General features: G+C 73.2%; 54 protein-coding genes and 2 pseudogenes (2 of these 56 running past the window's edge). 17 read left to right on the forward strand and 39 right to left on the reverse strand.

What is annotated here, in order from left to right; genetic code table 11:
- The 3 genes from ACH4XV_RS33260 to ACH4XV_RS33270 form a co-directional block, all read right to left on the reverse strand.
- Positions 1–1,280, reverse strand: partial view of an NtaA/DmoA family FMN-dependent monooxygenase gene (locus ACH4XV_RS33260; protein WP_395796039.1) — the 5' portion only. 112 nt of this gene lie to the left of the window's left edge; 1,280 of the gene's 1,392 nt are visible here — the first part of the coding sequence; it begins with the start codon at positions 1,278–1,280; its stop codon lies beyond the left edge, outside the window.
- Between the two features lie 61 nt (positions 1,281–1,341).
- Positions 1,342–2,574, reverse strand: a complete 1,233-nt coding sequence (locus ACH4XV_RS33265) for an LLM class flavin-dependent oxidoreductase (RefSeq protein WP_395796040.1) — start codon at positions 2,572–2,574, stop codon at positions 1,342–1,344.
- Between the two features lie 264 nt (positions 2,575–2,838).
- A complete protein-coding gene (locus ACH4XV_RS33270) occupies positions 2,839–2,973 on the reverse strand; it encodes a hypothetical protein (RefSeq protein WP_268812566.1) in 135 nt (44 codons plus the stop codon).
- 194 nt (positions 2,974–3,167) lie between these two features.
- On the opposite strand from ACH4XV_RS33270, the gene ACH4XV_RS33275 reads away from it, so the two are divergent.
- Positions 3,168–3,884 carry a GNAT family N-acetyltransferase gene (locus ACH4XV_RS33275; RefSeq protein ID WP_395796041.1) on the forward strand — a complete coding sequence of 239 codons (717 nt, stop codon included), beginning with the start codon at positions 3,168–3,170 and terminating at the stop codon, positions 3,882–3,884.
- 176 nt (positions 3,885–4,060) lie between these two features.
- On the opposite strand, the gene ACH4XV_RS33280 is transcribed toward ACH4XV_RS33275, so the two are convergent.
- The 5 genes from ACH4XV_RS33280 to ACH4XV_RS33300 all read right to left on the reverse strand — a co-directional run bounded on the left by ACH4XV_RS33280 (position 4,061) and on the right by ACH4XV_RS33300 (position 7,976).
- Positions 4,061–4,285 carry a hypothetical protein gene (locus ACH4XV_RS33280; protein ID WP_395796042.1) on the reverse strand — a complete coding sequence of 75 codons (225 nt, stop codon included), beginning with the start codon at positions 4,283–4,285 and terminating at the stop codon, positions 4,061–4,063.
- A gap of 5 nt (positions 4,286–4,290) precedes the next feature.
- Positions 4,291–4,710 (reverse strand): hypothetical protein, encoded by a 420-nt coding sequence (locus ACH4XV_RS33285; RefSeq protein WP_395796043.1) that lies wholly within the window; start codon positions 4,708–4,710, stop codon positions 4,291–4,293.
- Between the two features lie 190 nt (positions 4,711–4,900).
- Complete coding sequence (locus ACH4XV_RS33290; protein ID WP_395796044.1) at positions 4,901–6,460, reverse strand: sensor histidine kinase; 1,560 nt, start codon at positions 6,458–6,460, stop codon at positions 4,901–4,903.
- A gap of 20 nt (positions 6,461–6,480) precedes the next feature.
- On the reverse strand, positions 6,481–7,176 hold the full coding sequence (locus ACH4XV_RS33295) for a response regulator transcription factor (RefSeq protein ID WP_395796045.1): 696 nt from the start codon (positions 7,174–7,176) through the stop codon (positions 6,481–6,483).
- Positions 7,177–7,514: 338 nt separating this feature from the next.
- Complete coding sequence (locus tag ACH4XV_RS33300; protein WP_395796046.1) at positions 7,515–7,976, reverse strand: hypothetical protein; 462 nt, start codon at positions 7,974–7,976, stop codon at positions 7,515–7,517.
- Between the two features lie 288 nt (positions 7,977–8,264).
- On the opposite strand from ACH4XV_RS33300, the gene ACH4XV_RS33305 reads away from it, so the two are divergent.
- The 3 genes from ACH4XV_RS33305 to ACH4XV_RS33315 all read left to right on the forward strand — a co-directional run bounded on the left by ACH4XV_RS33305 (position 8,265) and on the right by ACH4XV_RS33315 (position 10,694).
- Complete coding sequence (locus tag ACH4XV_RS33305) at positions 8,265–9,110, forward strand: SAM-dependent methyltransferase (RefSeq protein ID WP_395796047.1); 846 nt, start codon at positions 8,265–8,267, stop codon at positions 9,108–9,110.
- A gap of 106 nt (positions 9,111–9,216) precedes the next feature.
- Positions 9,217–9,720, forward strand: coding sequence for a PH domain-containing protein (locus ACH4XV_RS33310; protein ID WP_395796048.1), 504 nt, complete (start codon positions 9,217–9,219; stop codon positions 9,718–9,720).
- Between the two features lie 191 nt (positions 9,721–9,911).
- The gene (locus ACH4XV_RS33315; RefSeq protein WP_395796049.1) at positions 9,912–10,694 is read left to right on the forward strand and encodes an SAM-dependent methyltransferase; all 783 of its coding nucleotides are present in this window, start codon (positions 9,912–9,914) and stop codon (positions 10,692–10,694) included.
- A gap of 23 nt (positions 10,695–10,717) precedes the next feature.
- On the opposite strand, the gene ACH4XV_RS33320 is transcribed toward ACH4XV_RS33315, so the two are convergent.
- The 3 genes from ACH4XV_RS33320 to ACH4XV_RS33330 form a co-directional block, all read right to left on the reverse strand.
- The gene (locus ACH4XV_RS33320; protein WP_395796050.1) at positions 10,718–11,125 is read right to left on the reverse strand and encodes a VOC family protein; all 408 of its coding nucleotides are present in this window, start codon (positions 11,123–11,125) and stop codon (positions 10,718–10,720) included.
- A 10-nt stretch (positions 11,126–11,135) separates the two neighbouring features.
- On the reverse strand, positions 11,136–11,576 hold the full coding sequence (locus ACH4XV_RS33325; RefSeq protein ID WP_395796051.1) for a helix-turn-helix transcriptional regulator: 441 nt from the start codon (positions 11,574–11,576) through the stop codon (positions 11,136–11,138).
- Between the two features lie 282 nt (positions 11,577–11,858).
- A complete protein-coding gene (locus ACH4XV_RS33330; protein WP_395796052.1) occupies positions 11,859–13,034 on the reverse strand; it encodes an isochorismate synthase MenF in 1,176 nt (391 codons plus the stop codon).
- 505 nt (positions 13,035–13,539) lie between these two features.
- Between ACH4XV_RS33330 and ACH4XV_RS33335 the strand changes: the two genes are divergently transcribed.
- Positions 13,540–14,802: a hypothetical protein gene (locus ACH4XV_RS33335; RefSeq protein ID WP_395796053.1), complete on the forward strand. Its 1,263-nt coding sequence runs from the start codon at positions 13,540–13,542 to the stop codon at positions 14,800–14,802.
- Between the two features lie 63 nt (positions 14,803–14,865).
- On the opposite strand, the gene ACH4XV_RS33340 is transcribed toward ACH4XV_RS33335, so the two are convergent.
- Together ACH4XV_RS33340 and ACH4XV_RS33345 are read right to left on the reverse strand one after the other, a co-directional pair.
- On the reverse strand, positions 14,866–15,687 hold the full coding sequence (locus tag ACH4XV_RS33340; protein WP_395796054.1) for an SAM-dependent methyltransferase: 822 nt from the start codon (positions 15,685–15,687) through the stop codon (positions 14,866–14,868).
- Between the two features lie 132 nt (positions 15,688–15,819).
- Positions 15,820–16,623: an RNA polymerase sigma factor gene (locus ACH4XV_RS33345; RefSeq protein ID WP_395796055.1), complete on the reverse strand. Its 804-nt coding sequence runs from the start codon at positions 16,621–16,623 to the stop codon at positions 15,820–15,822.
- A gap of 692 nt (positions 16,624–17,315) precedes the next feature.
- Between ACH4XV_RS33345 and ACH4XV_RS33350 the strand changes: the two genes are divergently transcribed.
- Positions 17,316–17,792 carry a hypothetical protein gene (locus ACH4XV_RS33350; protein ID WP_395796056.1) on the forward strand — a complete coding sequence of 159 codons (477 nt, stop codon included), beginning with the start codon at positions 17,316–17,318 and terminating at the stop codon, positions 17,790–17,792.
- Positions 17,789–18,526 (forward strand): hypothetical protein, encoded by a 738-nt coding sequence (locus ACH4XV_RS33355; RefSeq protein ID WP_395796057.1) that lies wholly within the window; start codon positions 17,789–17,791, stop codon positions 18,524–18,526. The genes ACH4XV_RS33350 and ACH4XV_RS33355 overlap by 4 nt, the downstream gene beginning before the upstream one ends.
- 57 nt (positions 18,527–18,583) lie before the next feature.
- Here the strand turns inward: ACH4XV_RS33355 and ACH4XV_RS33360 are convergent, their stop codons facing one another.
- A complete protein-coding gene (locus ACH4XV_RS33360; RefSeq protein WP_380009354.1) occupies positions 18,584–19,237 on the reverse strand; it encodes a GNAT family N-acetyltransferase in 654 nt (217 codons plus the stop codon).
- A 171-nt stretch (positions 19,238–19,408) separates the two neighbouring features.
- Positions 19,409–20,797 carry a salicylate synthase gene (locus ACH4XV_RS33365; protein ID WP_395796058.1) on the reverse strand — a complete coding sequence of 463 codons (1,389 nt, stop codon included), beginning with the start codon at positions 20,795–20,797 and terminating at the stop codon, positions 19,409–19,411.
- Positions 20,798–21,114: 317 nt separating this feature from the next.
- Here ACH4XV_RS33365 and ACH4XV_RS33370 point away from each other — a divergent pair.
- Positions 21,115–22,344, forward strand: a pseudogene (locus tag ACH4XV_RS33370) (amidohydrolase family protein); the annotation flags it as partial.
- Between the two features lie 37 nt (positions 22,345–22,381).
- On the opposite strand, the gene ACH4XV_RS33375 reads toward ACH4XV_RS33370, so the two are convergent.
- The gene (locus tag ACH4XV_RS33375; RefSeq protein ID WP_395796059.1) at positions 22,382–22,732 is read right to left on the reverse strand and encodes an STAS domain-containing protein; all 351 of its coding nucleotides are present in this window, start codon (positions 22,730–22,732) and stop codon (positions 22,382–22,384) included.
- Positions 22,733–22,958: 226 nt separating this feature from the next.
- Positions 22,959–23,558, reverse strand: a complete 600-nt coding sequence (locus tag ACH4XV_RS33380) for a TetR/AcrR family transcriptional regulator (protein WP_395796060.1) — start codon at positions 23,556–23,558, stop codon at positions 22,959–22,961.
- A gap of 99 nt (positions 23,559–23,657) precedes the next feature.
- Between ACH4XV_RS33380 and ACH4XV_RS33385 the strand changes: the two genes are divergently transcribed.
- Positions 23,658–24,494 (forward strand): class I SAM-dependent methyltransferase, encoded by an 837-nt coding sequence (locus ACH4XV_RS33385; protein ID WP_395796061.1) that lies wholly within the window; start codon positions 23,658–23,660, stop codon positions 24,492–24,494.
- 193 nt (positions 24,495–24,687) lie between these two features.
- Positions 24,688–25,497 (forward strand): hypothetical protein, encoded by an 810-nt coding sequence (locus ACH4XV_RS33390; protein WP_395796062.1) that lies wholly within the window; start codon positions 24,688–24,690, stop codon positions 25,495–25,497.
- A 51-nt stretch (positions 25,498–25,548) separates the two neighbouring features.
- Here the strand turns inward: ACH4XV_RS33390 and ACH4XV_RS33395 are convergent, their stop codons facing one another.
- The 3 genes from ACH4XV_RS33395 to ACH4XV_RS33405 form a co-directional block, all read right to left on the reverse strand.
- Complete coding sequence (locus ACH4XV_RS33395; protein ID WP_395796063.1) at positions 25,549–26,508, reverse strand: GlxA family transcriptional regulator; 960 nt, start codon at positions 26,506–26,508, stop codon at positions 25,549–25,551.
- 98 nt (positions 26,509–26,606) lie between these two features.
- The gene (locus ACH4XV_RS33400) at positions 26,607–27,470 is read right to left on the reverse strand and encodes an oxidoreductase (protein ID WP_395796064.1); all 864 of its coding nucleotides are present in this window, start codon (positions 27,468–27,470) and stop codon (positions 26,607–26,609) included.
- A 41-nt stretch (positions 27,471–27,511) separates the two neighbouring features.
- A complete protein-coding gene (locus tag ACH4XV_RS33405) occupies positions 27,512–28,321 on the reverse strand; it encodes an SDR family oxidoreductase (protein ID WP_395796065.1) in 810 nt (269 codons plus the stop codon).
- 101 nt (positions 28,322–28,422) lie between these two features.
- Here ACH4XV_RS33405 and ACH4XV_RS33410 point away from each other — a divergent pair, with 101 nt between their 5' ends.
- Positions 28,423–29,265 (forward strand): helix-turn-helix transcriptional regulator, encoded by an 843-nt coding sequence (locus ACH4XV_RS33410; RefSeq protein ID WP_395796066.1) that lies wholly within the window; start codon positions 28,423–28,425, stop codon positions 29,263–29,265.
- A 60-nt stretch (positions 29,266–29,325) separates the two neighbouring features.
- Here the strand turns inward: ACH4XV_RS33410 and ACH4XV_RS33415 are convergent, their stop codons facing one another.
- Positions 29,326–29,526 (reverse strand): hypothetical protein, encoded by a 201-nt coding sequence (locus ACH4XV_RS33415; RefSeq protein WP_395796067.1) that lies wholly within the window; start codon positions 29,524–29,526, stop codon positions 29,326–29,328.
- Positions 29,527–29,554: 28 nt separating this feature from the next.
- Positions 29,555–31,618 carry an ATP-binding cassette domain-containing protein gene (locus tag ACH4XV_RS33420; protein WP_395796068.1) on the reverse strand — a complete coding sequence of 688 codons (2,064 nt, stop codon included), beginning with the start codon at positions 31,616–31,618 and terminating at the stop codon, positions 29,555–29,557.
- Positions 31,619–32,031: 413 nt separating this feature from the next.
- On the opposite strand from ACH4XV_RS33420, the gene ACH4XV_RS33425 reads away from it, so the two are divergent.
- Positions 32,032–33,042, forward strand: coding sequence for a Gfo/Idh/MocA family protein (locus tag ACH4XV_RS33425; protein WP_395796069.1), 1,011 nt, complete (start codon positions 32,032–32,034; stop codon positions 33,040–33,042).
- Positions 33,043–33,162: 120 nt separating this feature from the next.
- On the opposite strand, the gene ACH4XV_RS33430 is transcribed toward ACH4XV_RS33425, so the two are convergent.
- From ACH4XV_RS33430 to ACH4XV_RS33440, 3 genes are all read right to left on the reverse strand, one after another.
- Positions 33,163–33,831 carry a DUF4232 domain-containing protein gene (locus tag ACH4XV_RS33430; RefSeq protein WP_395796070.1) on the reverse strand — a complete coding sequence of 223 codons (669 nt, stop codon included), beginning with the start codon at positions 33,829–33,831 and terminating at the stop codon, positions 33,163–33,165.
- 197 nt (positions 33,832–34,028) lie between these two features.
- Positions 34,029–34,460, reverse strand: a complete 432-nt coding sequence (locus ACH4XV_RS33435) for a PPOX class F420-dependent oxidoreductase (protein ID WP_395796071.1) — start codon at positions 34,458–34,460, stop codon at positions 34,029–34,031.
- A gap of 1 nt (position 34,461) precedes the next feature.
- The gene (locus ACH4XV_RS33440; RefSeq protein WP_395796072.1) at positions 34,462–35,421 is read right to left on the reverse strand and encodes an NAD(P)-dependent oxidoreductase; all 960 of its coding nucleotides are present in this window, start codon (positions 35,419–35,421) and stop codon (positions 34,462–34,464) included.
- 121 nt (positions 35,422–35,542) lie between these two features.
- Between ACH4XV_RS33440 and ACH4XV_RS33445 the strand changes: the two genes are divergently transcribed.
- Positions 35,543–35,908, forward strand: a complete 366-nt coding sequence (locus tag ACH4XV_RS33445) for a MerR family transcriptional regulator (RefSeq protein WP_395796073.1) — start codon at positions 35,543–35,545, stop codon at positions 35,906–35,908.
- On the opposite strand, the gene ACH4XV_RS33450 is transcribed toward ACH4XV_RS33445, so the two are convergent.
- From ACH4XV_RS33450 to ACH4XV_RS33460, 3 genes are all read right to left on the reverse strand, one after another.
- Positions 35,869–36,285, reverse strand: a complete 417-nt coding sequence (locus tag ACH4XV_RS33450; RefSeq protein WP_395796074.1) for a hypothetical protein — start codon at positions 36,283–36,285, stop codon at positions 35,869–35,871. The two genes, ACH4XV_RS33445 and ACH4XV_RS33450, sit on opposite strands and share 40 nt — an antisense overlap.
- Positions 36,286–36,523: 238 nt before the next feature.
- Entirely contained in the window at positions 36,524–37,690 is a 1,167-nt protein-coding gene (locus ACH4XV_RS33455; protein WP_395796075.1) for a M20 family metallopeptidase, read from the reverse strand.
- Positions 37,691–37,756: 66 nt separating this feature from the next.
- Entirely contained in the window at positions 37,757–38,818 is a 1,062-nt protein-coding gene (locus tag ACH4XV_RS33460) for an alkene reductase (protein WP_395796076.1), read from the reverse strand.
- Positions 38,819–39,010: 192 nt separating this feature from the next.
- Here ACH4XV_RS33460 and ACH4XV_RS33465 point away from each other — a divergent pair, with 192 nt between their 5' ends.
- On the forward strand, positions 39,011–39,958 hold the full coding sequence (locus ACH4XV_RS33465) for a helix-turn-helix transcriptional regulator (RefSeq protein ID WP_395796077.1): 948 nt from the start codon (positions 39,011–39,013) through the stop codon (positions 39,956–39,958).
- 244 nt (positions 39,959–40,202) lie between these two features.
- Here ACH4XV_RS33465 and ACH4XV_RS33470 read toward each other — a convergent pair whose 3' ends face one another.
- Positions 40,203–41,222 (reverse strand): NAD(P)/FAD-dependent oxidoreductase, encoded by a 1,020-nt coding sequence (locus ACH4XV_RS33470; protein WP_395796078.1) that lies wholly within the window; start codon positions 41,220–41,222, stop codon positions 40,203–40,205.
- Positions 41,223–41,302: 80 nt separating this feature from the next.
- Between ACH4XV_RS33470 and ACH4XV_RS33475 the strand changes: the two genes are divergently transcribed.
- Positions 41,303–41,902, forward strand: coding sequence for a helix-turn-helix domain-containing protein (locus ACH4XV_RS33475; RefSeq protein WP_395796079.1), 600 nt, complete (start codon positions 41,303–41,305; stop codon positions 41,900–41,902).
- A 22-nt stretch (positions 41,903–41,924) separates the two neighbouring features.
- Here ACH4XV_RS33475 and ACH4XV_RS33480 read toward each other — a convergent pair whose 3' ends face one another.
- Complete coding sequence (locus ACH4XV_RS33480) at positions 41,925–42,140, reverse strand: DUF4287 domain-containing protein (RefSeq protein WP_395796080.1); 216 nt, start codon at positions 42,138–42,140, stop codon at positions 41,925–41,927.
- 342 nt (positions 42,141–42,482) lie between these two features.
- On the opposite strand from ACH4XV_RS33480, the gene ACH4XV_RS33485 reads away from it, so the two are divergent.
- Complete coding sequence (locus ACH4XV_RS33485; RefSeq protein WP_395796081.1) at positions 42,483–44,972, forward strand: hypothetical protein; 2,490 nt, start codon at positions 42,483–42,485, stop codon at positions 44,970–44,972.
- A 32-nt stretch (positions 44,973–45,004) separates the two neighbouring features.
- Here ACH4XV_RS33485 and ACH4XV_RS33490 read toward each other — a convergent pair whose 3' ends face one another.
- Entirely contained in the window at positions 45,005–46,210 is a 1,206-nt protein-coding gene (locus tag ACH4XV_RS33490; RefSeq protein ID WP_395796082.1) for an alpha/beta fold hydrolase, read from the reverse strand.
- A 329-nt stretch (positions 46,211–46,539) separates the two neighbouring features.
- Here ACH4XV_RS33490 and ACH4XV_RS33495 point away from each other — a divergent pair.
- A pseudogene (locus tag ACH4XV_RS33495) lies at positions 46,540–47,055 on the forward strand (hypothetical protein); the annotation flags it as partial.
- A gap of 513 nt (positions 47,056–47,568) precedes the next feature.
- On the opposite strand, the gene ACH4XV_RS33500 reads toward ACH4XV_RS33495, so the two are convergent.
- The 8 genes from ACH4XV_RS33500 to ACH4XV_RS33535 all read right to left on the reverse strand — a co-directional run.
- Positions 47,569–48,825 carry a malic enzyme-like protein gene (locus ACH4XV_RS33500; protein ID WP_395796083.1) on the reverse strand — a complete coding sequence of 419 codons (1,257 nt, stop codon included), beginning with the start codon at positions 48,823–48,825 and terminating at the stop codon, positions 47,569–47,571.
- The gene (locus ACH4XV_RS33505) at positions 48,819–49,205 is read right to left on the reverse strand and encodes an ArsR/SmtB family transcription factor (protein ID WP_395796084.1); all 387 of its coding nucleotides are present in this window, start codon (positions 49,203–49,205) and stop codon (positions 48,819–48,821) included. Before ACH4XV_RS33505 ends, ACH4XV_RS33500 begins: the two co-directional genes overlap by 7 nt.
- A gap of 188 nt (positions 49,206–49,393) precedes the next feature.
- Positions 49,394–49,840 carry a DUF4440 domain-containing protein gene (locus tag ACH4XV_RS33510; protein ID WP_395796085.1) on the reverse strand — a complete coding sequence of 149 codons (447 nt, stop codon included), beginning with the start codon at positions 49,838–49,840 and terminating at the stop codon, positions 49,394–49,396.
- A 46-nt stretch (positions 49,841–49,886) separates the two neighbouring features.
- Positions 49,887–51,080 (reverse strand): amidohydrolase family protein, encoded by a 1,194-nt coding sequence (locus ACH4XV_RS33515; RefSeq protein ID WP_395796086.1) that lies wholly within the window; start codon positions 51,078–51,080, stop codon positions 49,887–49,889.
- Complete coding sequence (locus tag ACH4XV_RS33520; protein WP_395796087.1) at positions 51,077–52,078, reverse strand: ABC transporter ATP-binding protein; 1,002 nt, start codon at positions 52,076–52,078, stop codon at positions 51,077–51,079. Before ACH4XV_RS33520 ends, ACH4XV_RS33515 begins: the two co-directional genes overlap by 4 nt.
- The gene (locus ACH4XV_RS33525) at positions 52,075–53,130 is read right to left on the reverse strand and encodes an ABC transporter ATP-binding protein (protein WP_395796088.1); all 1,056 of its coding nucleotides are present in this window, start codon (positions 53,128–53,130) and stop codon (positions 52,075–52,077) included. The genes ACH4XV_RS33520 and ACH4XV_RS33525 overlap by 4 nt, the downstream gene beginning before the upstream one ends.
- Before the next feature lie 17 nt (positions 53,131–53,147).
- The gene (locus tag ACH4XV_RS33530; protein ID WP_380009462.1) at positions 53,148–54,068 is read right to left on the reverse strand and encodes an ABC transporter permease; all 921 of its coding nucleotides are present in this window, start codon (positions 54,066–54,068) and stop codon (positions 53,148–53,150) included.
- Positions 54,065–54,937, reverse strand: partial view of an ABC transporter permease gene (locus ACH4XV_RS33535; protein WP_395796089.1) — the 3' portion only. Its footprint extends 123 nt past the window's final position; only the last 873 of its 996 coding nucleotides appear in the window; its start codon lies beyond the right edge, outside the window — the gene reads right to left on this strand; the stop codon is at positions 54,065–54,067. Before ACH4XV_RS33535 ends, ACH4XV_RS33530 begins: the two co-directional genes overlap by 4 nt.

Raw genomic sequence — 54,937 nt, forward strand, 5'->3', positions numbered from 1 at the left:
AGCGAACCACGTTCCTGGAGCAGCGGCACGACCTTGTCGACGAACTCGTCGAGGCCGGTGGGGGTCAGGTGTGAGCCGAGGATGAACCCGTCGGAGCCGTCCTGCTGGACGAACGTGTCGATCCGGTCGGCGACCTGCTCGGGTGTGCCGACGAACTCGGTGCGGCCGAAGACGTGGATCGCCAGGTCGCGCAGCGAGTACGAGTTGTCCTCCGCCAGTCGACGCCATTCGGCCACCCGGCGGTGCGCGTCCTCGGCGATCCGGGCCCGACCGCGGACCACCGGCGGGCCCTCGGGGTCGGGATCGACGTCCGGCAGCGGCCCGTCGGGGTCGTAGCCGGACAGGTCGCGGTTCCAGACCGTCTCCAGGAGGATCTGCGCGGTACGTCCGCCGATCTGCCGCCGGGTGATGTCGCGGTGGCGTTCGATCGCGTCGGCCTCGCTCTCCCCCAGTACGAAGGACGCGTGCGGCAGCAGTTTGACCGCGTCGGCGGGCCGGCCGAGTCGGACGGCCCGGGCCCGGATGTCCCGGTAGAACTCCTGGGCCTCGTCGAGGCGGTGGTACGGGGAGAAGATCGCGTCGGCCCCGCCGGCCGCGAAGTCGCGACCCTGCGGGGAGACGCCGGCCTGGAGGATCACCGGCCTGCCCTGCGGGCTGCGCGGCGTGGTGAACCGGCCGGAGATGTCGAACTGCTCGCCGGTGAAAGCGAATTCGCCGGCCTTGGCGTCGCGCAGGAACACCCCCGCCTCCCGGTCGGCGGCCACCGCGTCCGCCGCCCACGAGTCCCACAGTTCGCGGGCCGCGGCCAGGAACTCGCCGGCCCGGGTGTAGCGGTCGTCCCGGTGCAGGAAGCCGCCGCGGCGGAAGTTGGCGCCGGTGAAGGCGTCGAACGAGGTGACCACGTTCCACCCGGCCCGGCCGCCGGACAGGTGGTCGAGCGAACTCAACTGGCGTGCCAGCTCGTAGGGTTCGTTGAAGGTCGCGTTGATCGTGCCGATCAGGCCCAGGTGTTCGGTGACGGCGGCGAGCGCGGCCAGCACCGGCAGGGTGTCCGGGCGGCCGACGATGTCCTGGTCGAAGATCAGGCCGAGGCGTTCGCGCAGCGCCAGGCCCTCGGCGAGGAAGAAGAAGTCGAACCGGCCGCGCTCGGCGGTCTGCGCCAGGTGCCGGAAGGAGGCGAAGTCGATCTGGCTGCCGGCGTCGGGGTCGGACCACAGGGTGTGGTGGTTCACCCCGCCCAGGTAGGCGCCGAGGATGATCTGCTTGTGCGGCTTGCTCATCGGGATGGGTTCCTTCGTACGGGTGGCGGGGCGGGCGACGAGGCGGATGGATGCGGCGGAGTCACGACGCGGCGGCGGCCGGCGCGGGCGCGGCGTAGCGGTTCGCGGGACGCGGCAGGCCGAGGCGGGAGCGCAGGGGGCCCGCGTCGTAGGAGGTACGGAAGACGCCGCGGCGCTGTAGTTCGGGCACCAATTCCCGGGTGATCGCGCGCAGATCGTGGGGCAGCGCGGCCGGCCGCAGGCGGTATCCGGTCAGCCCGGCGCGCTGCCAGTCCTGGAGCAGGTCGGCCAACTCGGCGGCGGTGCCGGTGAATACGAACGCGTCGCTCTGGTACTCCGCGCCGTCGAGGTCGTCGAGTCGTGCCTTGCGCTCGCGCGCCGCCGCGGTGCTCTCGTCGAGGACGACGACCACATCGCCGAAGACGTGTACGGTCTCCGACTCCCGTCCCGCGACCCGCTGTTCGGCTCGGATCTCGGTGACGATGGCCCGCGCGTGGTCGTGGTCGCGCGGGGTCACGTACACGACGTCGGCCGAGTCGGCGCCGAGCCGGTAGGGCACCGTGTCGTGGGCCAGCACGGTGACCAGCGGCTGCCCCTGCGGCGGGCGCGGCACGATCGACGGGCCGCGGACCCGGAACCTCGGCCCGACGAAGTCGATGTAGTGCAGCTTGTCACGGTCGATGAAGCGGCCGGTCGCCGCGTCGCGGATCTCCGCGTCGTCCTCCCAGCTGTCCCACAGTCGGCGCACCACCTCGACGAAGTCCCGCGCCTCGGCGAAGGTTTCCGCGACCGCGGCCACCGCCTCGGGCTGCCCGAGGTCGGCGAAGGTGAACGCCGGTTGTTCGCGCCGCCCGAAGTGGGCGTTGTCCACCGGCCGGGAGACCTGCGCCCGCCAGCCGGCCCGGCCCAGGCTCACGTAGTCGAGGGTGGCGATCGCCTTCGAGACGTGGAACGGCTCGGTGTGCGTGACGGTCGCCGTCGGGACCAGCCCGATGTGCCGGGTCGACGGCGCGACGCGGGCGGCGATCAACACGGCGTCCAGTCGGCCGCGCACCTGGTCGATCCGGTCGTCGATGCGGTCGTACGCGGTGGACTGGAGGCCGAGCGCGTCCTCGATGGTGACGAAGTCGAGCAGCCCGGCCTCCGCCTCCGCGACCAGGTCGGTCCAGTAGCGGGCGGTGAACAACTCGTCGGCGCGGGCGTCGGGTTCGCGCCAGGCGGCCGGATGCCAACCGGCGCCGTCGAGGGCCACGGCCAGGTGGAGGGGGGTTGCGGGGTTCGGTACGGATGACATGGGTTCGGTTCTCGCTTTCGACGGGCACGGCGGGTGACGGTGGCGAAGGTGGATCCCGGCCGGGAAGACGCGCGCCATGATTCGGCCCGGGCGCGCGGCGGCGCCGGACAGCCCGCTGGGGCATGCCGAAGTTGCCTGCTACAGGCGAGAGTTCATGCGCGGAATCGGCCGACCACGGGACCTGCCGCACGCGATGTCGCGCACGGAACGGGCGGTCTCGTGGAGCGGCCGGGTGGGCCCGGGTGGGTGGAGGGTGCTACCCGGTCAGTGACACAGGGAGCCGGCGGAACGGCGCAGATCGATGAACAGGCGCCGGGTCAACCGCGCTCGGGGCGACATCGCGCCGGCGGCGGTGCGGGGGTACGCGGCAGGCGTGGCGCGGCGATTCGCCGTACTCATCCACCCGCTCATGCGATCGTTCCCCCGATATCGGTCGACGTCGCGACGCTAACGCAGCCCGTCCGGTCTTGTCCATCGACCCGGTCGGGGCCGGCCCCGGGGGTCGTTTCGAACCGTGAACACCCTTTGACGGAGCGGGATCATGCTCGTAGCCTGCGGATCATGTCTCAGTCCCGATGGCCGGGCGGTGCCACGTGAGCGACCTGCGGGTGTTGGACAACGCGGTCTACACGTCCCTGACCGGACCGCATGCCGGCCTCGCCGAGAGCAAGGGTCGGGTGCGGCGTTATCCCGTCGACGTATCGCCGTTCGCGGCGCTGCCGGACGATCCGGGCGCGGCGGATTGGGCGGATCTGGCCGCACTGGCCGGTCCCGGCGTGGTCGTACCACTGGCCAATGGGGAGACCCTGCGGCCGCCCGAGGGCTGGGAGGTGGTGATGCGGGTGGCGGGCGTACAGCTTTTGGGCGACGTCGTGGTGGGCATCCCCGACGACTCGCTGGTCCGGCTCACCGCCGCCGATGTACCGGAGATGTTGGACCTGGTCGCCCGCACCGAGCCCGGGCCGTTCCTGCCCCGCACCATCGAGCTGGGCACCTATCTCGGCGTCCGCCACAACGGCGCGCTGATCGCGATGGCCGGGGAGCGCCTGCATCCGCCCGGCTGGACCGAACTCAGCGCGGTGTGTACCGATCCGGCGCACCGGGGGCGGGGATTGGCGACGCGGCTGGTCCTGGCGCTGGTCGCCGGGATACGCGGTCGGGGGGAGACGCCGTTCCTGCATGCCTCGGCGGGCAATGCCAATGCGATACGGCTGTACGAGTCGCTGGGTTTCCGGCTACGGCACACCCCGACGTTCCTGGGGGTACGGGTTCCGGCCGACGAGCCTGTTGCGGAAGTGAATGCGCGGTAGGTAGGCAGGGGCCGGCGGATGGACGTGGGGCCGGCGGGCCGCTCGTGCGGCCCGCCGGGGTGTACGTTCCGGGCTTCGTGGGTCGGTGGGGCCGTGAGGTTCCGGGGCCCGCGAGATCCCGGCCCGGTGAGGTCCCCGGCCGTATGGTCCGGGCACCGCGAGGTCCTGCGGGGCCGTCAGCCCGGCGGGTCCTCTGCCGCCGTGGCGTCCTGGTCGGCGCGGTCGGCGGCCTTTTCCGCCTCGGCCACCATCGAGGACATGTCCGAGGGCGCGTCGGCGGGCGTGACCTGGCTGCCGGCCGGTTTCGACCCGTTGTCGCCGCCGTCGGAGCCGCCGCACCCGGTCAGGGTGACACCGAGGGCGAGCGCCGCCACGACGAGTGCGCCGATCCGGCGGCGCACGCCGGTCACTTGCCCGCGGCGGACGGCTGCGTGTCACACCACGTCTTGACGTTCGCCAGGTCGGCCTTGCGCTGCTTGAGTTCCGGCAACAGACGCTGACGCGTCGTCAACTTGTCGTTCAGGTAGGTCTTCACGGCCGGGCGGTTGAGCTTGTCCGCCTCGGCGATGCGCGCCTGCAGGTGTGCGATGGACCCCTTGACGGTCGCGTCGCCGCCCAGCCGCTCGATCGACTTGGTCAGGCGCGTGTCGATGGTCGGCACCCGCTTGCAGATGCCCGGCTTGTGCTTGTCGCCGGCGGGCGTCGGGCCCGCCTGGGCGGCCGGTGCCCAGACCAGGGCGCCGACGGTGGTCAGGGCGGCGAGCGCGCCCAGAGTGGCGAGGCGCCGGGGCGCGCGGGCGCGCGAAGTGGTGGTACGGCGAGACATGGTGGATCTCCCGAGTTCACGGTTCACCGCCCCGCTGCGGGGTGGCGTGCCGCGAGAGTAGGTCGCCGATCTGTGGGGTTCTTGTGAGCGGTCTGTGCGGTTCTTGTGAAGCCGGACTCGGCCGGGGAGTCGCCGGATCCCGTCGGTCTCCCGGCCGTTTCGCGGCTCTTCCCCCAGGCCGTTTCGAGGCTCACTTCACGCTTGGGACCGCCCCCGGTTCGCGGGTCAGCCAGTCGTGCCGGATCCCGTCGTCGCCAGCCGCTTCCGCCGCCGGGTGCCGCAGTGGGAGTACGACCTCGACGCGCGTACCGACGCCCTCGGGCGGGTCGGTGACCGTGACCCGGCCCCGGTGCAGCTCGACCTGCTGGGCGACCAGGGTCAGTCCCAGACCTGCTCCCGGACTGTCCGGTCCGCGCCGGAACCGCTCGAAGACCTCCGCGCGGCGGTCGACCGGAATCCCCGGGCCGGCGTCGTCCACCCTGATCCGGGCGCCGTCGGGTACCGCCTCGACGGCGACCCGGATCGGGGTCGGCCCGTGCGGGCCGCGCCCGTGCACGAGTGCGTTGCCGATCAGGTTGTCCACGACCAGGCGCAGTCCCGGACGCAGGCCGTCGACCCGGACCTCGCCGGAGCCGACCACCTCGACCTCCGCGCCGGGCCGGCGGATCCGCGCGTCGTGGGCCGCCTCGTGGGCGAGTTCGACCAGGTCCACCTGTTCGAAGGGTTGCGCGTCGGCCAGGTCGCCCTGGGCGAGTGCGCGCAGCGAGGCGAGCAGGGACAGGATCCGCTCGTGGCCGGCGGTCAGGTCGGCCAGTACCTCGACGCGCTCGTGCGGCGCCAGGTCGGGGTAGGCCGCGAGCACGTCGAGGTCGGTACGCATCCCGGTGAGCGGCCCGCGCAGTTCGTGATCGACGGTCGCGGCGAACGCGCGCGCCGTGTCCAGGGCGTCCCGGGTCCGCGCGGTCTGTACGTCGTAGCGCCCGAGCACGTCGGCGAGGGTGCGACCGAGTTCGTCCACCTCGGCCACCCCCGACGGGACGTGTACGTCGGGCCGCGCCCGGTCGTCCGGTTCGATCGCCGCCGCCCGTCGACGCAGCGCCCGCAACGAGCGGGTGGTCGTGCCGGCGACGACCAGGCCGGCGAGGGCGGAGATCGGTACGGCGAACAGCGCGACCACGAACACCCGGCGACGCAGCAGCGCGGTACGGGCCTCGGTCTCCGCCGTCGGCTGGAACACCCGCAGCGTCGCGGGCGCCCCGGCGCGGGTGGCGCCCAACGGTCGGGTGATCACGCGCCAGGCCTTGCCGCCGGAGCGCACGGTGACCGGCCGCCCGGACCGCCGATTCTCCGGCAGCGCCACCTCGGGCGGCGGTTGCGGCCCGGCGGCGACCGGCCCACCGGGCAACTCGACGCGCACCCCGACGTCGAGCGCCCCGTCGAACAGCCTGGTCTCCCGGGCCCGCACGGCGTTTTCCCGGTCGTTCTCGACGGCCCGCAGCAACGCCCGCGCATCCGGAGCAAGCCGATCGGCGCGCTGCCGCAACGTGACGTCCTGACGGTGAGTCACATCAGCGGTGACCCACCGCACAACCAGACTCCCGGCCGCGATCACGAGGAGGGGCACCAGGACGCCGACGGCAAGCGCGATCCGGGAGGACAACCGCATCGACAGTTGCCGGCGCCGGGGCGGGGAGGGCACGCCCGGGGGACGACGGTCGGTCTCGGTGGTCGGGGTGACCCCGCCCGCCATATTCACCGCCTCTGCCGCCTTCACCGCCGGCCGTCCGACACCCGGAGCACGAAGCCCACCCCGCGCACGGTGTGCAACAGGCGCGGCCTGCCACCGGCCTCCAGCTTGCGACGCAGGTAGCTCACGAAGGTGTCGACCACATCGGTCCGCACCTCGAAGTCGTAGCCCCACACCCGGGCCAGCAGCTGGTCCCGAGTCAGAACCAGCCCGGCATTACGCACGAACACGTCGAGCACCGCGAACTCGCGAGCGGTCAGGTTCACCGGCTCACCGTCGTAGGTGGCCAGATACGCGGCACCGTCCAGGGTCAGCGGCCCCGCCCGCAACACCCGATCCCCGGCCGGGGCGGGCGGTCGACGACGCAGCAGCGCACGCAGCCTGAGTTCGAGTTCACGCAGGTCGAAGGGCTTGACCAGATAGTCGTCCGCACCCGATTCCAGCCCGGTGATCCGATCGACGGTCTCGTCCCGAGCGGACAACATCAGCACCGGGGTATCCACCCCGCGCTCACGCAACGCGGCACACACCTCGATCCCGGTAAGCCCCGGCATGGCCACGTCCAACACGATCGCCTGCGGCGCCGCCTGCCCCCCGAGCCCCTCCCCGGTCCCGACCGCAGCCAGGGCCGCCGCCCCGTCCGAGGCCAACTGCACCCGATAGCCGGCCAACCGCAGCCCCCGCTCAAGGGCACGCCGAATGGCGGGATCATCATCCACGACCAACACCCGAGCCGCCCCCACAGCCCCCTCCCCCTCAACCACCCACCATCACCCCAAACTCACCGGCCCGCCCAAGGTGGTCGGACCCTACGCCGGGAGTATCCCCCGCCCACGCACCTCCGGGGACGGGGGCGCCGGGGGCGATCGGGGCGAGAGCCCACCGGGGGCCGGCCGAGGGAGTGGGACGTACCCGGCGGGCGGCGCGCCTCGGGACACGGATGGCCAGTGCGGCGCGGCTCCAAGCCGGAGGTGGCCCACCACCGACCCGGACCCGCCCCGCACTGCCACCCGCAGCCCACCGCGCCGCGCCGCGCCGCGCGCCGGCCTCGGTCCCGTCAGCCGATTGGGGCGTCTCCTGGGAGGCCGGCGTCGATGGCGACGTTGCCCGGGGCCAGGCGGCAGACCATCCACTTGCCGTGTTCTCGGCGCAGGTCGACCCAGTAGGGCGACGGCGAATGGTCGGCGCCGGTGATCGAGACGTTCACCGTGGCCAGGTCGTCCTCCCTCGTGGAGTTGACGAACGAGAACGTGAAGTCGGCGCCCTCGCCCGCCACCACGCGGCGGGTGTCCTCCTCGCGCGCGCCGTCGCAGGCGCCGTGGAACGCGGTCGCCGGTCGGCCGGCGGCGACCGCGTGCAGGTAGTCGCGCGTGGTGTCGTGCCACGGGCGGTCGAAGTCGGCCCCCGACGCCGAGCAGGAGATCATCACGACGGCTGCCAAAGCCGGTGTGGCGCCGCGCACGGCCCGCGACACCACCGTTCGCCACCAGGCGCAACGCCCCACGTTTCCCCCGCTCATCGCCACGATCGCTGGATGGTAGCGCGAACTCCCGTGAGAACAACCGGGCTTCGTGTCGGCAATCGCAGGGGCTTTGATTGACGCGGCGGCACGTGGTCTTTCCGCTCTCCGATTCGCATTTCGGACAGGTGCGTTGGGGCGACCCGCCCACCCCCAAAAAGCTGATGATTGCCGAATCTCGGTCACCGGTGACGAAGCCGACTAACGTCGAATTCGGTACATCCGAGCGAACCTGCCGTCGGGCGAACCCCGGCGGCGGCGCATGAGTGAAGGGCGAAGGTGGCGGTGATGAGTCACGAGAGCGCGGTCGCGGCTGCCGAGGCGGCGCGGCGTTACTACGGCACTGGTGACGTCGACGGGTTCTATCGGGCGGTGTGGGGCGGCGAGGACATCCATACCGGCGTGTACGCCCGCGCCGACGAATCCGTGGCGGTCGCGTCACGCCGCGCCGTCGAGCTGGCGGCGGATCGGGTCGCCGGGCGGCTCGGGCCGGAGCATACGGTGTTGGACCTGGGCTCGGGGTACGGCGGGCCGGCTCGCTACCTGGCCGGGCGGTTCGGGTGTCGGGTCGTTGCGCTCAACATCAGCCCGACGCAGAACGCCCGGCATCGTGACACCAACGTCGAGGCCGGCCTCGACGGGCTGATCGAGGTCGTCACCGGGTCGTTCCAGGACATCCCGTATCCGGCGGGGCAATTCGACGTGGTGTGGTCGCAGGAGGCGTTCTGCCATTCCGGCGATCGGCGGCAACTCCTGGCCGAGGCCGCGCGTGTGCTGGCCCCGGAGGGAGACCTGGTCTTCACCGACCTGATGGCCGCCGACGGCACCCCGCCCGAGGCGCTGCGCTCCGTGCTGGCCCGGCTCGAGGTGGCCGAGTTCGCCACGCCGTCGTTCTACCTGCGCGAGATCGCCGCGCTGGGCCTGACCCACATCGACTTCGACGACCGCAGCGAGCAGGCACTCACCCACTACCTGCGCCTGACCGAGGAGACCCGCCGGCGCGCCGACGAACTCCGCGACGTGATCGACCCGACCTACCTGGCCACTCTCCAGGAGAACCTGCCGCTGTGGGTCGACGCCTGCCGCAGCGGCCGGATGACCTGGGGCATCTTCCACTGCCGCCGTGCCGCCTGAGATCCCGGCAACGTCGCATACCCCGTCGTTGCCGAAGGCGGGAAGACTTCTCAGGCACCCGTCAAGGCGCGCCGACGGGGCCCTTTCGGGCCTCTAGCCTGGGCGAATGGACACGCTCGAATACCGGATCACCCCTCGGCGACGGGAGTGGATCGCCGCTGCCGCCGCGGCCGGCGTCGGGCTCGCCGCGGCGCTGTGGGTGACCGTGGATCCGGGGTGGGCGCACTTCCTGCGCCGCTCGGTCGCCGGTGACGTCAGCCGCTGGTACATCCCGATCTGGATGGGCCTGGTGGTCCTCGCGCTCGTCCCGCCCCTCATGGTGCGCAGCGCGGTGGCGCGTACCCGGCTCACTCCCGAGGGCATCACCGACCGCGGGCTCTTCCGTACCCGGTTCGTTCCCTGGGCCGAGGTCACCGACCTCTCGATCCGGGTGATTGCCCCGAATTACCTCACCCGCCGCATCCGGGTCCGCCGCCGGCACGGCCGCCCCGTGTATCTGTCCGGCGTCCAGGACCGGGTGGCGGCGGACGGCCTGGCGGACCCCTGCGCGGCCATGGTCGGCTACTGGCGCGAAGCCCTCGACCCGCACCCGTCGGCGCACCACCGCTGACCGGCGCCGGGGCGGGCGGGACGACGCCGGGCAGCGCCGGACGGGCCCGAACAACGCAACGCGGTCGGCAAAGCGGACGAACGGCCCGGCGCGGTTGTCGGATTCGAAACTCGCTTATACGTTCCTGAGATGCAGGACCGTGTGCCTGCCGGCCCCAGCGCGTTACCAGTCGAAGTCAGGAGTGGCCGAGGATGGTTCAGGTGGATACGACGGTGCCGCATTCGGCACGGATGTACGACTACGTGCTCGGCGGCAAGGACAACTATCTCGCCGACCGGGAGGCCGCCGAGGAAGCCCTCAAGGTGTGGCCGGGGCTGTGGACGAGCATGCGGGTCAACCGGGCGGTGATGCGCCGCATGGCGCACTGGCTGGCCGCCGAGGCCGGCATCCGCCAGTTCCTCGACATCGGCACCGGCATCCCCACCTCGCCGAACCTGCACGAGGTGGTGCAGGAGACCGCCCCGGAGTCCCGGGTGGTGTACGTCGACAACGACCCCATCGTGCTCGTGCACGCCCGCGCGCTGCTGAGCAGCGCCCCGGAGGGCCGCACCTCCTACGTCGAGGCCGACATGCGCAAGCCCGACGCGCTGTTCTCGACCCCCGAGTTGTGCGACACCCTCGACCTGAGCCAACCGGTCGCGGTGACGGTCATCGCGATGTTGCAGTTCGTCGAGGACGCCGCCGGGCTGATCGAGAAGCTGACCGCGCCGCTGGCCCCCGGCAGCTACCTGGCCATCACCGCCGCGACGGCCGACCTGGCCAAGGGCTCGACCGCGCTGGCCGAGGTGTACAACCGCCGGGGCGTGCCGATGTATCTGCGCTCCCGGGAGGAGTTGACCGCCCTGTTCGCCGACCGGTGCGACCTCGTCGAGCCGGGTGTCGTGCCGATGCAGCACTGGCACCCCGTCGAGGGGGAGGAGCCGGTCGGCGTCGAGGACACCAACATGTTCGCGGGTGTGGGCCGGCTGCGCTGAGACGACCGGGAAGGCGAGCGGTGCTACTCCTTGGCCTGCTGGATCCGGACCATGTTGCCCGAGGGGTCGCGGAACGCGGAGTCGCGCGGTCCCCACGGCTGATCGATCGGCTCTTGCAGGACCTCGGCGCCGGACGCCCGGACCCGCTCGAAGGTCGCGTCGAGGTCGTCGGTGCTGAAGACGGTCATCGGCAGCATGCCCTTGACGAGCAGCTCCTGAAGGGCGTCGCCGTCGGCCTGGGAGCGGCCGGCGTGCGGTTCGGAAAGCACGATCTCGAGGTCGGGCTGCGTGGCGCTGCCGAGGGTGACCCAGCGAAAGTCGCCGGAGGCGACGTCGTTGCGCAGTTCGAGGCCGAGCGCGTCGCGGTAGAAGCCGAGCGACTCGTCGACGTCGTTCACGGTGATGTGGCAGTACTGGAGTGCGATCTTCATGCGCCCCACGCTAGCCGGCGTCGTCGGGACCCGCTTCTCGAATCCTGCTCGGTCCGCCCCGGGCCGGCCGGGTCCGCATCTTGGCCACGCACGCGGGCATGGCCACCACCGCAGGGTGTTCCCGGCCGCGGTAGGCGCTCGGAGTCTCGCCGACGATCTCGGTGAACCGTGAGCTGAAGGAGCCGAGCGAGGTACAGCCGACGGCCATGCACGCCTCGGTCACCGTCATCCCGCCGCGCAGCAGCGCCATCGCCCGCTCTATGCGACGGGTCATGAGGTAGCTGTACGGGGTCTCGCCGTAGGCGGCCCGGAAGCGCCGGGAGAAGTGCGCCGGCGACATGAGCGCCCGGCGGGCCATCGTCGGCACGTCGAGCGGTCGCGCGTACTCCCGGTCGATCAGGTCCCGCGCACGCCGCAGGTGGGCCAGATCGGCCAGCTCTTCCGGAGTCATGACGCCCACGCTACCGCCGGTTGCCGACATACCCGACGACCTGCGCGAACGGGACCGTGAGCGGGACCGCGAACACCACCCGGAGGATGCCGCCGAGACGGAGCGCACGCCCAAGTCCGGCGAGACCGGCCCAACCGCTTCGGCGAGTACATACGGATCTCCGAATCGGGGTGGTCGCCACGGGACCCGGCAGGGCCGGGTCGTGGACTGGTCCACCGCCCTCCCACGTCTCAACCGATCGGTTTGTCTGGGCGAGGGTGTGTCTCGCACGCCGGCGTGTCCTCACGCGTGGCGCGGTGGCACCGGGACCAGGCGGTGCTCCACCGGGAGTGGGCCGAGGGCGTCGAGCATGGTGGCGAACTTGGCGCTGGTCTCCGCGAGTTCGGCCTCCGGGTCGGATTCGGGCAGGATGCCCGCGCCCGCCCACAGCCGGATGCCGTAGCGGCCGACCACCGCGCAGCGCAGCGCGATGATCCAGCGGCCGTCGCCGTGCCGGTCCATCCAGCCGACGAGGCCGCTGTAGTAGCCGCGCGGGTGGGTCTCCAGGTGGTCGATCAGGGTCCGGGCCGCCGCGCGCGGCAGTCCGCACACCGCCGGGGTCGGATGCAGCAGCGCCGCGAGCGCCAGTGCGCTGGGCACCGGGGGGCGCAGTCTGGCCTGGATCCGGGTGGACAGGTGCCACACCCGCGCGGTGGCCACCACGTCCGGCCGGTCGGGGATGTCCAGCCTCGTGCACAGCGGGGTCAGCACCCGGCGCAACTCGTCCACCAGCAGGGCGTGTTCGCGCCGCTCCCTGGCCGAGCCGAGCAACTCGGCCGCCCGGGCCCGGTCCAGTGCGGGATCGGGGTGTCGCGGGGCGCTGCCGCCCATCGGGTTGAGCAGGAGTCGGTCGCCGTGTCGGGACAGGAGCAGTTCCGGCGAGGCCCCCACCAGGGTGCGCCGGGGCCCGCGCACGCCGGGGCGGTGGGCGTCGGGTCCGGGCGCGCAGGGGTCGAGGTCGAGCCGGAAGACGTGTCCGCCGGGGTTGTTGCGGTACAGCCGATCCAGCGTCACCGTGGGGTCGAATCGGCCCGCCAGGGTGAGGCTGCGGGCCAGCACCACCTTGCGCGCGTCGCCGGCGCGCAGCCGCCGCACCACCTCGGTGACCGCGGCCAGGTAGGCGGGGTCGGCGGCCGACGGTCCGGCCGGCCGGGGCGGGGCCGCTCCGCAGGTCGCGACGGTGGTGCGGGCCGTGCTGTACATGCGGCCGACGGCCAGCACGGCGGGGGTGTTCTCGTCGAAGGGGAGCGCACCGACCACACACCGGCCGGGCCCGGCGTGCCGCAGCGCCCGCTCGGCGCTCTGCGCGACACGGGCGAACTGGCCCGGACCGGGCCGGACCCGCAGCGGCGGCCCGGGGTGGGCGCGCAGCAGGTGTCGGGAGGTGGCGAGCAGGAAGCGGGCCGGGCCGAGGGGCATCGTCGACTCCTGTTCCGCGCGACGCCGACCGGCCGTGTACGGGCGGCGCCGCCGCCGACGTGGCAGCTGTACGGGATGTCGCGGCGGGCAGGATCGACCACGGGAACGAGCCGCGCGGCTCACCGCCGTCCCGCCAGTGCAACATCCCGCCACGGGTCGGCGACAGGGCGCGCGGGGGTGGTGTGCCCGCGTCCCGAAGCACGGCGGCCCATCCTGCGCGCCGGACGGAATCGGCCTGCCGTACCCCGCCCCCGACCGGTACGGACGGGGGCGCCTCGCGGGGCGTTCCGCCGCACCCCGCGGGCGGATTCGCGCGTTTTCGTACCAGCCGGCCGGCCCTCGCCCGTTCGCCCGGATTCTGCCCTCCGGCCGCCGGCTCCCGCGGCGCGCAGGGGAGTTCCCCGCGCACCGGGATGCTCCGATGCGCCGGTGGCCGGCACTGGAACCGGCCGTCGGCGGCGCACATCCTGGAAGGGCCATCCGGACGACCGGCAGGGGGGGAGCCGTGATCCACATCGGTGCACGCCCCGGACACGGTCGCGTGATCCGCGTCGTGGTGTTGGGCGAGTATCGGGCGGATCGCCTCGTCGGGCCGCTGCGCCGGGCCGGTGCGGAGGTGGTGGTCCTGGGCTTCCTCGACCTGGCGGCGTACCTGGGCCCCGACGTGTTGTGCGGGCGGTTGCCGGCCGACGCGAGCGACGACACGATCCTGGCGCTGCTCGACGACTGGCGGGCCGACATCACGATCCCGAACATGTGCTCGCCCGGTCAGGAGCAGGCGCTGCGCGGCTACGCCCGGATCGGCCCGCGCCGGCGCGCAAGCGGGCACGAAATGCCGGTACATTCCCGCGAGTTCGCCGTATTGGCCACCGACAAGGTGGCGTTTCACCGGGTCGCCGAGCGGCGCGGCTGGCCGGCTCCGCGCGGCGCGGTCTGTGCCGGTCCCCGCGAGCTGATCACCGCGGCCGACCGGATCGGGCTACCCGCGGTGGTCAAGGAGGCCCGCAGCGAGTCGCTCGCGGGGCGCCGCCACGTGCCCGACCGCCGGGTGCTGCACCGGATCCGGACCGAGCTGCGTTATCCGCTGCTGCTGCAGGAGGCGGTCCGGGGGGAGGAGTTCGCCGTCGAGCTGTTGAGCGGCCCGGCCCGTACCATCGCCTGGCCGATCGCCTCCCTCGGCCCGTTGGACGCCGAGTGCGCGCCGGGCCGGCGGGCCCGGGTGCAACCGGCGACCGTGCCCGAGCGGGCCCGACGCGAACTCGCCCGCGTGATCGCCGATATCGTGCGCACGGCGCGCCCGTTCGGGCCCTGGCAGATCGATTTCGCCGTGTCCGACGACGGCCGCCTGCACCTGATCGAGCTCAACGGCCGATGCGGGGGCGTATCCAACATGAGCTGGGCGTGCACCGGCCTGGATCCGCACGCCGCCCATGTCGCCGCGGTGCTCGGCCGCATGCCGCCGGCGCCGCACCCGCGCCGGGCCGCCCTCGAATTCCCGGTACCCAACGGGGTGTTGCTGCCCGCTCCGCCGCCGGGGATCGACCTGCTCACCTTTCCCGGCAACCCGGGCAACCAGGGCCCGTGGCACTCGGGCGCGCAACGCGTCGTTCTGGCCGTCCCCCGCCACGCCCCGGCACGGGCCCGCGTGTGGCTCCAAAACCTTCCGGCGCAGGCCCTGTCGATCCGCCCTGGGTCGATCGTGACCCAACTCGCCCACGGGATGCGCACCTTGGCCACGGGCAGCGGCACCGTGCCGAACCTTCGTTGAGTTCGACCGGGCCGGGCGCGCCCGGGAGTACCGGAATGCGGACGGCCCGCGTCGAGTGCGCGTTCACGGCTTGCGGGCCACCGCCCCGTAGCAGGAGACGAGGGCGGGTTCGGCGGACGGCTCGGCGGTGGGGTGCCACCGGGACACCGGGACCACGCCGGGCGCCTCCACGTCCCAGCCGTCGAGGAGTTCGGCCACCTCGGCGCGGCTGCGCGGGCGTACGGTGATGCCCGCGTCGGCGTAGGCGCGGACCAGGCCGGCCCAGCCCTTCGGGTCGTAGTCGCCGGTCACGTGCGCGATCACCAGCCGACTGCCCGAGGGCAGCCGCCGGGTCAGCCGGCGCAGCAGGTCGAGCGGGTCCTGATGGTCGGCGACGAAGTGCAGGCTCGACACGAGCAGCATCGCGACCGGCTCGTCGGAGGCCACCGAGCGCGCGAACTCCGGGTGCTCGACGATTGTTTCGGGCCGGCGCGGGTCGGCGTTGAGGTAGGCGGTGCGTCCTCGGGGGCCGCTGGTGAGCAGGGCCTGGGCGTGCGCGAGCACGATGGGATCGTTGTCCACGTAGAGCACCCGGGTCTGGGCCCGCACGGCCTGGGCCGCATCGTGCGTGTTGCGGCCGGCGACCGGGATGCCGCTGCCCACGTCGACGAACTGCCGGATGCCGGACCGGGCCAGGTGCTCGACCGCGCGCAGCAGGAACCCCCGGTTCTCCTCGGCCGTGATCCGCAGGGTGGGAAAGGCCGCGAGCGCCGCCTCGGCCGCCTCGCGGTCGGGGTCGAAGTTGGTCCTGCCGCCCAGGTAGTAGTCGTACATCCGGGCCGGGTGGGCTCGTTCGATGCCGATCTCCAAGGACCTGTCCGTGCCGCGTCCGGGCTCGTCCGCCACCGTCGTCTCCCCCTGGTTGCCGACCGGATCCTCCGCGCGGTACCGGTCGTCGTCCGCCCGATCATCGCGAACCGGCCCCGCCCGCGGGGCACATCCGGGAACTACCCGAAATCGAGGGGACGTCACCGCGCGTCAGTCCGGATCCGGGATCTCCGGCAGGCCCAGGGTGCGGGCGATCGTCTCCTTCGCGTGGCGCACGTTCGAGCGCACGGTGGCGGCGGTCATGCCCAGGAGGCGACCCGCCGTCTCGTCGGAGTACTCCAGGACGTAGCGCAGCGTCATCGCCTCGAACTGCCGGTCCGGCAGTCGGGCGATGGCCCGGAACAGGCCGATGGGCCCATCCAGTTCGGCGAGCTGGTCGCGGGACAGGTGCAGGACGCGGCGGGCGGCTGTCGCGGTGTCCGGGTCGTCCTCGCTCAACCCCTGCATCAGCAGCGCGATCGCGTCGCGCCGGAGTTCGCGCACGGTCTTCTCCCGGATGCCGAGCAGCCGGGCGGCGTCCTGGTTGCTCTGCCCGAGGACCCGGGTGAGCAGGAAGACCTCGTGGTGGTCCCGGGGCAGTTCGTGCACGGCGGTGAACAGCGCGATGCGGTGTTCGAGGGTGTCGAATACCTTCGGCGGCAGGCGCAGCGCCTCGAAGGCGGCCGGATCGAATGCGGCGGTGGACACGAACGCCGAGGTTCGGCCGCTGCGTTGCATGTGGCGCACAATGTGCCGGCGCAACATGCGCCAGGCGAGCGGTTCGACGGGTCCCGACGCGCGCTCCCATACCGTGGCCAGTTCGATCAGGCTTTGTTCGACGACTTCCGCGGCCGGCTCGCGCGCGCCCAGTTCCAGATGTGCGACCCGTAACCACAGGGTGGCGTGCCTACGGTGGAACCGGACGAAATCGGGCGGCAGTTGGCCTTCGGCGGATCGTTCCCCCGGGTTCGTCACGACCCGTCCTTCCTGTTGCGCGGTGGGGTCCGGTGGGGACCTCGCGTCCCCGGCCCGGGGAGGGGCATCCGCGAGCCGGGTTCGAGGACCCGCAGAGGAGGGTGGTCCTGCGTCTCCACGCGGAGACCTCTCTGTTGGCTCCCCGGCCCGTGTGGGCCGGGGCGTCGATGCGGGGCGCGGCGCGCTCCCAGGCACAGCAAACCCTGTGGAGAGCCCGGGTGTGCAAGATGAAGGCTAACTGCGCGTAAGTACGTATTCGCTGTCCGTTGATCGAACAGGCCAGGTTTTGTCATGTTTATGATCATTTATCCGGGATCGACGAGCCCCGTCACACGGTGCCCGCACCACGGTCGCGAGTCGATCGCACACCGAGCGGGTGACCACCACCCGGCGTCGGGTGACCCGGCGAACACGGTTCCGCCGGGCGGGTACCGAGTGTGCCGCATCCGGGGGTCGCGGTCCGCCGTTCGGCGCGGCGAACCCCCCGGATGGGACAAAATACTTCCCGTGCACTTGCACAGACGGCATCCGCGTCCGCTTGGCTGTGTGTCAAGCCCCCTCGAGAGCATCCCGAAGTCCTGTCGATGTCCGCATCGACGGCCTTGCGGATCCGGTCTCGACACGCGCTCCGAACAGGCAAGGACACCCATGAGCGACCATCGGCGCCCGGACCGTCCCCCTCCGACCCGCCCATGAGCCCCACCGACGCCGCGATCGGCGGCGAACCCCGCACGCTGCCCGTATCGTTCCACGCCTACCGTGTGGCACACGCGGGGACCTGGCTCGCCTACGCGCGCGTGCACCTCGACGACCCGGAGCGGGCCCGAACCCTCGTCACCCGAGCGCTCCTCGACCTCGCCCGCACGTGGGCGCACGCGCTGCGCCGCCCCAACGTGCATGTGTACGCCTGGGCCCTGTTCCGGCGACATCTGGACCAGTACGGCCCGCATCCGGCGCGGATCGCCGTCGCGGCCTCGCCGCACATCCCGTCGCTCCCGGGGCGGCACTACGACGTACTGATCCTGCGCACCCGACTGCGCTGCTCCGCAGAGCAGGTCGCGGACCTGCTCGGTACGACCGGCGACGGCGTGCGCTGCGATCTGCGCTGGTCGCTGCGCCGATCAGCCACCCATCCGGGCACGACCGACCCCAGCGAGGACATCCCGTGACCACTCACCCCGACCGTCGCGAACACCGGCCGACCATCGACGAGATGCTGGGCGCGGAAGGCGTCCTCGCGCACGAATACGACGACTACGACCATGCCGAGGCGGAACGGTCCATCGCCGCCGCCCTGTTCGGTGCGTCGGCCCCGGCCGAGGCCGGTACGGACGCCGACGCCGAGTCCGGCCCCCGGGCCGTCCGCGAGCGCGCCGCCCATGAACTCGCCCTGGCCGCGGCCGTCGTGCTCAACGCCGACCAGGCCACCGACGCGCTCCAGCGGTTGTCCACGCTGCACGAGGGCGGGCCGGACGGCGCGCTGGTGTTCGCCTCGCTGCTGTATCTGGCCCACCACGCGGACGGCGCCCGCTTCTGGTGGCAGGTCGCGGCCGGCTGCGGCAACCGCACCGCCGCCCACTGCCTGTACCTCCTGCACCGCAGCCACGGCCAGACCCGCGACGCCGTGCACTGGCGCCGCCGGGCCGAGCGCATGACCGCCCCCGACGCGCCGTGCGAAGTGCCGTGCGCCGCCCGCCCGCTGCTCACCGATCCCGTACGGCACGCGCTGATCGCCGCGAGTCATCGCGGCGCCGATCCTCGGCTGCCGCCGGCCGTCGAGCGGGTCATCCACGGCCTTCCGGTGGACGCGGCCGCGCCCGACTTCGGCGAGGTACCCGTGCCCGACCCCACCCTCCCGCGCGAACTCGCCGTCGCCACCGCCCGGGGAGCCCCCCGACGCTGACCCCGGCCCGGGGAGCGCCGCCGCTCGGCCCGGTGGCGCTCGGCGCCGTGGCGCCGCTCAGCGCGGTGGCGCCGACAGGGGGCGGGTGCCCAGGGTGCGGAACAACTCCTTCGTCATGGCCCGGTTGATCGCCGGGTCACGGCCCTCGACATAGGGGATGCGGGGTGTGTACCCGGTCGCCGCGAACAGCGCGAGCGCACGGATGTTGCGCGCGCCGGTCTCCACCACCAGGCGCCGCGCCCCCGCCTCGGCGGCGGTGTGCTCCAGGGTGGCCAGCAGGCGGCGACCACAACCCCGGCCCCGATGTTCGGGCACCACATACAGCCGCTTGATCTCCGCTGTGCGACTGGGCAGGGTGCGCCAGCCGCCGCAGCCGATCGGCTCGGTGCCGGCGTAGGCCACCACCAACAGGCCTTCGGGCGGCTCCAGATCGCGCGGTTCGGTGGTGTCGGGGTGGTCGGCAAAGCCGTAGAGCGCGACCTGCTGGGCATAGAGCGCGTGCAGCAGGCGCTGGGTGTCGGGATGCGTGTAGGGACGCGGCACGAGGCGTATGTCGCCCGGACCGCTCGGGGCGTCGGCGCCGAACGGCCCGTGGTGGCCCGGAGCGGCCCCCAGGACGGCCCCGCCCTTGGCGCGGTGCGCGAAACCGATCAACGACCTGCTCCTCTCCCGCCGACTCGCGAACCAGTGCTGCGGGACATTCTCCGGCATGTCCCCACGCGACGGACAGTGGTCGAGCCGAACATGCTGCAACCGAGACTTCGGCGATCCGCACAAGGCCCCGGTGCCGCAGGCCCGACCGGCCCCGAAAACGGGTCGGCATCCCTCCCGGGTGACGAGGACCACGATCCGCCACGAACCGGCGGGCGCGGACCCGAAGGGTCAGCGGAGCTTCGGGGAGCCGTTCGGGAGGGGGACGATGTGGGGCGCCGTCGTGGCCAGTTGGTGGCAGGTCTCGCGGTATTCGCGGGGCGGGCGGGAATCGCGGACGATGCCGGCGCCGGCCTGTAGCCACGTGGTGTCGTCCCGGGTGTGGATCATCCGCAGGGCCAGGGTCGCGTCCAACTCCCCGGCCCGACCGACCCGGATCACGGCGCCACCGTAGAGGCCGCGCGGTCCCGGCTCGTGGGCGTCGATCACCGCGTAGGCCGCCGCCCTGGGGACACCGGTCGCGGCGAGGCCGGGGGTCGTCGCGACGAGGGCGTCCCAGGCGCTGTACGGCTGTGCCAGTCGGCCCGACAGGCGCGAGCCGATGTGGTGCACGTTGCCCCGCTCCCGGACCGCCATGAACTCGTCCACGCCGACGCTGTCCGGCTCGCACAGGGCGCGCAGTTCCACCTCGGCGGCGCGGACCGACAGTTCGTGCTCGTGCACCTCCTTGGCGTCCCGCATCAGCGCGCCGCGCCGTCGGGCGTCGAAGGCGGGGTCGCCGTCGCGCGGACACGTGCCCGCGAGCGGTCGCACGGTGACGGTCCGATCGCCGGCGACCTCCACCACGGTCTCCGGGCTGAACCCGACGGCCCGAAGTCCCGGCAGATCCAGCAGGAACGACCGGGCCGGCGTGTTCGCCCGGCGCCCCCGCAGGTAGGTGGCCGGGAAATCGACCGCATAGGGCACGGCCACCCGCCGGGACAACACCACCTTGTCCGCCTCGCCCGCCCGGATCCGCCCCACCGTGGCCGCCACCGCCGCCGTGAACGGCGCGGGATCGTCGTCCTCGACGTCGACCGGCCAACTCGGCGCGGCCGTCGCCCGATCGCCGTCGAGCACGATCCGCGTCACCCGCCGCAACTCCTGGATGTCGCACGCCCACACGGTCAGCGCCGTCTCGTCCACCCCGACCTCGACCCGGGGCACCGTCAGCCGCCCGAGCAGATCCGCGCCCACCGGCAACGCGGCCACGGCCCGCCCGAGTTCGAAGCCCACCCACCCGTAGAGCCGCCAGTCCTCGATCGGCAGCCCGGCCAGGACCGCCTCGATCGCCCTCGCCGGCGACCCCACCCACGGCACACGAGTACATCGCCCCTCACTCGTCCCGACCACGGCGCCGGCATGCACGGCCACCTCCGCGACGGCGCCGCCGGCGAACCACCACTGCCCCTCCCCCTCGTATACGACCGACTCGTCGAACCCCCCGCTCTCGGCCAACCGCACCACGACGTCGAGCGGATCGAACTCCCCCTCGTGGCGCACCCACAGTCGGCGTGAGTCGGTCGCGGGGGCATCGGCGGGCGCGGCGGCGATGATGGCGGCGGCGGAGTCGATGGTCATGGGATGCACCGTCCTCGGATACTGCGGCCGGCCCGAGCCTCGACGCGTCGCACGCGGCGCCCACCCGACCGCACGGATTGAGCGATTTTCACTTAGGTTAGCCTTACCTAACAAGAGACGCCAATGCCATATCGCGGCGCCCCCGCCGGCGCTCGACGCTCCTCGCCGCAAACCAACTTGGCTGCACACCGCACGAGTTGGGTAACCCGCCCATGCGGCATCCGCTCGCCCGCGCACACCGATCGGCCCACAAGTCCACACCGCGAACTCACCCGTTGGGATGGGTTCTTCGGCCTCCCGCGCCGCATCGACGATCGCCATACCGAACAAACCGATACGTTGCCGAAGTCCGCCCTCCCGACTCCGCGCGTCGTATACCAGGAGGCTCCGTGCACACCATCGACCCGGCCGACGAGGGCCGTTCGGCCCGCTGGGGACTCACCCGGCGCCGGTTCGTGATCGCCGCCGGCGGTGTCGCGGTGGGCGGCGCGTTGATCGGCGACGCGATCCGGCCCGGCGCCCGCCCTGCCCACGACCCGTTCGCCGGCCCCCGCCTGCTGAGCACCGGCGAACTCCTCGACGGGGCACGGGTGGCGTACAGCATGGGCCGCAGCCATCGCACGCCGGCCGGGCTCACCCGGTCGCTGGCCCGCGCCGCCGCGCTCGACTGGGACTTCGTGAAGACGTACGTACGGGCTCCCACGTGGCTGATGGCCGAGGCGGCACGGTACGCCCACGACGAGCTGGGCGTACCCGCCGGAAGTCACCTGTGTTCGCCCGGAATCGAGGTGGGCCAGGACCTGACGACCCATCTGAACGCGACCCAGCGCATCGAGTTCGGCCGCGCCGTCTCCGCGACGGGCCACTCGTACCAGGACGTGCACGAGATCTACACCACCGGCGACTTCGCCATGATCGCCACGCCGTTCACCGCACTGCCCCTGATCGGCGCCGACCCGGCCCTGGCCGCGGACGACCGGGTCACCGTGCTGATGCCGCCCTGGCACACCGCGCTCGTCCGCCAACTCGCCGGCCGCCCACCCACACCCGCCCAACTGGCCGCGCTGGGCACCGAGATGGACACCTACCGCCGCATCCTGAACGCCGGCGGCCGGGTCGCCCTGGGCACCGACGCGCCCCTGGTCCCGGTGGGTCTGCACCTGCACCTGGGACTGCGCGCGCTGCATGCGCACGGCCTGTCCCCCGCCCGGGCACTGCGCACCGCCACCGTGCTGCCGGCCCGCCTCTTCGCCGTGGACCGCGACCTGGGCACGCTGGAGACGGGCAGACTGGCCGACCTGACCATCGTGGACGGCGATCCGTTCACCGACTTCGACACCCTGGTCCGCACCGTCTCGGCGGTACGCGGCGGCACCCCCTTCCACCGGGACGACCTGGTCCGTTCCTTCCCGGCGCCCGCCCCCGCCGCCGGCCGGGCCCGGGTCACGCCGCCCGGAGCAGGCCACCACGCCCGACCCGAACCCGAGCCCGCCGACGACTGGTTGGCCATCGCCCTGGAGTTGCAGCGGGACGGCTGTTGCGGCTGAGACCACCGAACCGCGGGCGGGCGAGGACGCGAGTCGGTCAGGGATCGGCGGAGCGCGGCGCTTCGGGGTGTCGGCGCAGCGTGAACAGATGCGTCGTTCCGGTGATGTCGAGCAGGCGGCGGGCCCATTCGCCCAAATCCAGGGTCAGCGTGGTGCCCCGCATGCCGGCCCGGGTACGCGCGTGCAACAGCGCGTGCACGATCGTGCTGTCGCAGAAGGTCACGTCCGCCAGGTCGACGTGCACGTGCTCCGCGCCGCTGTCGAGCACCCGGCCGAGCGCCCGGCACAGTCGCGGACCGGTGGCCACGTCGATCTCGCCGGCGACCCGGAGCAGGACCGGTTCCCCGTCGGCGGTGACGTGCAGACGCAGCAGTTCCGAGGCGGGCACGGGTTGTTGGTACCGCTCGGGTCGGCTCGGCCGCGGCGGTGGCGCGGAGGATCCACACCCGCCGCGGGGCTCGGGGCGACGCGGTCGTCGAGACATGGTCGACTCCCTTGCGTACCGTATGTGTGTTTCGTCGACATCTGTCGGGTTGGTCTGCTCCCAGCATCGGACGCCCCGAAACCCGCGTCAATGAATTCCGGAACCTTATTCCGGAGGTGCGCACCGATGATCAGCGCGGGACCTCCGACACCACACCCGCCAGGAAGGTGCGCACCGCCCGATGCACCGTCTCGCGGGTGGGCGGTGTGCCCTTGCGGTCGGCGAAGAGCAGGTGCCCGGTGCCGACCAGCATGGGCGCGAGCGTGTCGGGATCGGCGTCCGGGACGAGCCGGCCCAGGGCGCGCTCGGCGGCGAGATAGCCGGCGATCATCGCCGTGGCCTCGGTCAGGATCGGCACGCCGGTGGGCGTGGTGCGGCGCAGCCGGGCGCGCAGTTCGTCGCGGGAGACAACCAGGCCGACGATGGCCACGGCGACCGATCCGAACAGGTCGATCAGCGCCTCGGCGAGGTGGTCGGCGACGTCGCCCGACCCGGCCAGGCCGCGCAGCTCGGCCGCGCGGCCGTCGATCCGGGCCACCCGGTCGCGGACGAGTTCGGCGAGGAAGTCGTCGAAGTCGGCGAAGTGCCGATGCAGGACGCCCTTGGCGCAGCCCGCCTCCGTGGTCACCGCCCGGCTGGTCAGCGCGCTCGGCCCGTCCCGGAGCAGGACCCGCTCGCCCGCGTCGAACAGTTGCTTCCGCACGTCGCGCAAAGCCACTCCCGTCGGCATCGTCACTCGCCCCTTCCGGCTCGATCGCCCCACGCCCGCACCCGACGCTCGACCGGGAGGCGATTGACGAGTGGGCAGGCGCCCATTCATAGTGGGCACATGCCCACTATACCGTCGGAGCACGAGCACACCCCCCGCCCCGAACCCCCGATCCCACCCCACCGGCACCGCGAGACGGCGGAGTCGTTCGGCGTGGACGCCGAGCGCTACGACCGGACCCGCCCCCGCTACCCGCAGGCCCTGGTGGACCGCATCGTCGCCGCCGCCCCGGGCCCGGACGTTCTGGACGTCGGCTGCGGCACCGGCATCGTCGGCCGCCGCTTCCGAGCGGCCGGATGTACGGTGCTCGGCGTCGACCCGGACCCGCGCATGGCCGACTGGGCGCGCGGACGCGGACTCGACGTCGAGGTCGCCACGTTCGAGGACTGGGACCCGGCGGGACGCACGTTCGACGCGCTCGTCTGCGGCCAGGCCTGGCACTGGGTGGACCCGGTCGCGGGCGCGGCCAAGGCGGCGCGGGTGCTGCGTCCGGGCGGCCGGCTCGCCCTGTTCTGGAACGCCGCCTCCCCCGAGCCCGAACTCGCCGCCTCCTTCGCCGGGATCCACCGCCGACTGCTGCCCGACGCGCCCGCCGCGCTGCCGACCCCGGCGGCCATCGACCGGGCGTACGCGACCATGTGCGCCCACGCGGCCGACGGCCTCCGGGCGGCGGGCGTGTTCGCCGAACCGGAACAGTGGCGGCTCGACTGGCGGCACACCTACACCCGGGACGAGTGGCTGGACCAGGTCCCCACCATCGGCGTCTACACCCGCCTGGCCCCCGACGTCTCCACCGAACTCCTGGCCGCCTTCGGCGCCGCGATCGACGCGGCGGGCGGCAACGTCCCCGTCGACTACGGCACGCTGACCCTCACCACGACCCGCAGCCCCGCCTGACCGACACGAGCCTTCCTCGCCCCACCGGCGGGCGGAGCCGGGGGTGGTCGGGGGGTTGTGACCTTGGGGCGTGTGCGTGTCTGATGGTCGCACTCATCGCGAGGGGGAGGCGTTCGGTGCCTCCCGCGCCGACCCGTGATGCCGGCTCCGCCGCTGCCGTCTTGTCGCCGTGCCCCGGCTCGGGAGGTCGATCGTGGATCACGAGGGACTTCGGCGCGCCCTCCTGCACCGCATGCTGATCGGATACCGGACCCGGCTGGTCCCGGCCGTACCCGGGCGCGGCTTGGCCGGCGCGGCGAACCGGGTCCCGCGCCAGGAGGACGTCGCCGGCCAGGCCCGGGTGAGTCTGCGCTGGTACGGGCACCTCGAACGGGGCGACCGGGTCGCCTTCGACCCGTATCGGCTCGCCCGGGTCGCGGACACGTTGCGCGTCCCGCACCGCGAGCGCGGACTGCTGCACCTACTGGCCACGGGGCCGGACTCGACGGTGTTCCCCCGGCCCGTCCCCAGGCCGGCTACGGACGTGTCGCACGACGACCGGGAGACCCTGTGCCGGTTGTCCCCCAATCCGGCGATCCTCACCGACCACGCCTGGAACGTGCTCGCCGCCAACGACATGGTGTTCGCCTGCTTCCCCGCGCTGCACCACCGCCGGGCACCGGCGGGCCCGCCGAACGTGCTGGACTGGATCTTCGGCGACGAGGCGGCGGCGACCTTCGCCGACATCGACGCGGTCCGCCGCGACGCGGTCACCACCGCGCAACTCACCTACGTGCGCTACGGCGACGACCCGACGGTCGCCGCACTGGTACGGACCCTGCTGGCCCATCCGGCCGCCGCGACCCGCTGGCACCGGTGTGTACTGCCGTGCAGCCCGCGACCGCGCCACCATGTACGGCTGCGGGTGTTCGGCACGTGCGAGGTGGTGTTCCTGCACCACGAGGACACCGACGGCCGGCACCTGCTGGCCATGCTCCCGGCGGTCGAGTCGCGGCCGTCCTGAGCCGCGAGCCGCAAGCCGCGATCTGCGGCCGGAGCCGGACGCCGGGCGGGGTCAGGGACACGCCGGTTGCGCCGAGCCGAAGGTGCGGCGGTAGGTGTGGGGGCTGACGCCGGTGGTCTTCTTGAAGCGGTCGCGGAAGGCGGTGGGCGAGCCGAACCCGACCTGGGCGCCGATGCGTTCGACCGGGTCGCCGGTGGTCTCCAGGAGGTGCTGGGCCTGGCGGATGCGCGCGCGGTGCAGCCATTGCAGCGGTGTGGTGCCGGTGTGCTCGCGGAAGCGGCGGATCAGGGTCCGGGTGCTGGTGCCCGCCCGGGCGGCGATGTCGGCGAGGGTGAGTTCGGCGCCCAGGTTGTCCCGCAACCACGCGAGCAGCGGCTCCAGGGCCGAACCCTGCGGTGTCGGGGCATGGTCGTGCACGATGAACTGCGCCTGCCCGCCCTCGCGTTCCAGCGGCATGACGGACAGTCGGGCGGCGTCGGCGGCGACCGCCGAGCCGTAGTCGCGGCGGATCATGTGCAGACACAGGTCCATCCCGGCGGCCGCGCCGGCGGAGGTGAGGATGCGGTCGTTGTCCACGTACAACACGTCCGGGTCGACCTCGACGGACGGGTGGTGCTCGGCCAGGAGGTCGGCCGCGATCCAGTGCGTGGTGGCGCGCAGGCCGTCCAGCAGCCCCGTGGCGGCCAGGGGAAAGGTGCCCACGCAGATCGACGCGATCCGGGTGCCGTTCCGCGCCGCCGTGCGCAGCGCCTCGCGCACGGCGGGGCTGAGCGGGGTCAGCGGCTCGGCGGTCCCGGGCACGATGATCGTGTCCGCGCCCGCCAACCCCTCCAGCCCCCACGGCGCCCGCAGAGTGAATAGGCCGGCGTCGACCTCCGGCTGCTCGGCGCACACCCGCACGTCGTAGCAGGGCCGGCCATCCGGGAGCCGGGAGAGGGTGAACACCCCGATCGGGGTGGCCAGATCGAACGGGATCACCCCGTCCAGGGCGAGGATGGCGACGATATGCATGGCAGAAATGTACCCGGCCACCGGAAAACCGCCACGGCCGCACCCGGGGTCGGGCACCGGCCGCGCGCCGCCCGACCCGGCCCGGACACCCGCACGCCTCACCTCTCCGGGGGGAAGTCCGCGCCCAGGCTCACCTGCCGCCACGCCGCGAACCCGTCACGCAGGGCATCCAGTCGGGCGTCGGCGATGTGCACCGCGGCCTCGCCGAGCAGCAGCCGCAGCGGGGGTTCGGGTGCGTCGACCACGGCGGCGATCGCGGCGGCGGCGCGGTCCGGGTCGCCCGGCTGCCGGCCGTACGTCGCCCGCGTGGCGGCCCGACGGGCGCCGGCGGTGTCCGCGTAGTCGGCGATCCGGATGGCGGACTCCCGCATCGAAGGGCCGGACCAGTTCGTCCGGAACGCGGCCGGCTCCACGATGGTCACCCGGATCCCCAGCGGCGCGACCTCGGCGGCCAACGACTCGCACAGGCCCTCCACCGCGAACTTGGTGGCGTGGTAGTAGCCGGTCGCGCCGAACGCGACAAGGCCGCCGATCGAGCCGATGGTGACCACGTGGCCGGACCGCCGGGCGCGCATGCCGGGCAGCACGGCCCGGGTGACGGCGGCGACACCGAGGACGTTGGTGTCGAACAGCCGCCGTATCTCGTCGTCCTCACCCTCCTCGACGGCGGCCAGGTAGCCGTAGCCGGCGTTGTTGACCACCACGTCGATCCGGCCGAACGTGGCCTCGGCGGCGGCCACGGCGACGGCGATCGCCTCGGGGTCGGTGACGTCGAGCGGGAGCACGAGCGCCCGGTCGTCGTACCCGCCGACCGCCTCGGCGACGGCACCCGGATCGCGGGCGGTCAGCACGACCCGATCTCCGCGTTCGAGCGCGTGCAGCGCGATCGCGCGCCCCAGGCCGGACGAACAGCCGGTGACGAACCAAACGGGAGTGGATGCGGAGGAAGCGGGGATGTCCATGGAAACGTCCTTCGTGGATCGATTCTCGGGCGGTATGGGACTCACCCCTGGCCCGTCGGCACCAGGAGCAGTTCCGCGAAGTTGACGTGCGCGGGCGCGGCGACGGCGTGTCCGACGGCGGCGGCCACGTCCTCGGCGGACAGCGGGGTGTTCGCCGTGCGCATCGCGGCCAGTTGCTCGCGGCTCGCCGGGTCGTGCATGTCGTCGCCCAACTCGGTGAGCGTGACACCGGGTTCGATGTTGGCGACCCGTACGCCGCGCGGGCCCAGCTCGGCGCGCAGTCCCCGACTCAGGTGTGCCACGGCGGCCTTGGTCGCGCAGTACACCGACCAACCGGGGAACGGCCGTTGGCCGCCCAACGAGCCGATGTGCACCAGGTCGGCGGGACGTCCGGCCGCCGCGGCGGCCAGCAGGTCGTCGACGAACACCCGGCCCGTGTACAGCAGTCCGGTCAGATTGACGTCGAGCATCCGGTCCCACTCGACCGTCTGCGCCTGCTCGAACGCGCCGCCGAGCATCACCCCGGCCGACGCCACGGCCAGGTCGACGGCGCCGAGTCGCTCGTGCACGACGCCGGCGGCGTGCCGCATCGCCACCAGGTCGCGGACGTCGACGGGCACGGGCACGATCGTGCCGCCGGTGTCGGCGTCGACGCGCTCCTTCGCCAGTGCCTCCAGTCGGTCCGCACGGCGACCGAGGGCGGCGACGTCGGCGCCCGCCGCGGCCAGTACGCGGGCGGTCGCGGCGCCGATGCCGCTGGAGGCGCCGGTGACCACCGCCACCCGGCCGTGCAGGGGAAGCCGAGGGGTCGTGCCGCCGGCGGTGCCGCTGTGTCGTTCGGTGTGTGTCATGGCTCCAGGCTGGCCGGGGTCCACCGGCCGAACCAGGCCGCCGCCCACCCTGGGAGTACCGCACCCTGGCTGCCGGCCTCCCCTCGTCGTACCGTCGAGGCATGGACAGCGACAACGCCCTCGGCACCTTCCTGCGCGCCCGCCGTGAGGCGGTCGACGTGGCGACGACGGGGATCGTGCACGCCGGTCGCCGCCGCACGCCCGGACTGCGCCGGGAGGAGGTCGCGGCGCGGGCCGGAGTCAGTACCGACTACTACGTACGCCTGGAGCAGGGCCGCGAGCGCGGCCCGTCCGAGCAGGTCGTCGACGCGCTGGCCCGCGCGCTGCGTCTGGGGGACGACGCGGCGGAACACCTGCGCCGATTGGCCCGCCCGGCGCCGCGCCGCCGCTCGCCGGTACGGCGGGCCGAGCGGGTGAGTCCGCTGTTGGTGCAAATGATGCAGTCCTGGGATCGGCAGCCGGCCGTCGTGCTGGGCCGCTACATGGACATCCTGGCCGCGAACACGTTGGGCGCGGCGCTGTTCGACGGGCCCGAGCGCAACCTGCTCAGGCTGCTCTTCCTCGACCCGGCCGGGCGCACGTTCTACCCGGACTGGGAGCAGGCGGCGCGCAACACCGTCGCGTCACTGCGCTCGTGCGCGGGCGACGATCCCGGGGACCCGGCGCTGGCCTCGCTGGTGGGTGAACTGTCGCTGCGCAGCCAGGACTTTGCCCGGCTGTGGGCCCGGCACGAGGTGCGCCGCAAGAGCACCGAGGCCAAACGTTTCCGGCATCGCGCGGTGGGCGAACTGGTTTTGTCCTACGAGTCGTTGACGGTGAACAGTGCGCCGGGGCAGCAGTTGGTGGTGTATCAGGCGGAGCCGGGCAGCGCCACCGAGCAGGCGCTGTGCCTGCTCGGCAGCTTGGCGGCGGACCGGGCGGAACCCGAGGACGAGCCCCGATAGGGCGGGTCCGCGAGCCCTATGCCCCGCTGTAGTGGGTGTCCCCGGTCGTCCCGGCCTCCCTCACAGTGGCTTCACCTTGTTCGGCGCGACCGCGACGGTCACCGACCGGGTGCCGCCGAGGAGGCCCGCCAGGGTGAACGTGACCTCCAGTCGGCCGTCGAACCGACTGCCCACGACGACGCCGCGAGCCCCGGCGGGGACGGATTGGGTGAGGCCGCCGCCCAGGTCCCCGACCGCTTCGACATGGGTACCGACGTCCATGGGATGTTCCTCCGTTCGGGCGGGCCGACTACGCGCGCGGCGCGGATTCGGCGCCCCGGTCCTGTTGCAGCCGCCACAGTTCGGCGAACAACCCGTCGTGTTCCGCGAGGAGTTCGTCGAACGTGCCCTGCTGGGTCACCCGCCCCGAGTCCATCACCACGATGTGGTCCGCGACCGCGACGTTGGCCAGTCGGTGGGTGACCAGGACGACGGCGCTGTCCCGGGCGATCTCGCGAAGGCCCGCGAAGATGCGGTGTTCGGCTCGGGGGTCGAGGGCGGAGGTGGGTTCGTCCAGGCAGATCAGCCCCGGCTCGCCGTACAGCGCGCGGGCGATGCCGAATCGTTGCCACTGACCCACGGAGGGGTCGACGCCGCCCCACCATTCGCGGGCCAGGAGGGTGCCGAGGCCGCGCGGGAGGCCGGCGATCACGTCGTCCGCGCCCGAGGCGCCGGCCGCGCGCTCGATCGCTTCGTCGTCGTCCTCGCGGGGTTGGCCGAGGTTGATGTTCAGTCGGGCGGACAGCGGCCAGCGGGCGATCTCCTGCGGGACGTAGCCGACGTGGGACCAGGCCGCGTGCGGGTCGAGGTCGCCCACGTCGTCGCCGTTCCAGGTGACCCGGCCCTCGTGGGCCAGGTACAGGCCGCACAGCAGGCGGGACAGGGTCGACTTGCCGGAGCCGTTCTCCCCCACCAGGGCCAGGATGGTGCCCCTGCGCAGTTCCAGGTCGATGTCGGCGACGGCGGGTGCGGCCTTGCCGGGGTAGCGGTAGGTGACGTTCTCGGCGCGGACCACGACGGGCGGCTTGGGGACGAGGTCGCCGCGCGTCATCGCGTGGCCGCCGGCCTCGTCGAGGAAGCGGGCCCAGTCGTCGAGGTACAGGCCGACGCTGTAGAGCCGACTGCCGGAGACCACCAGGCCGCCCAGGGCCGTACCGACCGTACGCAGCGCGATCACCGCGGTGCCGGCGGCGGCGACCGACATGCGGTCCGTGGACAGCAGGTACGCCAGCGCGGCCCACACCAGGCTTGCCGCCAGCCCGCCGACGGCGGCGCCGACCAGGCCGATCTTGGCGGTGGTCCAGGCGCCGGACTGGGTGACCCGCTGTACCCGATCGGCCGCGACGGCATAGCGGCCGAGCAGGAACGGCGCCATGGTGCCGGCCCGGAGCTGGTCGGCCCAGCGCTGGTCGGAGATGTGCCAGCGCAGCATGTTGAGCAGCCGCCGCTCGTCCTGGGTGTGCAGCGTGGTCAGGTATTCGACCCGCGCCCCGCGTACCGCCGCCACTCCGCGCGGCAGCGCGCCCAGGAGCAGCAGGGGCAGCAGCACCGGGTGCAGGAGGGTGAGTACGGACGCGGCGGCGATCAGCGAGGCGCAGGCGGCGAGGACGTCCTGGGACTGCGGCATCAGGCCGCGCATCGATTGCAGGCCCCGGTCGGCGGCGTCCCACCGGTCCTGGTAGCCGGGGTGGTTGTAGGCGGCCAACTCGGCCCGGGAGGCGGCCTGGAGCAGCAGCCATTCGGACTCGCGGGTCAGCCGCGGGGTCACCCGCGCGGACAGCGCCACCACGGCGATGCCGAGCACGGCGCGCAGCCCGACCGCCGCGCTCAGCAGGAGGATCGAGGGCAGCGCGTCGCGCAACCGGTCGGTGACGTCACCCGACGCGATCAGCGCGGTGATCGTTCCGGTCGTGGCGAGAAGTCCGCCGGCTTCGAGGACACCGGCCAGGACCTGACATACCATCAGCGCGACCAGGGCTCGCGGATCGGCCTTCCAGGCGAGGCGCATGGCGCGCACGAGCAGGTGCGGCAGGCGGGCGGCCATGGCGCGGGTGGTGATCTTCGTCAGCGCGACCGCGGTGTCCCGACCGGGGGGTGCGAACGCCAGTTCCTGATCCGGGCGTTCGTCTTCGGTCGGGGCTTCGGCGGGGGTGTCGGTCGGGACTCGGGTCGAGGCTTCGGCGGGGACCTCGGGCGGGGTCTCTGCGGGGACCTCCGGCGTGGTGGCGCTCTGGTGCGGGATGGCGTTCGGCCCGGGTTTCGAGCGGGCGTCGCTCAGGGGGGTGGGATCTTCTCCGGCGGGTTTCGCGGTCACGACGGCGCCTTCCGATCGTACGGGGTGGGATCGCTCGGCGGAGCGTCCGCCAATGCTGGTGTGGTCGGGTGACACCCCGGCAGAGCGCACCGGTGTGAGAGCGAGGCGTGGAGCCGAACCGGGCGCCTCGAACGGGCGCTCGACCAAACGATTCGCTGCCCGGCTCCGCCGACCGATCGGCGCCGGACACCCCACCACGCGCGCCCTCGCCCGATCGACCGCACCGCGCGCCGGGCGCGCCCGGGAGGCGCATCGGCCGGCCGGGGTGACACGCGACGAACGACCCCCGCCCGCGCGTTCCGGCCCGGACCGCCGCGCACGCCGCCGCCCGCTCCCCCGTTGGGTCGCGGCGCCGAGGGGGTGCCTATCCTGGCGGGGACACGGGGCGGCCGGACCAAGGGTGAGGTGCGACGATGAGTGCTGCCGTACGGACCATTCGCTGGGGCGTCCTGTCGACCGGCGGTATCGCCGCCGAGTTCACCAAGGCGCTGCGGAGCCTGCCGGATACCGAGGTGATCGCGGTCGGGTCGCGCGGCACGGCCGGCGCGAAGGCCTTCGCCGAGCGGCACGAGATCCCCCGGGCGTACGGCAGTTGGGCCGAGTTGGCCGCCGACGACGACATCGACATCGTCTATGTCGCCACCCCGCACTCGGCGCATCGCGAGGCGGCGGGGCTGTGTCTGACGGCCGGGCGGGCGGTGTTGTGCGAGAAGGCGTTCACGCTGAACTCGCGCGAGGCTCGCGAGCTGGTCGAACTGGCCCGGGGGCGCGGGTTGTTCCTGATGGAGGCCATGTGGACGTACTGCCACCCGCTGATCCGCCGGATGCGTGAACTGGTCCGGGAGGGCGTGATCGGCGAGGTACGCAGCGTGTCCGCCGCGTTCGGCTTCGCCGGGGACCTCCCGCCCGAGCACCGGCTGCGCGACCCGGCGCAGGGTGGCGGCGCCCTGCTCGACCTGGGGGTCTACCCGGTCTCCTTCGCCCAGTTGCTGCTCGGCGAGCCCGACACGATCCGGGCCTGGGCCCACCGGACCCCCGAGGGGGTGGACGCGAACACCGGCATCGTCCTGGGCTGGAACAGCGGTGCCGTGGCCACCCTGGCCTGCTCCATGACGGCCGACACCGACGCGCCCGCGACCGTCGCCGGCACCCTGGGGCGGATCGAGTTCACCGACGGCTTCTACTACCCGGACCGGTTCGTCGTGCACCGCCGGGGCGAGGAGCCTCGGACCGTGCTGCTCGCGGACGTCACCGACGATCCCGAACGCGGCACGATGCGGCACGAGGCGATCGAGGTGATGCGCTGCCTGCGCGCGGGCGAGACCGAGTCCCCGCTGGTGCCACTGGCGGGCACGCTGGCCGTGATGCGCACGCTGGACACCGTGCGCGAGCACATCGGGGTGCGCTACCCGGGCGTCGACTAGCCGACGCGGGCGGGCCGCCGACGGGTTCGGCGGCGGGCCCGATCCAGGCAACCGCCTTGACCGCCAAGGCTGTTGCCCCACCGGTGGGCGGGATCGTGATCCCGCCCACCTTGCCGAGGGTTACTTCGCGGCGATCGCCGCGGCCGTCGTGGGATACCAACCACCCATGAAGGCATCGGCGTTCACGAACAGCTCGCCGCTCGGCTTGTCGAGCGCGTGCACCGGCAGCCGCTTGCCGGTCTGCCCGGCCTTGTTCGCCTCCACGGCCACCTGGATGTCGGCGATCTCCGAGCCGCCGCCCGGCGCCGGCGGTGCCGGGTGGAAGGCGGCGTAGGCGGTGCCGCCGGGCTTGAGCGTCTGGAACGGGTATTGGTAGTCGTTGCCGTGCTCGACGTCCCGGCCGGCCGTACCGCCCGCGTACACCTGCGGCCAACCCGGCAGCACACAGGCCGCGGCGCCGGTGTTGGTGCCCACGACGAGCAGCACGTCCTTGTGCCCGGCCGGGTAGTCCACCTTGAGCGAGATCTGGTCCTGTGCGCACTCCCCGCCGGGGGTGCCGGTCGACTTGGCGGTCGAGGTCGGCGTGCCGGCGGGCCTGGTCGCGGCGCCGGAGGCGGTCGCGGACGGTGTGGTGCCGGTCGCGGCGGCGGTGGCCGGAGCGGTGATGGCCCGGCCTCCCGGGTCCGCCGTGGTGGCCTTCTTTTCCTTGTCCTCGTCGTTGCAGGCGGACAGGCCCAGCACCGCGCAGCCGGCGATCACGACCGCGCCGAGGCGCACGAAAACAGACATGGCGATTCCCCCGTGTAGTGCCCGGTTGTTGGTTCCCCGGGCAGAGCGCAGATCAATATAGGGGTACGAATCGCCTGCCGTACGCGTGGTGCGGCCGGTGATCACTTGGTGACGGAGGGGTCGTGGACACCCGCGCGGCGGTCGGCCCCGGCCCGCCCCCCGACGGCCGCGCTCGACGGGTGAACGGGCCGGACGGGTCAGCGGATTGTGGCCCCGTAGACGTGGTCGACCGTCATCGTCATCAACACCCGACGATCGGACACCATCACCGACCGGTACTCCGCCCAGTCCGGGTGCTCCCCGGCCGCCGCGCGGTAGTAGTCCACCAGCGCGTCGACCTCGGGACCGTCCGGGTCGGTGCCCGGTCCGATGAGCGTCGCGACACCCTCGGCGGTGGCCCAGGAACCGCCGTCCGAGCTGGTGACCTCGAGCGTCGCGCGCGGGTCGCGGCGCAGGTTGGCGGTCTTGGCCCGGCCCTCGGTCATCGAGACGTGCAGCACGCCGGCCGCTCGATCGTAGAAGGGCATCACGGGGGACAGCTGGGGGCGGCCGTCCGCCTTGATGGTCGCGAGCACGCCGAGGCGGCTCTGCGCGAGCAGCGAATGCGGGTCGAACGATGAGGTGCTCATGTCAGGGCCCAATTCCCGATCGGGCGCCGCGTATTCCCCCCGCGCCCGGCCCGATCGCCGACCACGCGCGGGTCCCGGCCGGCGCCCGGAGCTGTTCGATCACGGCCGCGTAGCCACTGCCGCCGTGTCCGTCGGCCACCGCCCGCTCGGCCACGGCCCGCACCAGCCTCGGGAACGCGGCGTCGACGCCCAGCGACTCGCTCTCGTGCACTAGGTGCCCCATCGAGGCGAGGTGCGTGTCGATACTGGCGTCGAGCACCGGATACCTGCCGTCGTCGATCTGCGCGGCGTAGCCGGCCAGCCATTCGGCCACCGTCGCCAGCCCCTGCCGAGCCACCGGCGCGAACGTGCCCGCGCTCACCCCGGCGGTGTCGAGCAGCGCGGCCCCTTGGAGGAATCCGTTCAGGATGCCCCACATCAGACCGAGCATGGACGCGTCGTAGAGCGCGGACAGACCCTGGTCCGCGCCGAGGTACGCGGTCCCGCCGCCCAGGCTCCGCAGCGCCGACTCGTGCCGATCGAAGGCGGCCGGCGGGCCGCTGTACAGGATCACCCCCTCGGGCGTACCGATCGCGGTCGGCGCGCCCAGGATCGCCCCGTCGAGGTAGTCCGCGCCGTGCCCCGCGGCCCACGCGGCGGTCTCCCGGGCCTCCTGCGAGGTGCCCGTGGTCACGTTGACCAGGGTCCGACCGGCCAACGTCCCGGCCGACGGGTCGAGCAGTTCGCGCACGGCGGCGTAGTCCGTGACGCAGACGACCACGAGCGCGCCGGCCGCGACGGCGTCCGCGACCGAGGGGGCGAGCCGCGCGCCCCGCGCGACGAGGTCGTCGGCCTTGGCCGGCGAACGGTTCCACACCGTGGTGGGGTATCCCTCGCGCAGAAGGGTGTCGGCCAGTGCCCGACCCATGTGCCCCAGACCGATGACCGTCACGGGTGTGCGGTCGACGTCGTGCGTTTCCATCGTGGCTCCTTCGTGTGACGCGATGCCTGTGGCAGGATCATCGACGTTCACACCGGTATGAAGGTCAACCGAGAAGGTCGACCACGCAGGTCGACCACGAACGTCAACCAGGAGCGCACACGTGCTGATCGGGGAATTGAGTCGACGGACCGGGGTACACACCCACCAACTGCGCTACTACGAGGCCCAGGGCCTGCTCGAACCCGCGCGCGGCGCCAACGGCTATCGCGAGTACGACGCCGACGCGGTTCTCACCGTCACCCAGATCCGCGGCCTGCTCGAAGCCGGGCTGTCCACCGAGGACATCGCGTATCTGCTGCCCTGCGCGATCGGCGCGGCCCCCGAGTTCGCCCCCTGCGGCGAGCTGACCGACTTCCTGCGCACCCGCCTGGACGGACTGGACCAGCGCATCGACGCGCTCACCCACACCCGCCGGGCGCTGCACACCTACCTCGACGCCTCGGAACGCGCCGGCGCCCCGCGCTGACGCCCCGGCCGCCGGCGGGCATGCTCAGGGCTCGTAGCCCAGTTCGCGGATCGCCGCGCGCCCCTTCTCGATCTGGGCCCGCGCGGCCACCAGATGCACGAGACGAACGTGGTCACCCACGCGTCGTCGGCCCGGGGGTGGTCGGCCGCCGCCGAGCGCGCGCCCGCCTGGTAGCCGCTGCGCAACACCTCCTGATCGAGCCGGTCCACATCGCCGGCCGCGGCGGCCTCGATCAGGAACAGCAACAAGCCGAGCGCCATCGGTCGCGACATCGCATCGGGGTCGTCCGCCGGTTCCGGTACGTCCACACCCGGCACCCGCAGGCACGCGACGACCTGCTCCCGACTGATCATCGGCCGCCGCGACTCCTCGCTCATCGCCGGAACGCCCCGGCCACCGCGCGTGGTTGCGTGTCTATCGACGGGCGGGACCACACGCCGACCGATAAGCGGGATCGCGCATCGAGCGGTAGGCGGGACTGCGTCCTCATCGCGTGCTCTCTCCTGTGCCGGCCGCCGGCCGCCGACGGCGTCGACGGACTCCCCGTCCGACGCCGACCGGCTCGCGGCCGGTGCGGGGTCCGAGTCGGCGAAATGTCCGAAACCACGTCCGTCCCTACCGATCGACCGTCGTACGCGAACTCGCCGCCGGGATCGGCCGGTTCGCGCACAGCCGAGCGAGTAGCGCGGCCAGCAGGGCGGTTCGGCCGGGCAGGAGGGCCAGGTCCACGAACTCGTCCCGGGCGTGCGGGTGTCCGCCGACCGCGCCCATCCCGTCGAGGGTGGGGATCCCGAGCGCGCCGGTGAAGTTGCCGTCGGAACCGCCGCCGGAGCGCACGGCGTCGGGTTCGGGCATGCCCAGGTCCCGGGCCACCGCGCGGACCAGGCACAACAGGTCGGCGGACACGGCCTCTTCGAGGGGATACCGGTTCACCCCACCGGTCACCACCAGCCCGGCCCCGGGCAACACCGGGCTCAGCTCGCGCATGTGTCGTGTCACGCGGTCGAGTTCCGCACGAGTCCAGGCGCGTACGTCCACGGACAGCGTCGCCGCGTCGGGCACGGTGTTGGTGGTGGATCCCGCCGCCGCGACGGTCGGGGTGACCGTGGTGCCGAGGTCCGGCCGGGACACGCCGGCCAACGTGAGCACCTGGTGGGAGAGTTCCACTGTCGCGTTCACTCCCAGTTCGGGTTCCAGGCCGGCATGCGCCGCGCGACCGCGTACCGCCACCCGGAAACCCGCGACCCCCTTGCGGGCGGTCTTCACCGCGCCGCCGTCCCCGCTCGGCTCGCCCACCAGTACCGCCCCGGACTCGGCGGCCAGTTCCTCCACCAGGGTGCGGGAGGTGGGCGAGCCGGTCTCCTCGTCGCCGGTGAGCAGCAGGCCGATCCGATCGGCCGCGCCGGACAGCGCGGCGGCGTACATCATCTGCACGATCCCCGCCTTCATGTCGAACACGCCGGGCCCGCGCGCGATGCCGTCCCGCACCGAGAAGGGCAACTCGTCGAGCGTGCCCACCGGCCACACCGTGTCGTAGTGCCCGAGCAGCAGCGGCCCCTTCCCCCTCGGGCGCCAGACGAGGTGGGTGATGCCCTCGCGGACCACCCGCTCCGGCGGACGCCCGAGCAGGCGTTCCCCGGCCGCCGCGACCGGATCGGCGCAGCGGTCGAGCGCCCGCCGGTCCTCGGAGGGGGATTCGCAGGTGACCAGGTCGCGCAACAGGTCCACCATCGCGTCGAATTGTTCGGACGCACCGTCGAGGTAGTGCCCGGAGTCGGTCATGCCCGGAATCCTCCCCCGCGCCCGACCCCGGGAATCGCCGCCGTCCCGGGCCGGGGACGACCCCGATCACCCGTCCAGGCGCGGGTAGTCCAGGTAGCCCTCGGCACCGCCGCCGTAGTGGCCGGTCTTCAGCGGCCGGTTGAACTCGGCGCCGACGGCCAGGCGTCGGGGCAGGTCGGGGTTGGCCAGGAACAGTCGACCGAAGGCGTACACGTCGGCGAGCCCGGTCCGCACCGCGTGCTCCGCCCGTTCGTGGCCGCCCGGTTCGGCGCCGTCGTAGGTCGCCATCAGCGTGCCGCCCCAGCGCGGCCGCAGGTCGGCCAGCGCCGGATAGGCCCCCGACTGCACCACGTGCAGGTACGCCAGCCCCATCCCGTCCAGCGCGCCGACCAGTCGGCGGTAGCGCGTCGCCGGATCGGCCTCGACGATGTCGAGTTGCGTGTTGTCCGGGGAGATCCGCAACGCCGTGCGCTCCGGCCCGATCGCGGCGGCGACCGCCTCGACGACCTCGATCGGGAAGCGCACATGGTCGGCGTAGCCGTCGGTGCGCCGGTTGGCGCTGTCGGCGAGGAACTGGGCGAGCAGATAGCCGTAGGCGGCACTGATCTCGACCCCGTCGAAGCCGGCGTCGACGGCGTTGCGCGCGGCCTCGGCATGCGCCTCGACCGACGCGGCCACCTCGGCGGTGGACAACTCGCGCGGGCGCACATAGGGCTTCGGGCCGTCGGCGGTGTGGATGGCGCCCGAGGTGATCGCCACGGCGGAGGGGGCGACCGGCCGCGCCCCGGCGAGGAGATCGGGGTGGCTGACCCGGCCCACGTGCCACAACTGGGCGAAGATGCGCCCGCCCTCGGCGTGTACCGCGCGGGTCACCTCCCTCCAGCCGGCCACCTGCGCCGGGTCGGTCAGGCCGGGCACGCCGGGGCCGCCCTTGCCCAGGCGATGCGGCCAGATGCCCTCGCTGACGATCAGGCCGGCGGCGGCGCGCTGGGCGTAGTAGGCGGCCATGATCGGCGTCGGGACCCCGGTGACGTCGTCGGCGCGCGAGCGGGTCATCGGCGCCATCGCCGCCCGGTTGGGCAGGTGCAGGTTCGGGCCGCGATAGGGGTCGAGCAGGGGAGAGTGCATGGAGGCTCCTTCGCCGGAAGCGGAAACGGGGGCGGTAGCGGCACCGATCGTGTGCATGTACCTGCACTTGACCCTGCCCGCCCCGGGTCCGCGCTGCCAGACCTCCGTTCCGCTCAGGACCGCCGTTCCTACCACTGCCAGGGTCAGTCTCGGCCCCCGCACTCGTCCGCCCGGCCGTGGACAATGAACGACATGAACGGCACGAACGGCGTCCACGACCGCATCGGTACGCACGAGGCCGCGCGCCCCGGCGGCGGGCGGTCGATCGATCCGCGCGACGGGATCGGCGAGTTCCTGCGTACCCGGCGGGCCCGGCTCGGCCCGGAGGACGTCGGGCTGCCGGTGACCGGGCGGCACCGGCGCGTACCGGGGCTGCGCCGTGAGGAGTTGGCCCAACTGGCGGGGGTGTCGGTCGCCTACCTGACCCGGCTCGAACAGGGCAAGGGCCACAACGTGTCGACCGAGGTGATCGATGCCATCGCCCGGGCTCTGCGGCTGACCGAGACCGAGCACGCCCACCTCACCCACCTGTCCAAGTGCCGGCACCAGCCGCACCGGCGCTACACCGCGTCGCGGCGCCAGCAGGTGCGGCCGGGCCTGCGGGCACTGCTGACCGCCATGGACACGATGCCCGCGTACGTCACCGGTCGGCGGCTGGACGTGCTCGCCTGGAACCGCTCGGCGGCGGCCCTGTTCGGCGACTGGGACGAACTCCCGGACCGGGAGCGCAACTGGGGCCGGCTGGTCTTCCTGAACCCCGGGTACCGCCGCCTGTTCGTGGACTGGGAAGCGAAGGCGGTGGACGTGGTCGGCACCCTGCGCCTGGACGCCGGCTGCTATCCCGACGACCCGCGCCTCACCGCGCTGGTAGACGAACTCTCGTCCGGGAGCGAGGAGTTCCGCCGGTTGTGGGCCCGGCACGACGTCCAGGAGCAGAGTCACGGCAGTCGGCGTCTGCACCACCCCGTGATCGGCGAGCTGACCCTCCCGTTCGAGACCCTGCGCCTGCCCGACGACCCCGAACAGTGCCTGACGATCCACCACGTCCCGACCGACCCGATCGCCGCGGAAAACCTGCGCCTGCTCGCCAGCTGGGGCACCGACCCGACACCGCAGGAGCTACCGAACCGACACCCCTGACCGGCACGCGCCGGGCCGACGCCCCGGTTGTCATGGACCGGGTCCGACGCTCCCCGACCCTCAGACGCCCCCGGCCGGCACGGACCGGGCCGACGCCCCCGACCCGCACGGACCGGGCCGACGCCCCCGACCCGCACGGACCGGGCCGACGCCCCCGACCCGCACGGACCGGGCCGACGCCCCCGACCCGCACGAGCCGGGCCGACGCCCCCGGTCGTCACGGGCGAACCCGACGCCCCCGGCGTCACAGGCCGTGCCGACGCTCTCCCAGCACCTTCTCGCACACCCGTGCCTCGTTCGCGGCCGAGAAAACGTCCCGGTATGCGGCCACCGCGCGCCGGGTGTCCTCGGCGACCATGTCGGCGTTGATCTGCGCGCCCGCCGCCGCACCCCCGGCCGCCGCGGCGCCGACCTGCGCCATCAGGTCGGTGACGTTGCCCGCGACCCAGACCCCGGGCACCTCGCTGCGTCCGGTCGGGTCGGCGGGGACGTACTCGCCCGCCCCCGACGGATGCGCCACCGCCCGCAGGCCGAGGCCGGCCAGGAAGTCGGCGCGCGCCACCATCCGCGTGGCCACCGCCAGCGCGTCGCGCTCGATCAGCGTTCCGTCCGCGAGCCGCACGCCCACCAGCCGGTCGTCGACGACCGCCACCGATGCCACCTCGCCGGCCACCACCCGGATCCCCCGGGCCGCCAACTGCTCGGCCTCCTCCTCGGTCGGCGGCGCCGTGGTGTGCGGGAAGAAGGTGATGTCGTCGCTCCACTGCCGGAAGAGCAACACCTGGTGCATCGACAGCGGCCCGCTCGCCAGCACGCCGATCGCCCCGTCGCGCACCTCCCAGCCGTGGCAGTACGGGCAGTGCAGCACGTCCCGCCCCCACCGCTCGCGCAGCCCGGGGACCTCGGGCAGTTCGTCCACCAGCCCGGTGGTGACCAGGAGCCGCCGGGCCCGCACGGTACGCCCGTCGGCCAGCGCCACCGTGAACCCGTCGGCCTCACGGGCCACCGCGTCCACCTCGCCGGTCACCACGTGGCCCCCGTATCCGCGCACCTCCGCCCGGCCCCGCTCGACCAGTTCGGCCGGCGGCATGCCCTCCCGGGCCAGCAGGCCGTGCACCCCCTCGGCCGGGGCGTTGCGGGGCGCGCCCGCGTCGATCACCACCACCGAGCGGCGCGCCCGGGCCAGCATCAGCGCCCCGTTCAATCCGGCGGCACCGCCACCGATCACCACCACGTCATAGCCGTCCATCAGCCGATCGGTCATTGCGACCACCTCCGATGACGACCATGCGACGCATCCACGATTCCGGCAACATTACTTGCCGATATGGCAAACTCGGCGGCATGGACGACGATCTCGACTCCGCCCTCACCGCCGTCGGCCCACGCCTGCGCGCGCTGCGCCGCGACCGCCAGATCACCCTGGGCGACCTGGCGGCGGCCACCGGCATCTCGGTGAGCACGCTGTCCCGCCTGGAATCCGGCTCCCGCCGCCCCAACCTGGAACTGCTGCTCCCGCTGGCCCGGGCACACGGGGTCACCCTCGACGAACTCGTCGACGCCCCGCCGACCGGCGACCCGCGCATCCATCTGCGTCCGATCACCCGCTTCGGCATGACCATGGTGCCGCTGACCCGCCGGGCGGGCGGCATCCAGGCGTACAAGCTGGTCATCTCCGCCGGCGGCCTGCGCGGGGAGCCCGACCCGCAGACCCACGAGGGCTACGAGTGGTTGTACGTGCTCAACGGGCGGTTGCGGCTGATCCTGGGCGAGCAGGATCTGGTGCTCGCGCCCGGCGAGGCGGCCGAGTTCGACACCCGCGTGCCGCACTGGTTCGACGCGGTCGACGCCCGACCGGTGGAATTCCTCAGCCTGTTCGGCACCCAGGGCGAGCGCGCCCACCTGCGCGCCCGCCCCACCACGACGACGCCGGGGAGGGCCTGACCCCGGTCGCGACGACCGACGGCTACCCGGCGATCGACTGCTCGGCGCGCACGTGGGCGACCAGCGCGTTGGCGTGGCCGTGGCCCAGGCCGTGCTCGGTCTTGAGCCAGGACACCAGCTCCGTGTGCTTGGTCAGCGGCGAGGAGCGGACCAGGCCCAGCCACTCCTCGATCGGCCGACCGTACTTCTTCTCGATCGAGGGAAAGTAGGTCGCCGGGCCCTTCGGCTTGTCGCTCATGTCCGTATTCCTCACGCGGTCGTTCCGATGCCGTCGAGGATAGGACCGCCGGCCCACCGCGAACTCATCGGTATGCCGCGAGATCCGGGTCACACCCGGTTCGACCGGCGATGGGCGGCTTACTTCGGGACGGTCCAGGGTTGCCCCGACCCCGTCCCGGGGTGTTCAGGACCACCGCCCTGGGAAAGGCCGTCCGGCCGGACTCCCGCGCGTCACCGGGCGCCCGCGCGCGACCCCGCCCGCGACGGCCCGGTGGCGGATGATTGGGTGGGGTGTCCCCGACGGATGGCGCGTAACGTCGGCGGGCGGCCCGGGACGCGCGCGAGAGAGAAACGGCACGGCATGGCGGAGGCGGCGTTCATCCGTTTGTTGTGCCGCGCCGACGCCGCCGAAGTGGCGGCGGTGGCCGAGCGGTTGGGCGCCTCGACCCGCGGGCGGCTCGTGGCCGGGGCACTGGGCGCCCCCGACGCCCTCCTGGACTGGATGTACACGCACGGCGACGACTTCGACCGGATCGTACTGGCCGGCGATCTCGAGTTCCGGGCCCAGCCGCGGCACCTCACCCACTACGACAGTCCGCTGTGGGACCTGTACCGCCGCGCCGACCCGGAAACGAACGCCCTTCTCTACCAACCCGATTCGCCGCTGATGTGCCGGCTGATCCTGGCCGGCGGTCCACCCGGATGCCTGCCGCCGGCCGAGCGGGTGGCGGCCGGGCTCGTGCCGGTCGGGCCGGTACCCGTACATCCCGCGCTGCGGGCCCGCCTGCTCGCGACGACCGAGTACACCGTGCTCGCGCCCGCCGTGGTCGCGGCCGATCCCGACCTGGTCCGGCACACGCTGCACACCCTCGGCGCCGACGGACGGCTCACCCGCGCCGAACGGGCCCTGGCCCTGCTGCGGTTGTGGGACCTGGAGGGACCCGATGCCGTGCGACCGTGGACGCGCGACCTCGACGGCGCCTACCGGGGACTGCACCGGCAGATGCGTGAGGCACTCGACCGGCCCAAGGTCCGGGCCGACGTGGAGACCACCATCCTCGACGCGGCCCGGCCGGAGGGCTTCGTCCGGCGGTTGCGGGCGATCGAGGACACGTCGCGCTCACGCCTGTCCCCGGCGGTGAACCGGGTCATGGTCGCCCCGCACACCTTCGCGTGGGGCCCGGTCCTCGACGCCCACCACCGGTCGCCCCTGTTCTCCGACGACGTGGTCTGCCTCGTGCGCCGGTACGGGCTCGACCACGCGGCGCTGCGGGCGCTGGTCGGCGTCGGCCCCGACGGCCGGCCGCGACTGGAGCGGTGGCCCGCGGCCGAGGGCGCCGACGACGGCGACCTCACCGCCGCCCTGTTGGACGCGTGCGAGCCCACCCGTACCGCCGACGCTCCGGCCGCGGCCGACCTGGTCGCCGAGGCCGCGCCGGCGTGGGCGTTCCTGGAGAACTACGTCCAGGCCGCGGCGCGACCGGCGACGCCGCGACGCCGGCGGGAGCGTTTCGCGCTCGTCGACGCCGAACTGGCCCGACTCGTCCGCGACCGGCTCGGCGACGCCGTCCCCGGGTGGCTGCACCTGGCCCGGCTCGGCCCGGAGTACCCCGGCACTCTGCCCGATCTGCTCGACGCGGCCGTGGCGGCGGCCGACGGTCCCGACCCCGGCCCGCCGATCTGGGCCGACTACCTCCGGCCCTACAGCCACGACTCGGGCCGGCAACGCCACGCCGCGCTGTGCGCACTGTTGCGCGGGACCGCCCCGGACACGTTCGCGCGCGTCGCCGCCCACCTGCCGGCCGAGTTCACCGCCGATCTGTACGGCCGTCCCGGCGGCGCCGACGTCGACGCCGCGCTGCTCGCCGCCGGCGCACCCGCGGTCGACGTGGGAATCTTCACCCGTCCGCGCACCTCGCCGCGGGTTCGGGAGCGGTTGCTCCGCGACCCGGCCCGGTTGCCCGCGCTGCGCCGGACACTGATCGCCATCGCCGTCGAAGACCCGACCACCCGGCCGTCCCGGCACTATCGCGACCACTACCGGGCAACCGTCCACGAGTCGCTGCACGCCTACCGCGCGGCACTGGCCGTCGGAGACTCGCGCGTCACCGCCATGCTCGCCCAAAACACCCTGCACCCGGACGGCGCCGACCACGCCCGGGAGAGCCTCGGCACGGACCCGAGCGGGGTGGTCGCCCGGGCGGACCGGGCGACACCCGCCGATGCCGATCGGCTTCTGGCGGAAACCATCACCGACTGGGAGGAGCGAGCCCGGGCGGGCGGCGTGGTCGAGTTGTTGCCGAGCCTGGGCGCGCGCGGCTTCCTGGAGACCGTCGCCGACCCCGGCTGGTCGGCGATCCTCGCCGCGCACCGCGCCGAACCGCTCTCCGTCAAGGCGCTCGAAGTGCTCGCCGACGTCCGGCCGGACCTGCCCGAGGAACCGGCCCGGGCACTGGCCGAACACGCCGGCGAGTACTGCGACCTGGCGGAAATCGCCCGGCATGCGTGGCCCCTCGCTCGCGATCTCCTGCGCGCCGTGTACCCGTTCCTCGACCGGCGCCGATCCGCCGCCGATTGGCCCGGGTTGATCACGAACGCCCTCACCGACGGCGCGGTCGACCCCGAGCAGTGGCTTCGGCACGGCCGACCCGCCCGCGTCGTGCTGGGCACGTTGACCGACGCGCCCTACGGCGTCGTCCCGCGGGCGGTCGACGAGGCCCTGGACCTGCTCGTCGCCACCCACCTGGCGGGCAGCCCCGACGCCTGGACGACCGCGTACGCGATGTTGCCCGACTTCACCGGCACGGTGAGCGAACTGCTGTCCACCGCCCGCGCGGCGACCGGCACCTAGGCCCTGTCCGGCGGCACTCGCTCCCGCGCCGGTCAGTGCTTCGCCCGCTCCCGGTCGCGCAACCAGGCGAGCAGTTCCGGGACGTCGGTCTCGATCAGCCCGAAGTGCGCCCCCAGGCTGCCGCCGTCGGCGACCCGCGCATGGATCCGGTAGACGATGTCGTTGCCCAACTCGCCGAGTTCGGCCACCAGTCTGGTGCTGTACGCGATCTTGACCCGCTCGTCCTGCTGCGCGTGCGAGACGCGGATCGGCACCGGGATGGACAGGGCGGGATTGGTGCGTTCGACCTGGCGCAGGAACTCCCGCTGATGCGGATTGGGATCCTGGGTGAGGCTGCCCCGGAACTGGGCGTTGCCCTTGATGCCGCCCCACGCCTCGCACGCGGACAACTCGACCCGGCATCGGTCGTCGGCGGCGGTGAACAGCGTGTACGCCTCGGTGCTCAGCACCTCCAGCGCATCGATGGCCGGCCGCTCCTCGGTCGCCTCCGCCCGGGAGCCGATGATCGCGCCGGTGAGCAGCAGGGGCGTGAAGGCGAGGCCGCCGGTGTAGCCGTCGTAGTCGCTTCCGGCGATCAGGTCCTCGACGATGTGCGAGGCCGGGGCCAGAGCGGCCACGCCGAGCAGGGTGAACTCCGGGACGCGATCGGCATGGTGGGCGGCGAAGAGCGCTCCCTGGCCGCCCTGGGAGTGGCCGACGAGGGCGAACCGGTCGGAGATCACCGGGTACAACCGGCGCGCCGCACGGACCAGGTCGAGCACGCCGTGCGCCTCGGATCGGCCCAGCAGGAAGGGGTGCGGGCCGGGTGTACCCATGCCCTCGTAGTCGGTCATCGCGACCGCCCAACCGGCTTCGAGCAGCGCGTTCAGCAGCACGTGCGGGGACTGGTTGATCTCGTGGTGCTCGGGGAGTTCGGCCGCGATCTCCTCGTTGTCGCGCGAGGGCGCGCACTTGTCGCCCAGTCCGAGGGTGCCGTGCGCCCAGCCGATCAGCGGATGGCCGCCGTCGGGCGCGGGCGTGGGCGGCAGCGCGACGATGCCGGACACCGCGATCGGCGTGCCGTCGACGGCTTCCGAACGATAGAGCACCAGTTCGTTGTGGCTCGCCGAGCGGAGCGCGGCCACGCCGGTGAGCGGGCGGGATCGGATCACGTCCCCGTACTCCCCCGGCGGCAGCGGGACGGGCGGAACGTAGAAGTCGTCGCCCTCCGACGGTACGACCCGTTCGGGTGCGGTCATCGCGACCCCGCTTTCCGAGAGGTGTGCCGGTCGCCCTGCCGGCGCGCGGCGCGTATGGGGTCATCCTCGACACAGCCGCCCGCCGGCGAGGCCCACTTGACCAAACTCGGCTCGAAGCCACCCGCGCCCGGCCGCCGGAGCGGGTCGGGCTCGGCGTGGCGACGCGGCTCGGCGTGGCGGGGTCCGGTGAGCCGGAAGGCGGGCGGGCTTGGTTGGCATCGTGATCAGCCGTCTTCACGCGCGCCGTCGCCCGGAGTGACCTTGCTGGTATCCGATAGCCCCGAGGGTTCCCGCTGGGGCACCCTGCGGACCGACTTCGAAGTGCTCCGTGCTTCCACCGGATCGTGCTCAGCCTGTCCCGGCGGCGGCGCTACCGGCAGCCGTTCGGCGCGGTGCACGGCCGGCGGCTGGTTGTGGTCAGCTCGACCTGGAGCGAGCATTCGCTGCTGGGCCGGCATCCGGAGCTGCCGCTGCGGCTGATCGGCGAGTTGCCGGTGGACGAGTTCGTGGTCGCGGTGGTGCTGCACCCGAACGTGTGGAGCTGTCACGGGCCGTTCAACGTGCGGGACCGGCTCCCGGCCGACGCGCTGGACGCCGGGTTGCTGATCGTGCCGCCCGAACGGGGTTGGCAGGCCGCGCTGATCGCCGCCGACTGGGTGGTCGGCGACCACGGTTCGGTGTCGTTCTACGGCGCGGGCCTGGATCGGGTGACGCTGCTCGCGGCGACCGGCGAGGGGGAGCTCGATCCGGCCTCCCCCACGGCCGCGTTCACCCGGGAGGCGCCCCGGTTGGACCCGGACGGGGATCTGTACGCGCAGCTGCTCCGGACCGCCGAGAGCTGTCCGTCGGGAAAACGGCCGGCGGCGCGCGCGGCCCAGTGCGCGGCGAGCGCGGTCTTGCCGACGCCGCCCAGGCCGGTCAGGGCGACCACGCCGGGGCCCGGTCCGCGCAGTCCGCCGGCCAGGACCTCTTCGAGGGCGCGGAGTTCGGCGTCGCGGTTGACGAAGTCGCGAGGCGAGGGCGGGATCTGTCGGGGGATCAGCCGCGTCGGCACGGGTGCGAGGGCGACACCGCCGAAGTCGCCTCCGGGCGGCGCCCGATGGCCGTCCCCGTCGGCGAACCCGTGTCCGGGACCGCCGCCTTGGGCCGCCGGCTCCCGTGTGTCCTCGCCCCGATCGCCCACCCGATGTCTCCTCCGCAACGACCGGACCCGCCGACCCCAGGATGGCCGTTGGCCCGCCGATCCGACACCGGACACGCCCATTCCCGACCTCCCGAATCATCACCGAACCGCGACCGGATCATGCCTGCGGGTGACGAAGGGGCGCCGAGACGGGGTCTCGACCGCGATCCCGGCGTCAGCCCCGGTCCCGGTCCGGGTCGTTGTCGAGCGCCCGGGTGGCGGCCGCGGAGACCACGGCGGTGAGGCCGGGTTGGTCGGTCGGGGGCAGGAGCGCGTTGCGCGGGGTGTTCTCGATCAGCGCGTACACGGCGGCGACCCGGGCGTGGCCGGTGATCGCACGGCGGGTGGTGGTGGCCGCGGTGAGCAGGCCCGGGAGGGCGTGCAGGGGGCGCGGCCCGGTGGTGGTGGCACCGAAGGCGGGCGGGGTGTCGGGACGGGCGCGCAGGACCGGGACGCCCGGGGGCGGGGTGGCGAAGGCGGTGAGGTCGACGATCAGGTCGGCGCCGTCGGCGATCGTGTGCAGCGCGTCGGCACCGTGGGTGAACGGATCGAACAGGGTCAAGTCGGCGATGCCGCAGGCGATCAGCAGTCCGGCGAGGTCGCCGCCGGCAGCGGGGTCGACCACGATCACCCGGGCGGAGAGCGGGTTGAGGCCACGGTTGACCAGGGCGTTGACCGTGGCGGCGGCGGTGGCCGGCGCGAGGCCGTCGTTGATCGTGTCCAGGAGCAGCACCGGCGGGGTCGGGCCGAGCGCGGCGTGCGTGACGGTGACCCGGTCCAGGCGGGTGTGTACCAGCACCGCGGCGGCGAAGCCGGGGGCCAGGATGCGTACCGCGCGGGCGATGTCGGTGACGTCGGGGGTGGCCACGGGCAGCGGGAAGACGTCGAGTCCGGTGGCCCGGCGCAGGTGCACGGCCTGTGATTCGAGGGCGGGCAGGACCGCGTCGGCGGGCAGTTCGTCGAAGCCCAGGACGGCGCTGGCGTCGCTGATCAGCGCGACGCGGTGGCCGCGTCCGGTGTAGCGGTCGGTATGTTCCGGGTGTGCGGCCAGGTGCGAGACCACCCGGCGGTCGGCGTCCGCGTCCAGGAGCGCGACGTCGTGTCCGGTGCTGGTGGCCGCGCATACGCGCAGGGTGAGTTTGCCAGTGGAGGCGGTGGTGAAGACGGGGTCCTGGGCGTGCAGCAGGTCGGCGCCCAGGCGGCGCGCGAGGGCGCGGGTGAGCCAGGCGAGGGTGCGCGGGCCGTCGGCGTCCAGGGTGATCCGCCGCGCGCCGGTCACGTCCGGTTCGTCCGCCCGGCGGGCGACCGTGCCGGGGGCGTCGGCCAGCACGCTCTCCACGATCGCGTCGGCGTCGGGCGGGATGTGGATCCGGACGCTGTAGGCGGGATTGGGCGCGGGCCGCTCCGCGCCGCCCCGTCCCCGGCTCAGCACGGCGAGCTCCCGGACCCATCGGCCGTGGCGGTGGCCGGGGATGCCCCGGGCGTCGCCGCGCGCAGGTCTTCGAGCAGGCCCACCTGGTCGGTGAGCAGCCCGGTGAGGATCCCCCGCGCGACCGCGAGCAGGTCGGCCACGCGCGGACTGGTCAGCGTGTAGTAGACGGTCGAGCCCTCGCGGCGGCTGACGGCCACCAGGTTCGCCCGCCGCAGCACGGCCAGCTGCTGGGACAGCCGTGAGGCTTCGATGCCGACCTCGGGCAACATCTCGGCGACCGCGTACTCGCGCTCGCTGAGCAGTTCCAACACCCGGATGCGGGCGGGATGGCCGAGCGTCTTGAAGAACTCGGCCTTCATTTCGTACAGGGGTGTGCTCACCGCTCCACGTCCTTCCCGCGCGCCGTGCCCGGCCGAGACCGGCGCACGCCGAGGCATGCTCCTCGCATCTGCGCGGATTGAGCAATCGCACACCTTAGCAAGTGCCGGCGCAGCCCCGCCGCCCGGCTCGGGCGGCGGGGACCGTCCGGGCCGGGCATGCGGGGTTACCCGGGCCGGGTGTTCGGGGGTTACCCGAGGACGTCCTCGTGGTTGTGGACGACGAGCCAGCCCTGGGGGAAGCGGCGGGCCACGGCGGTGTTGCGGATGTGTTCCGAGGGCAGGACGGTGCCGTCGGCGGCGGGGGCGAAGTCGACGCGCAGGTTGTAGCGGGCGAGGGCGGTGTCGTCCCAGATGTCGATCACCTCGTCGCTCGCGTGGATCCCGGTGACCACCGGGGCGTCGGGGCCGACCGGGCGCTCGGCCCGGATGCGGTCCAGGTCGGCGCGGCCGAACAGGAGTTCGGGGGTGGCCGAGTCCCAGATGGTGGCCTCGGGGTGGATCCGGCGGTCGATCCGCTCCCGGTCGCCGGCCGTGAAGCCGGCGTAGATGTCGAGCAGGGCGCTCCACACGGCGGCGCGGTCCTCGGCCGACCCGGCAGGGCGGTGGGCGTCGCGGGAGGTGACAGGGGTGGTCATCGGTGCGGGTCCTATCGGAGAGGGCGGTCGGGCGGCACGCGGGAGGTCAGACCGGTACGTCCTCGCGGACGACCTCGCCCTCCAGCATCACGAAGGACATCCGGCCCATCGCGCCGAGGTCGCTCAGCGGGTCGCCGTCGACGGCGATCAGGTCGGCCGCGTAGCCGGGGGCGATCCGTCCGAGCCGGTCCTCGGCCCGGATCAGCCGGGCCGCGGTGACGGTGGCCGCCTGGAGCACGCGCAGGTTGTCCAGGCCGCCCTTGGCCATCAGGTACATCTCGTGCACGACGGCGGACACCCCGTCGACCCGGTCGCCGGGTGGCACGTCGGTGCCGTTGACCAGCTGTACGCCCGCCTCGACCGCGCGCCGGAAGCTCTCCTGGTGCGGCGCGATGGCGTTCTTGGCGTTGACGACGGAGCCCTCGTCGAAGTGGTTGTCCCGCATCCAGCCCAGCGAGTTGGTCACGCACAGCGTCGGGGTGACGAACGCCTCGCGCTCGGCGAGCAGGCGCGCGGTCTCCGCGTCGAGGGCGTAGATGTGCTCGAACGAGCGCACGCCCAGTTCGACGGCCTGGCGGATCGCGGCGGACTCGCCGGCGTGCGCGACCACGTAGGCGCCGTGCTCGTCGGCCGCCTTGACCGTGGCGGCGATCTCCGCGTCGGTCATCTCGGCGTGCTCGAAGTCCTCGCCCTCGCGGGCCAGGCCGGAGTTGATGAAGATCTTGATGTGGTCGGCGCCGGCCTCCAGTTCGCCGATGGCGGCGTGGTAGAAGGCGTCCGCGCCCTTGACGTAGACGCAGTCCGAGCCCTCGCCATGACCGCCCGGCGTGGACAGCGCACGCCCGGCGCCGAATACGCGCGGGGCGCGGATGAAGCCCCGGGCGCGCGCCTCGCGCAGCACGAAGTCGATCCGGTTCTGCTCGTGCACGCACCGCATCGTGGTCACCCCGGCGTGCAGCGCGTCGGCGGCCCGCTGCGCGGCGCGGAACGCGGTCAACTCGGCCGGTTCGTCCTCGCGCGTCTCGGAGAAGGGGAAGACGATCGACATGTGCGAGTGGCACGTGATCAGCCCGGGGAGCAGGTGCCGCCCGCCCAGGTCGTGGACGTCCGCGTCCGCCGGCGCGTCGGCGGCCACCTCGACGATGACTCCGTTGTCGATGTGCACGCTGCGATCGCGCAGGACCTCGCCGGTGACGACGTCGACGACGTGACAGTTGGTCAACCACATGGGTGCGGTCACCCGACTTTCGTGAGAGCGGGAGCGAGGATCGAGCAGGCGGCCCTGCGCTCCGGGAGGAATTCCACCAGCGCGGGCTCGTCCACCCCGCAGGCGTCGGTGGCGATCGGGCAGCGCGGGTGGAACCGGCAGCCGGTGGGCGGGAAGGCGGGGTCGGGGACGTCGCCGGGGAGGTCGACGGGCAACTCGCCGCTGCCGTCGGCGCGCGGCACCGCGGAGATCAGCGCCTTGCTGTACGGGTGGCGCGGGTCGTCCCACACCTGCGCGGTGGGGCCGCTCTCGACCACGGTGCCCAGGTACATCACCGCGACGGTGTCGGCGATCTGCCGCACGATGGACAGGTCGTGCGAGATGAACAGCAGGCCGACGTTGCGCTCCCGGGCCAGGTCGAGCAACAGGTTGGCCACCGACGCCTGCGCGGAGGCGTCCAGGGCGGCGATCGGCTCGTCGGCGACGATGCACGACGGCTCGGCCGCCAACACCCGGGCGATGGCGATGCGCTGGCGCTGCCCGCCGGAGAACTCGTGCGGGAAGCGGTCGTCGAACTCGGCGGCCAGGCCGACGCGTTCGAGGAGTTCACGGGCCGTCTCACGGCCGCGTTCGCGGGTGCCGCCGGCCAACACCACGGCGTCGGAGATCTGTTCGCCGATCCGGCGGCGCGGGTTGAGCGAGGCGTAGGGGTCCTGGAAGACCATTTGCAGGCCGCGCTGGTCGCTCGGCCGCGGCTTGAGGCCCAGCGTGTCGACCGCCCGGCCGTTGAAGGTGACCCGGCCGGCGGCGGGCTTGAGCAGCCCGACCGCGGCCTTGCCCAGGGTCGACTTGCCGCAGCCGGATTCGCCGACCAGGCCGACCACCTGCCCCGGGGCCACCGCCAGACTCACCCCGGCCACCGCGCGCACGTGCGGGCGGCCCGGCGAGCGGTAGGTCACGGACAGGTCGTGCAGCCGCAGGCCGACGTCCTTGCTGGTGACGGTGAGGTTGGAGGTGGAGAGCGCGGTCATGGGGTACCCACCTTCGAGGCGGTGACGGCCAGGGGGTCGATCGGGCAGGCGCCGGCGTGGGTGGGGGTCAGCGCGAGCAGGTTCGGCCGCTCCTCGGCGCACGCGGCCACGGCGTGCGGGCAGCGCGGGTGGAACGCGCAACCGCTGGGCGCCTGGCCGAGCTTGGGCGGCGAGCCGACGATCGGCACCAGCGCGGCGTTGCCCCCGTCCGGGTGCGGCAGCGCGTCCAACAGGCCCCGGGTGTACGGGTGTCGGGGTTCGCGCAGCACGTCGGCGCGCGGCCCGCTCTCCACGATGCGGCCCGCGTACATCACGCTGACCCGGTCGGCGAGGGCGGACATCACGCCGAGGTCGTGCGTGATGATCAGCACGGACAGGCCGTTCTCCCGGCGCAGTCGGTCCAGCAGGCGCAGGATGCCCGCCTGGACGGTGACGTCCAGGGCCGTGGTGGGCTCGTCGGCGAGCAGCAACGCCGGGTCGCAGGCGAGCGCGATGGCGATCGCGATGCGCTGGCGCATGCCGCCGGAGAACTGGTGCGGATAGCGGCCGAGCGCCCGTTCGGGGTCGGGGATGCGCACCGTGGTGAGCAGTTCCACCGCGCGGGCGTTGGCCGCGCGCTTGTCCAACTTCTTGTGGTGGCGCAGGTGTTCGGTGAGCTGCTTGCCGACGCTGAGCATCGGGTGCAGCGAGGTCATCGGGTCCTGGAAGACCATCGCGACCCGGTTGCCGCGCAGGTCGCGGACCTGACGCGGGGTCATCTTCAGGACGTCGTCACCCTCGACGAGCATCTGCCCGGCGGCGGTGCCGCCCTGCGGCAGCAGGCCGAGCAGGGCGAGCGCGGTCATCGTCTTGCCGGAGCCGCTCTCGCCGGCGAGGCCGACGATCTCGCCGCGCCCGACGGTGAGGTCGACGCCGTCGATGGCGCGCAGCGGACTCCCGTCGGGGCCGGGCAGTTCGACGACCAGGTCGCGAATCGCCAGCACGGGCTCCGCGCCGGGTATCGACGTCTCGCGGGTCGAGGCGGCGGGCGGCGAAGCGGGGTTCTCGTTCATCTCCGTCACTTTCGGAGTCACTTTCGAATCGCCCGGGCCGTACGCGGGTCGAGCGCGTCGCGCAGGGTGTCGCCCAGGAAGTTGAAGGCGAGCACCGAGAGCAGGATGGCCGCGCCGGGGAAGACCGCGACCCACCACGCGTCGAAGTTCGCCGATCCGGCGTTGACCATGGCGCCCCACTCGGCGGCGGGCGGTTGCGCACCCAGGCCGAGGAAGGACAGTCCGGACAGCAGCAGTACCGCGTTGCCCAGGTCGAGCGCGGCGAGCACGGCGACGGGACCGGCCAGGTTGGGCCGCAGGTCCACGGCGAGGACGCGCCATCCGGAGGCGCCGAGGAGTCGGTCGGCCTGGACGAAGTCCGATTGCCGCAGCGTCAGTACCAGGCCGCGTACCACGCGGGCGTAGGTCGGCCAGCTGACGATCACCACGGCGAGGACGGCGTTCGTCAGGTTCGGCCCGAGCGCGGCGACCACGGCCATGGCCAGGATGATCGCCGGGAAGGCGAGCACCAGGTCGGCGCAGCGCATGACGACCATGTCGATCCAGCCGCCGAAGTACCCGGCGACCGCGCCCAGGACGGTACCGATGACCATCGCCAGGACCACCAGGAGCAGCGCCAGCGGCAGCGAGATCCGGGTGCCGTGGATGACCCGGGACAGGATGTCGCGGCCGAGTTGGTCGGTGCCGAACCAGTGGTCCCCGGACGGGGATTGGTACTTGGGCCACTTCTGCGCGAGGGGGTCCTCGGGGGAGATCAGCGAGGCGAACACGGCGGCGAACAGGAAGACGCCGATGATGGCGAGGCCGGTGACGGCCAACGGGCTGCGCCAGGGCGACTTCCCGGCGCGCCGGGGCTTGCGCCGAGGGGCGTCGTCGTCCGGACTGGGGGTGCGGTCGGCTCCGAGCCGATCGCCGAGGAACAGGCGCGTGGCGTTCACGAGAGGCGAATCCTCGGGTCGATGACCCCGTAGAGCAGGTCCACGAGGAGGTTGATCACGACGTAGACGACCGCGACGAACAGGCAGACGCCCATGATGGACGGCAGGTCCAGGTTGAGCGCGCTCTTGTAGGCGTACTGGCCCAGCCCCGGCCACGACAGCACGTTCTCGACGAGCACGGTGCCGGCGAGCATGCCGCCGAAGGTGAGTCCGGCGACGGTCAGGATCGAGGTGAGCGCGGGGCGCAGCACGTGCCGACGGATGACCGTGCTCTCGGGAAGTCCCTTGGCCCGGGCGGCGCGCACGTAGTCGTTGCCGAGGGCTTCGAGTACGGCGGCGCGGGTGAAGCGGGTGAGCACGCCGATGTTGAAGGCGGCCAGCACGCAGGCGGGCAGGATCATCCGGGAGAAGGCCTCACCGAAGGTGCCGGTGTCGCCGACCAGGAGCGAGTCGAGCGTGTAGAGGCCGGTGATCTCGTCCGGGGGGATCGCGCCGGGGGAGAGCCGACCACCCGCCTGGATCCAGCCGAGCTTGAACGAGAAGACGTAGAAGGCGACTTGGGCGAGCCAGAAGACGGGCATGGACACGCCCGCGAGGCTGACCACGCGGATCACCCGGTCCGGCCACCCGTTGCGGGTGACGGCGGCGACGATGCCCAGGCCGACCCCGATCACCAGGGCCAACACGATGGCGAACAGCGCGAGTTCGATGCTGGCGGGGACCTTGTCGGCCAGGTCGTCCCACACGGGTCGGTGGGTCTGCTGGGAGGTGCCCATGTCGCCCTGCAGCAGGTTGCCCAGGTAGGTGAAGTATTGCGAGGGCAGCGAGTCGTTGAGCCCGTTCTTCTCCTTGAACGCGGCGACCGCGGC

This window comes from Embleya sp. NPDC020630 (assembly GCF_044334985.1).
Lineage (GTDB): Bacteria > Actinomycetota > Actinomycetes > Streptomycetales > Streptomycetaceae > Embleya.

What these genes read in the sequence shown, in the direction of transcription:
- ACH4XV_RS33265 (WP_395796040.1), bottom strand. Translation starts at nt 2,574, where the DNA reads ATGTCATCCGTACCGAACCCCGCAACCCCCCTCCACCTGGCCGTGGCC.
- ACH4XV_RS33270 (WP_268812566.1), bottom strand. Translation starts at nt 2,973, where the DNA reads ATGAGTACGGCGAATCGCCGCGCCACGCCTGCCGCGTACCCCCGCACC.
- ACH4XV_RS33285 (WP_395796043.1), bottom strand. Translation starts at nt 4,710, where the DNA reads ATGTCTCGCCGTACCACCACTTCGCGCGCCCGCGCGCCCCGGCGCCTC.
- ACH4XV_RS33290 (WP_395796044.1), bottom strand. Translation starts at nt 6,460, where the DNA reads ATGGCGGGCGGGGTCACCCCGACCACCGAGACCGACCGTCGTCCCCCG.
- ACH4XV_RS33300 (WP_395796046.1), bottom strand. Translation starts at nt 7,976, where the DNA reads ATGAGCGGGGGAAACGTGGGGCGTTGCGCCTGGTGGCGAACGGTGGTG.
- ACH4XV_RS33305 (WP_395796047.1), top strand. Translation starts at nt 8,265, where the DNA reads ATGAGTCACGAGAGCGCGGTCGCGGCTGCCGAGGCGGCGCGGCGTTAC.
- ACH4XV_RS33310 (WP_395796048.1), top strand. Translation starts at nt 9,217, where the DNA reads ATGGACACGCTCGAATACCGGATCACCCCTCGGCGACGGGAGTGGATC.
- ACH4XV_RS33315 (WP_395796049.1), top strand. Translation starts at nt 9,912, where the DNA reads ATGGTTCAGGTGGATACGACGGTGCCGCATTCGGCACGGATGTACGAC.
- ACH4XV_RS33320 (WP_395796050.1), bottom strand. Translation starts at nt 11,125, where the DNA reads ATGAAGATCGCACTCCAGTACTGCCACATCACCGTGAACGACGTCGAC.
- ACH4XV_RS33325 (WP_395796051.1), bottom strand. Translation starts at nt 11,576, where the DNA reads ATGACTCCGGAAGAGCTGGCCGATCTGGCCCACCTGCGGCGTGCGCGG.
- ACH4XV_RS33330 (WP_395796052.1), bottom strand. Translation starts at nt 13,034, where the DNA reads ATGCCCCTCGGCCCGGCCCGCTTCCTGCTCGCCACCTCCCGACACCTG.
- ACH4XV_RS33350 (WP_395796056.1), top strand. Translation starts at nt 17,316, where the DNA reads ATGAGCCCCACCGACGCCGCGATCGGCGGCGAACCCCGCACGCTGCCC.
- ACH4XV_RS33360 (WP_380009354.1), bottom strand. Translation starts at nt 19,237, where the DNA reads ATGCCGGAGAATGTCCCGCAGCACTGGTTCGCGAGTCGGCGGGAGAGG.
- ACH4XV_RS33365 (WP_395796058.1), bottom strand. Translation starts at nt 20,797, where the DNA reads ATGACCATCGACTCCGCCGCCGCCATCATCGCCGCCGCGCCCGCCGAT.
- ACH4XV_RS33380 (WP_395796060.1), bottom strand. Translation starts at nt 23,558, where the DNA reads ATGCCGACGGGAGTGGCTTTGCGCGACGTGCGGAAGCAACTGTTCGAC.
- ACH4XV_RS33385 (WP_395796061.1), top strand. Translation starts at nt 23,658, where the DNA reads ATGCCCACTATACCGTCGGAGCACGAGCACACCCCCCGCCCCGAACCC.
- ACH4XV_RS33395 (WP_395796063.1), bottom strand. Translation starts at nt 26,508, where the DNA reads ATGCATATCGTCGCCATCCTCGCCCTGGACGGGGTGATCCCGTTCGAT.
- ACH4XV_RS33400 (WP_395796064.1), bottom strand. Translation starts at nt 27,470, where the DNA reads ATGGACATCCCCGCTTCCTCCGCATCCACTCCCGTTTGGTTCGTCACC.
- ACH4XV_RS33405 (WP_395796065.1), bottom strand. Translation starts at nt 28,321, where the DNA reads ATGACACACACCGAACGACACAGCGGCACCGCCGGCGGCACGACCCCT.
- ACH4XV_RS33410 (WP_395796066.1), top strand. Translation starts at nt 28,423, where the DNA reads ATGGACAGCGACAACGCCCTCGGCACCTTCCTGCGCGCCCGCCGTGAG.
- ACH4XV_RS33415 (WP_395796067.1), bottom strand. Translation starts at nt 29,526, where the DNA reads ATGGACGTCGGTACCCATGTCGAAGCGGTCGGGGACCTGGGCGGCGGC.
- ACH4XV_RS33425 (WP_395796069.1), top strand. Translation starts at nt 32,032, where the DNA reads ATGAGTGCTGCCGTACGGACCATTCGCTGGGGCGTCCTGTCGACCGGC.
- ACH4XV_RS33430 (WP_395796070.1), bottom strand. Translation starts at nt 33,831, where the DNA reads ATGTCTGTTTTCGTGCGCCTCGGCGCGGTCGTGATCGCCGGCTGCGCG.
- ACH4XV_RS33435 (WP_395796071.1), bottom strand. Translation starts at nt 34,460, where the DNA reads ATGAGCACCTCATCGTTCGACCCGCATTCGCTGCTCGCGCAGAGCCGC.
- ACH4XV_RS33440 (WP_395796072.1), bottom strand. Translation starts at nt 35,421, where the DNA reads ATGGAAACGCACGACGTCGACCGCACACCCGTGACGGTCATCGGTCTG.
- ACH4XV_RS33450 (WP_395796074.1), bottom strand. Translation starts at nt 36,285, where the DNA reads ATGAGCGAGGAGTCGCGGCGGCCGATGATCAGTCGGGAGCAGGTCGTC.
- ACH4XV_RS33455 (WP_395796075.1), bottom strand. Translation starts at nt 37,690, where the DNA reads ATGACCGACTCCGGGCACTACCTCGACGGTGCGTCCGAACAATTCGAC.
- ACH4XV_RS33460 (WP_395796076.1), bottom strand. Translation starts at nt 38,818, where the DNA reads ATGCACTCTCCCCTGCTCGACCCCTATCGCGGCCCGAACCTGCACCTG.
- ACH4XV_RS33465 (WP_395796077.1), top strand. Translation starts at nt 39,011, where the DNA reads ATGAACGGCACGAACGGCGTCCACGACCGCATCGGTACGCACGAGGCC.
- ACH4XV_RS33470 (WP_395796078.1), bottom strand. Translation starts at nt 41,222, where the DNA reads ATGACCGATCGGCTGATGGACGGCTATGACGTGGTGGTGATCGGTGGC.
- ACH4XV_RS33475 (WP_395796079.1), top strand. Translation starts at nt 41,303, where the DNA reads ATGGACGACGATCTCGACTCCGCCCTCACCGCCGTCGGCCCACGCCTG.
- ACH4XV_RS33480 (WP_395796080.1), bottom strand. Translation starts at nt 42,140, where the DNA reads ATGAGCGACAAGCCGAAGGGCCCGGCGACCTACTTTCCCTCGATCGAG.
- ACH4XV_RS33485 (WP_395796081.1), top strand. Translation starts at nt 42,483, where the DNA reads ATGGCGGAGGCGGCGTTCATCCGTTTGTTGTGCCGCGCCGACGCCGCC.
- ACH4XV_RS33490 (WP_395796082.1), bottom strand. Translation starts at nt 46,210, where the DNA reads ATGACCGCACCCGAACGGGTCGTACCGTCGGAGGGCGACGACTTCTAC.
- ACH4XV_RS33510 (WP_395796085.1), bottom strand. Translation starts at nt 49,840, where the DNA reads ATGACCACCCCTGTCACCTCCCGCGACGCCCACCGCCCTGCCGGGTCG.
- ACH4XV_RS33520 (WP_395796087.1), bottom strand. Translation starts at nt 52,078, where the DNA reads ATGACCGCGCTCTCCACCTCCAACCTCACCGTCACCAGCAAGGACGTC.
- ACH4XV_RS33525 (WP_395796088.1), bottom strand. Translation starts at nt 53,130, where the DNA reads ATGAACGAGAACCCCGCTTCGCCGCCCGCCGCCTCGACCCGCGAGACG.